The 55,125-nt window shown below is 68.2% G+C and carries 56 protein-coding genes (2 of these 56 only partly in view); 29 read left to right on the forward strand and 27 right to left on the reverse strand.

The features are described from left to right. The 3 genes in view from QYL93_RS13785 to QYL93_RS13795 are tightly spaced (each overlapping or abutting the next) and all read right to left on the reverse strand, a layout consistent with a single transcriptional unit that may run on beyond the window. Positions 1-833, reverse strand: partial view of a carboxylesterase/lipase family protein gene (locus QYL93_RS13785; protein ID WP_305744159.1) — the 5' portion only. 676 nt of this gene lie to the left of the window's left edge; 833 of the gene's 1,509 nt are visible here — the first part of the coding sequence; the start codon lies at positions 831-833; its stop codon lies beyond the left edge, outside the window. Further along, complete coding sequence (locus QYL93_RS13790) at positions 830-1,831, reverse strand: tripartite tricarboxylate transporter substrate binding protein (protein ID WP_305744160.1); 1,002 nt, start codon at positions 1,829-1,831, stop codon at positions 830-832. The genes QYL93_RS13785 and QYL93_RS13790 overlap by 4 nt, the downstream gene beginning before the upstream one ends. Continuing rightward, complete coding sequence (locus tag QYL93_RS13795; protein ID WP_305744161.1) at positions 1,828-2,553, reverse strand: TetR/AcrR family transcriptional regulator; 726 nt, start codon at positions 2,551-2,553, stop codon at positions 1,828-1,830. The genes QYL93_RS13790 and QYL93_RS13795 overlap by 4 nt, the downstream gene beginning before the upstream one ends. A gap of 176 nt (positions 2,554-2,729) precedes the next feature. On the opposite strand from QYL93_RS13795, the gene QYL93_RS13800 reads away from it, so the two are divergent. The 3 genes from QYL93_RS13800 (at position 2,730) to QYL93_RS13810 (ending at position 5,811) form a co-directional block, all read left to right on the forward strand. After that, on the forward strand, positions 2,730-4,154 hold the full coding sequence (locus tag QYL93_RS13800; RefSeq protein ID WP_305744162.1) for an FAD-binding oxidoreductase: 1,425 nt from the start codon (positions 2,730-2,732) through the stop codon (positions 4,152-4,154). Positions 4,155-4,288: 134 nt separating this feature from the next. After that, positions 4,289-5,038: a hypothetical protein gene (locus QYL93_RS13805; protein ID WP_305744163.1), complete on the forward strand. Its 750-nt coding sequence runs from the start codon at positions 4,289-4,291 to the stop codon at positions 5,036-5,038. A 32-nt stretch (positions 5,039-5,070) separates the two neighbouring features. Further along, positions 5,071-5,811 carry a metallophosphoesterase gene (locus QYL93_RS13810; RefSeq protein ID WP_305744164.1) on the forward strand — a complete coding sequence of 247 codons (741 nt, stop codon included), beginning with the start codon at positions 5,071-5,073 and terminating at the stop codon, positions 5,809-5,811. 13 nt (positions 5,812-5,824) lie between these two features. Here QYL93_RS13810 and QYL93_RS13815 read toward each other — a convergent pair whose 3' ends face one another. Continuing rightward, a complete protein-coding gene (locus QYL93_RS13815; protein ID WP_305744165.1) occupies positions 5,825-6,169 on the reverse strand; it encodes an antibiotic biosynthesis monooxygenase in 345 nt (114 codons plus the stop codon). Then, complete coding sequence (locus QYL93_RS13820) at positions 6,166-6,510, reverse strand: NIPSNAP family protein (RefSeq protein WP_305744166.1); 345 nt, start codon at positions 6,508-6,510, stop codon at positions 6,166-6,168. Before QYL93_RS13820 ends, QYL93_RS13815 begins: the two co-directional genes overlap by 4 nt. Positions 6,511-6,637: 127 nt before the next feature. Between QYL93_RS13820 and QYL93_RS13825 the strand changes: the two genes are divergently transcribed. Then, positions 6,638-6,961, forward strand: coding sequence for a YnfA family protein (locus QYL93_RS13825; protein WP_179682654.1), 324 nt, complete (start codon positions 6,638-6,640; stop codon positions 6,959-6,961). Between the two features lie 4 nt (positions 6,962-6,965). Here QYL93_RS13825 and QYL93_RS13830 read toward each other — a convergent pair whose 3' ends face one another. Further along, positions 6,966-7,811: a FadR/GntR family transcriptional regulator gene (locus tag QYL93_RS13830; protein WP_305744167.1), complete on the reverse strand. Its 846-nt coding sequence runs from the start codon at positions 7,809-7,811 to the stop codon at positions 6,966-6,968. 260 nt (positions 7,812-8,071) lie between these two features. On the opposite strand from QYL93_RS13830, the gene QYL93_RS13835 reads away from it, so the two are divergent. From QYL93_RS13835 to QYL93_RS13865, 7 genes are all read left to right on the forward strand, one after another. After that, positions 8,072-9,277: an ABC transporter substrate-binding protein gene (locus QYL93_RS13835; RefSeq protein WP_305744168.1), complete on the forward strand. Its 1,206-nt coding sequence runs from the start codon at positions 8,072-8,074 to the stop codon at positions 9,275-9,277. 100 nt (positions 9,278-9,377) lie between these two features. Next, positions 9,378-10,238 carry a branched-chain amino acid ABC transporter permease gene (locus tag QYL93_RS13840; RefSeq protein WP_057266805.1) on the forward strand — a complete coding sequence of 287 codons (861 nt, stop codon included), beginning with the start codon at positions 9,378-9,380 and terminating at the stop codon, positions 10,236-10,238. An 8-nt stretch (positions 10,239-10,246) separates the two neighbouring features. Beyond that, on the forward strand, positions 10,247-11,245 hold the full coding sequence (locus QYL93_RS13845; protein ID WP_305744169.1) for a branched-chain amino acid ABC transporter permease: 999 nt from the start codon (positions 10,247-10,249) through the stop codon (positions 11,243-11,245). Further along, the gene (locus QYL93_RS13850; RefSeq protein ID WP_305744170.1) at positions 11,242-12,027 is read left to right on the forward strand and encodes an ABC transporter ATP-binding protein; all 786 of its coding nucleotides are present in this window, start codon (positions 11,242-11,244) and stop codon (positions 12,025-12,027) included. Before QYL93_RS13845 ends, QYL93_RS13850 begins: the two co-directional genes overlap by 4 nt. Further along, positions 12,024-12,728, forward strand: a complete 705-nt coding sequence (locus QYL93_RS13855) for an ABC transporter ATP-binding protein (RefSeq protein WP_305744171.1) — start codon at positions 12,024-12,026, stop codon at positions 12,726-12,728. Before QYL93_RS13850 ends, QYL93_RS13855 begins: the two co-directional genes overlap by 4 nt. Before the next feature lie 38 nt (positions 12,729-12,766). After that, a complete protein-coding gene (locus tag QYL93_RS13860; protein WP_305744316.1) occupies positions 12,767-14,023 on the forward strand; it encodes a Zn-dependent hydrolase in 1,257 nt (418 codons plus the stop codon). Then, the gene (locus tag QYL93_RS13865) at positions 14,020-15,489 is read left to right on the forward strand and encodes a M81 family metallopeptidase (RefSeq protein WP_305744172.1); all 1,470 of its coding nucleotides are present in this window, start codon (positions 14,020-14,022) and stop codon (positions 15,487-15,489) included. The genes QYL93_RS13860 and QYL93_RS13865 overlap by 4 nt, the downstream gene beginning before the upstream one ends. 20 nt (positions 15,490-15,509) lie before the next feature. Here QYL93_RS13865 and QYL93_RS13870 read toward each other — a convergent pair whose 3' ends face one another. After that, positions 15,510-17,096, reverse strand: a complete 1,587-nt coding sequence (locus tag QYL93_RS13870) for an ABC transporter substrate-binding protein (RefSeq protein ID WP_305744173.1) — start codon at positions 17,094-17,096, stop codon at positions 15,510-15,512. Positions 17,097-17,248: 152 nt separating this feature from the next. After that, the gene (locus QYL93_RS13875; RefSeq protein ID WP_305744317.1) at positions 17,249-17,719 is read right to left on the reverse strand and encodes a BON domain-containing protein; all 471 of its coding nucleotides are present in this window, start codon (positions 17,717-17,719) and stop codon (positions 17,249-17,251) included. Positions 17,720-17,834: 115 nt separating this feature from the next. Here QYL93_RS13875 and QYL93_RS13880 point away from each other — a divergent pair, with 115 nt between their 5' ends. From QYL93_RS13880 to pdeM, 5 genes are all read left to right on the forward strand, one after another. Then, positions 17,835-18,338 carry a DUF2199 domain-containing protein gene (locus QYL93_RS13880; protein ID WP_305744174.1) on the forward strand — a complete coding sequence of 168 codons (504 nt, stop codon included), beginning with the start codon at positions 17,835-17,837 and terminating at the stop codon, positions 18,336-18,338. A 101-nt stretch (positions 18,339-18,439) separates the two neighbouring features. Further along, a complete protein-coding gene (locus QYL93_RS13885) occupies positions 18,440-19,501 on the forward strand; it encodes a ligase-associated DNA damage response exonuclease (protein ID WP_305744175.1) in 1,062 nt (353 codons plus the stop codon). Next, positions 19,498-21,210: an ATP-dependent DNA ligase gene (locus tag QYL93_RS13890; protein ID WP_305744176.1), complete on the forward strand. Its 1,713-nt coding sequence runs from the start codon at positions 19,498-19,500 to the stop codon at positions 21,208-21,210. The genes QYL93_RS13885 and QYL93_RS13890 overlap by 4 nt, the downstream gene beginning before the upstream one ends. Continuing rightward, positions 21,207-23,921: a ligase-associated DNA damage response DEXH box helicase gene (locus QYL93_RS13895; RefSeq protein ID WP_305744177.1), complete on the forward strand. Its 2,715-nt coding sequence runs from the start codon at positions 21,207-21,209 to the stop codon at positions 23,919-23,921. The genes QYL93_RS13890 and QYL93_RS13895 overlap by 4 nt, the downstream gene beginning before the upstream one ends. 18 nt (positions 23,922-23,939) lie before the next feature. Then, complete coding sequence (pdeM, locus tag QYL93_RS13900) at positions 23,940-24,653, forward strand: ligase-associated DNA damage response endonuclease PdeM (protein WP_305744178.1); 714 nt, start codon at positions 23,940-23,942, stop codon at positions 24,651-24,653. A gap of 19 nt (positions 24,654-24,672) precedes the next feature. Here pdeM and QYL93_RS13905 read toward each other — a convergent pair whose 3' ends face one another. Then, the gene (locus tag QYL93_RS13905; RefSeq protein WP_305744179.1) at positions 24,673-25,059 is read right to left on the reverse strand and encodes a nuclear transport factor 2 family protein; all 387 of its coding nucleotides are present in this window, start codon (positions 25,057-25,059) and stop codon (positions 24,673-24,675) included. A 331-nt stretch (positions 25,060-25,390) separates the two neighbouring features. Between QYL93_RS13905 and QYL93_RS13910 the strand changes: the two genes are divergently transcribed. After that, positions 25,391-27,625, forward strand: coding sequence for an NADP-dependent isocitrate dehydrogenase (locus QYL93_RS13910; RefSeq protein WP_305744180.1), 2,235 nt, complete (start codon positions 25,391-25,393; stop codon positions 27,623-27,625). Positions 27,626-27,727: 102 nt separating this feature from the next. Here the strand turns inward: QYL93_RS13910 and QYL93_RS13915 are convergent, their stop codons facing one another. Next, on the reverse strand, positions 27,728-29,119 hold the full coding sequence (locus tag QYL93_RS13915; RefSeq protein ID WP_370876974.1) for a hypothetical protein: 1,392 nt from the start codon (positions 29,117-29,119) through the stop codon (positions 27,728-27,730). A 283-nt stretch (positions 29,120-29,402) separates the two neighbouring features. On the opposite strand from QYL93_RS13915, the gene QYL93_RS13920 reads away from it, so the two are divergent. From QYL93_RS13920 to QYL93_RS13945, 6 genes are all read left to right on the forward strand, one after another. Then, complete coding sequence (locus tag QYL93_RS13920) at positions 29,403-30,053, forward strand: TetR/AcrR family transcriptional regulator (RefSeq protein ID WP_305744181.1); 651 nt, start codon at positions 29,403-29,405, stop codon at positions 30,051-30,053. 94 nt (positions 30,054-30,147) lie between these two features. Further along, entirely contained in the window at positions 30,148-30,402 is a 255-nt protein-coding gene (locus QYL93_RS13925) for a hypothetical protein (RefSeq protein WP_305744182.1), read from the forward strand. A 194-nt stretch (positions 30,403-30,596) separates the two neighbouring features. After that, entirely contained in the window at positions 30,597-31,589 is a 993-nt protein-coding gene (locus QYL93_RS13930; RefSeq protein ID WP_305744183.1) for a tripartite tricarboxylate transporter substrate binding protein, read from the forward strand. A 106-nt stretch (positions 31,590-31,695) separates the two neighbouring features. Next, positions 31,696-32,859 (forward strand): Gfo/Idh/MocA family protein, encoded by a 1,164-nt coding sequence (locus QYL93_RS13935; RefSeq protein WP_305744184.1) that lies wholly within the window; start codon positions 31,696-31,698, stop codon positions 32,857-32,859. A 37-nt stretch (positions 32,860-32,896) separates the two neighbouring features. Then, entirely contained in the window at positions 32,897-34,108 is a 1,212-nt protein-coding gene (locus tag QYL93_RS13940) for a dihydrodipicolinate synthase family protein (protein ID WP_305744185.1), read from the forward strand. Between the two features lie 5 nt (positions 34,109-34,113). Continuing rightward, positions 34,114-34,992: a sugar phosphate isomerase/epimerase gene (locus QYL93_RS13945; RefSeq protein ID WP_305744186.1), complete on the forward strand. Its 879-nt coding sequence runs from the start codon at positions 34,114-34,116 to the stop codon at positions 34,990-34,992. Positions 34,993-35,023: 31 nt separating this feature from the next. Here the strand turns inward: QYL93_RS13945 and QYL93_RS13950 are convergent, their stop codons facing one another. Then, positions 35,024-36,271, reverse strand: coding sequence for an MFS transporter (locus QYL93_RS13950; RefSeq protein ID WP_305744187.1), 1,248 nt, complete (start codon positions 36,269-36,271; stop codon positions 35,024-35,026). A 104-nt stretch (positions 36,272-36,375) separates the two neighbouring features. Here QYL93_RS13950 and QYL93_RS13955 point away from each other — a divergent pair, with 104 nt between their 5' ends. Together QYL93_RS13955 and QYL93_RS13960 are read left to right on the forward strand one after the other, a co-directional pair. Continuing rightward, positions 36,376-37,212: a helix-turn-helix domain-containing protein gene (locus QYL93_RS13955; RefSeq protein WP_305744188.1), complete on the forward strand. Its 837-nt coding sequence runs from the start codon at positions 36,376-36,378 to the stop codon at positions 37,210-37,212. 138 nt (positions 37,213-37,350) lie between these two features. Next, positions 37,351-37,944 (forward strand): hypothetical protein, encoded by a 594-nt coding sequence (locus tag QYL93_RS13960; RefSeq protein WP_305744189.1) that lies wholly within the window; start codon positions 37,351-37,353, stop codon positions 37,942-37,944. Between the two features lie 31 nt (positions 37,945-37,975). Here QYL93_RS13960 and QYL93_RS13965 read toward each other — a convergent pair whose 3' ends face one another. Next, entirely contained in the window at positions 37,976-38,413 is a 438-nt protein-coding gene (locus QYL93_RS13965; RefSeq protein ID WP_305744190.1) for a hypothetical protein, read from the reverse strand. A gap of 21 nt (positions 38,414-38,434) precedes the next feature. Beyond that, positions 38,435-38,842, reverse strand: a complete 408-nt coding sequence (locus QYL93_RS13970) for a tautomerase family protein (protein ID WP_305744191.1) — start codon at positions 38,840-38,842, stop codon at positions 38,435-38,437. Positions 38,843-38,980: 138 nt separating this feature from the next. Between QYL93_RS13970 and QYL93_RS13975 the strand changes: the two genes are divergently transcribed. Further along, the gene (locus QYL93_RS13975) at positions 38,981-39,898 is read left to right on the forward strand and encodes a LysR substrate-binding domain-containing protein (protein ID WP_305744192.1); all 918 of its coding nucleotides are present in this window, start codon (positions 38,981-38,983) and stop codon (positions 39,896-39,898) included. A 127-nt stretch (positions 39,899-40,025) separates the two neighbouring features. Here the strand turns inward: QYL93_RS13975 and QYL93_RS13980 are convergent, their stop codons facing one another. The 4 genes from QYL93_RS13980 to QYL93_RS13995 all read right to left on the reverse strand — a co-directional run bounded on the left by QYL93_RS13980 (position 40,026) and on the right by QYL93_RS13995 (position 43,586). Then, on the reverse strand, positions 40,026-40,667 hold the full coding sequence (locus QYL93_RS13980) for a nucleoside/nucleotide kinase family protein (protein ID WP_305744193.1): 642 nt from the start codon (positions 40,665-40,667) through the stop codon (positions 40,026-40,028). 15 nt (positions 40,668-40,682) lie between these two features. After that, complete coding sequence (locus tag QYL93_RS13985) at positions 40,683-41,474, reverse strand: ATP-binding cassette domain-containing protein (protein ID WP_305744194.1); 792 nt, start codon at positions 41,472-41,474, stop codon at positions 40,683-40,685. After that, positions 41,474-42,433 (reverse strand): ABC transporter permease, encoded by a 960-nt coding sequence (locus QYL93_RS13990; protein WP_305744319.1) that lies wholly within the window; start codon positions 42,431-42,433, stop codon positions 41,474-41,476. The genes QYL93_RS13985 and QYL93_RS13990 overlap by 1 nt, the downstream gene beginning before the upstream one ends. A 145-nt stretch (positions 42,434-42,578) precedes the next feature. Beyond that, positions 42,579-43,586: a sugar ABC transporter substrate-binding protein gene (locus QYL93_RS13995; protein ID WP_305744195.1), complete on the reverse strand. Its 1,008-nt coding sequence runs from the start codon at positions 43,584-43,586 to the stop codon at positions 42,579-42,581. A 315-nt stretch (positions 43,587-43,901) separates the two neighbouring features. On the opposite strand from QYL93_RS13995, the gene QYL93_RS14000 reads away from it, so the two are divergent. The 3 genes from QYL93_RS14000 (at position 43,902) to QYL93_RS14010 (ending at position 47,406) form a co-directional block, all read left to right on the forward strand. Beyond that, complete coding sequence (locus tag QYL93_RS14000; protein WP_305744196.1) at positions 43,902-44,909, forward strand: LacI family DNA-binding transcriptional regulator; 1,008 nt, start codon at positions 43,902-43,904, stop codon at positions 44,907-44,909. A 343-nt stretch (positions 44,910-45,252) separates the two neighbouring features. Then, a complete protein-coding gene (locus QYL93_RS14005; protein ID WP_305744197.1) occupies positions 45,253-45,885 on the forward strand; it encodes a flavin reductase family protein in 633 nt (210 codons plus the stop codon). 96 nt (positions 45,886-45,981) lie between these two features. Then, positions 45,982-47,406 carry a hypothetical protein gene (locus QYL93_RS14010; protein WP_305744198.1) on the forward strand — a complete coding sequence of 475 codons (1,425 nt, stop codon included), beginning with the start codon at positions 45,982-45,984 and terminating at the stop codon, positions 47,404-47,406. 7 nt (positions 47,407-47,413) lie between these two features. Here QYL93_RS14010 and QYL93_RS14015 read toward each other — a convergent pair whose 3' ends face one another. The 10 genes from QYL93_RS14015 to QYL93_RS14060 form a co-directional block, all read right to left on the reverse strand. Beyond that, positions 47,414-48,361, reverse strand: a complete 948-nt coding sequence (locus QYL93_RS14015; protein WP_305744199.1) for an alpha/beta hydrolase — start codon at positions 48,359-48,361, stop codon at positions 47,414-47,416. A gap of 34 nt (positions 48,362-48,395) precedes the next feature. Beyond that, positions 48,396-49,322: a hypothetical protein gene (locus QYL93_RS14020; protein ID WP_305744200.1), complete on the reverse strand. Its 927-nt coding sequence runs from the start codon at positions 49,320-49,322 to the stop codon at positions 48,396-48,398. A gap of 28 nt (positions 49,323-49,350) precedes the next feature. Further along, a complete protein-coding gene (gene lpoB / locus QYL93_RS14025) occupies positions 49,351-49,968 on the reverse strand; it encodes a penicillin-binding protein activator LpoB (protein WP_305744201.1) in 618 nt (205 codons plus the stop codon). A gap of 29 nt (positions 49,969-49,997) precedes the next feature. Next, positions 49,998-50,396, reverse strand: coding sequence for a YcfL family protein (locus QYL93_RS14030; protein WP_057200387.1), 399 nt, complete (start codon positions 50,394-50,396; stop codon positions 49,998-50,000). A 31-nt stretch (positions 50,397-50,427) separates the two neighbouring features. After that, positions 50,428-51,978 carry a COG3014 family protein gene (locus QYL93_RS14035; RefSeq protein WP_305744202.1) on the reverse strand — a complete coding sequence of 517 codons (1,551 nt, stop codon included), beginning with the start codon at positions 51,976-51,978 and terminating at the stop codon, positions 50,428-50,430. Between the two features lie 321 nt (positions 51,979-52,299). Further along, a complete protein-coding gene (locus tag QYL93_RS14040; RefSeq protein ID WP_305744203.1) occupies positions 52,300-53,052 on the reverse strand; it encodes a class I SAM-dependent methyltransferase in 753 nt (250 codons plus the stop codon). Between the two features lie 388 nt (positions 53,053-53,440). Next, positions 53,441-54,358, reverse strand: a complete 918-nt coding sequence (locus tag QYL93_RS14045; RefSeq protein WP_305744204.1) for a ParB/RepB/Spo0J family partition protein — start codon at positions 54,356-54,358, stop codon at positions 53,441-53,443. 14 nt (positions 54,359-54,372) lie between these two features. Continuing rightward, positions 54,373-54,645, reverse strand: coding sequence for a hypothetical protein (locus QYL93_RS14050; protein WP_305744205.1), 273 nt, complete (start codon positions 54,643-54,645; stop codon positions 54,373-54,375). Further along, the gene (locus QYL93_RS14055) at positions 54,645-54,941 is read right to left on the reverse strand and encodes a cupin domain-containing protein (RefSeq protein ID WP_305744206.1); all 297 of its coding nucleotides are present in this window, start codon (positions 54,939-54,941) and stop codon (positions 54,645-54,647) included. Before QYL93_RS14055 ends, QYL93_RS14050 begins: the two co-directional genes overlap by 1 nt. A 6-nt stretch (positions 54,942-54,947) precedes the next feature. Continuing rightward, positions 54,948-55,125 carry the 3' portion of an alpha/beta hydrolase gene (locus QYL93_RS14060; protein ID WP_305744207.1) on the reverse strand. The gene runs 389 nt beyond the window's last position, so the window shows 178 of its 567 coding nt (coding positions 390-567); the start codon falls outside the window, past its right edge; it ends in the stop codon at positions 54,948-54,950.

The following is a 55,125-nucleotide window of genomic DNA, read 5'->3' on the forward strand; positions in this document are numbered from 1 at the left end:
CCGTCGATGCCATGGTGCAGCCGCAGGGCCGGCTCCGCAGCCAGGCGGTGCACGGCGTGCAGCACCGCAGGCAGCGGCGCAGCCGCCAACGCATCGCGGGTGGGCGCCACCCCCACCAGCGCTGCGATGGCCATGCGTACCGCAGCCGCGTCGGCCAGATCCTGGCAGGCGATGCTCGGGCTTTGCAGGATGGCGCGCTGGAACAGCCCCTGCGCCACCGACATGCCCAGCAGGCAGGCCAGGGCACCGGCACCTGCGGACTGGCCGAACACCGTCACCCGTGCCGGGTCACCGCCAACGGCATGGATGTGGTCCTGCACCCATTTCAGGGCAGCCACCTGGTCGAGCAGGCCGCGGTTGGCTGTCGCGTCCTGCACATGCAGAAAACCATCCACCCCCAGGCGGTATTGCAGCGACACGAACACGATGCCCTGGCGCGCAAATGCTGCACCGTCGTACAAAGGATCGCTGGCGCTGCCGCGAAAGAACCCGCCGCCATGCACCCACACCATCACCGGCAGGTGCTCGCCGGCCCCTGTCTCAGGCGCCCAGATATTCAGTGCCAGGCAGTCTTCCCCGCCCTGCACTGGCGCACCGGCCAAGGCGGCCCGGGCCAACTGCGGCGCCATGGGCGCAAAGGCCACGGCATCGCGCACGCCGCTCCAGGCCGGCACGGCCACAGGCGGCAGAAAGCGGCGCGCTCCGTACGGCGCCAGTGCATAGCGCACCCCCCGGAACACGCGCAGACCGGATTCCCAGACCCCGCGCAAGCGGCCACCGTGCGCCAACACGGCCTCGGGCGCCGCGGGCCGGATCGGTGCGTGCAGCGTCATTCCGTGGCCAGGCCCAGCTTGTCGATCAGAGGGCGCCACACGGCAGCATCGCGGGCAGCCCAGGCGCGCGCATCGCCGGGGGTGGATCCCGTGAGTGTCACGTTCATGGTCTCCAGGCGGGACTTGTACTGGGCATCGCTGCGGCATTTGTCCGTCACCGCATTGAGCTTGTTGAGCAAGTCCGGCGGTGTCCCTGCCCGGGCCACCACCGCAATCCACGAGGGCCGCGCCAGGTCGCCGGCGGCGGGCAGGGCTTCGGCGATGGTGGGCACGTCAGGTAGCTGCGGTGAGCGCTGGGCGGCAAACAGGGCCAGCGGCACCAGCTTGCCGGCCTTGACCTGCGCGGTGGCCGTGCCGATCACCAGGGTCATCGCATGGATCTGCTGGCCCATCAGCGCCGTGAGGCCAGCACCCTCGCCGACAAAGGGGACATGGGTGGCTGGCACACCCATGCGGTCCATGAGGGCGGTGGTGAGCAGGTGCGCAGGGCTGCCCTTGCCCGGTGAGCCGAAGTTGAGCCCGCCCGGAGTGGCACGCGCCAGCTTCTCCAGGTCGGCCAGGCGGGTGATACCCTGCCCCGCCGGCACGGCGAGCACGAGCGGCGAGGTGCCCAGGACGGAAACGCCATCAAAGTCGCGCAAAGGGTCGTAGGGCTGCTGCCTGTACACATACGGCGTGATGGACATCTGCGACATGCCAATACTCATCAGGCTATAGCCATCGGCTGGCTGGGCCTTGAGGTAGTTGACCGCCAGGATGCCATTGGCCCCAGGCTTGTTCTGCACCACCACGGCCTGGCCCAGCTCGCGGGCGGCGCAGTCAGCCCATACGCGGGTCATGGCGTCCGAGCCACTGCCGGGAGGCTGTTGGGCAATGATCTGGATGGGTTTGGAGGGGTAGGCACCCGGTTGCGCACCGGCAGCCGTGGCCACGGCAAGGCACGCAGCGGCCATCAGCACGCGCGGTGAAGCTGGTGAATGCAGATACTGCACAGTCATGGTTTGTCTCCTGTCGTTGGTGTCTTGGTACGCGCTGTGCGCTGGCGACTGCGGGCCTTGGCACCGCCACCTTTCTCCTGACAGCGGGCGGCAATGAGGCCCGCCAGGCATTCGAGCTGTGCGATGTGGGCAGCCTTGTGTGCAGGGCCATCCACCACAGGGGTAAACAACTGCAGCAGGCCCAGGCCGCGCAGCGTGGAGAACACAAGGCCCAGGAAAGCCTCGCGGTCTGCATGGCCAGTGAGTTCGGGGAACGTGTCGAAGAAGCCTGCGCGCATCTGCGCATTGAGCGTGGCGCGCAGCGCGGCGATGTGGGTCAGCACTTCGGGCTGGTTGCGGCAACCGAGATAGATGTTCCAGGCCACGATGAAGCGCGGCTGGGCATAGACCAGGGTCCATGCGGCATGCACGAATTGCGCAGCGCGCTGCGGCGGCGCTAGCGCGGCGGCTGGCCACAGCTGGCCGTCCTGGCGGCCCGAGTCGATCAGCTCGCTGAGCACCCGCATCATCAGCACGGCCTTGGACTCGAAGTGGTGCTGCACGGCCCCTGAGGTCATGCCGGCCGAGCGGGCCAGCTCGTGGATGGACATCTCCTCGAAGCTCTTGCTCTGGATCACATCGATGGCGGTGGCTATCAGGTGCTGGCGCGTGGCGGCACTGCGCTCGGCATGCGTACGCCGGGGGGTGGCGGCTTGCGGCTCGATGGGCGGGGACTTGCTCATTGCTTGATCACAATATACATTTCGAACGTAATGTAAATGGCCAGGTGCGCAGCGGCATCGGTGCATACCCGGTGCACCCACGCCGCACCCAGGGATCTGCGGCGCGCAGGCACACGCCCCGGACCACGCCGCCCTAAAATGACCAAAGCACCACCGCCCACGCACGGAGACAACCCATGAACGCCCCCACCGCCGCCTCGCACCTGCTGCCCGAGATCCACCTGCGCGAGGTGCCCCAGGCGCTAATCGACGCACTGCAGGCCCGCTTCGGCGCCCGGTGCTCGCTGGCCCAGGCCGTGCGCGAGCAGCACGGGCGCGACGAGGGCTCGCTGCAGGCGCCACCGCCCTCGGCCGTGGTGTTTGCCGAAAGCACGCAGGACGTGGCCGATGCCGTGAAGCTGGCCAGCCAGTACGAGGTGCCGGTGATCCCCTACGGCGCGGGCTCCTCGCTCGAAGGCCACCTGCTGGCCGTGCAGGGCGGCATCAGCATCGACGTGAGCCGCATGAACCAGGTGCTGAGCATCGATGCCGAGGACCTCACGGTGACGGTGCAGCCTGGCATCACGCGCAAGGCGCTGAACGACGCGATCAAGGACACGGGCCTGTTCTTCCCCATCGACCCCGGAGCGGATGCCAGCATCGGCGGTATGAGCGCCACGCGCGCCAGCGGCACCAACGCCGTGCGCTACGGCACCATGCGCGAGAACGTGCTGGCGCTGGAGGTGGTGACCGCCAGCGGCGAGGTCATCCACACCGGCACGCGCGCCAAGAAGAGCAGCGCCGGCTACGACCTCACGCGCCTGATGGTGGGCAGCGAGGGCACGCTGGGCATCATGACCCAGATCACCGTGCGCCTGTACCCCCTGCCCGAAGCCGTGTCGGCCGCGATCTGCTCGTTCCCGAGCATCGAGGCGGCCGTGCGCACCACCATCCAGACCATCCAGCTCGGTGTGCCGATCGCGCGCGTGGAGCTGATCGACCACCACACCGTGCGCATGGTCAACGCGCACAGCAAGCTCGGCCTGCGCGAGGAACCCATGCTGCTCATGGAGTTCCACGGCTCGCCGTCGAGCGTGAAGGAGCAGGCCGAGACCGTGCAGGAGATCGCCAGCGAGTTCGGTGGCAATGCCTTCGAGTGGGCCAGCACGCCCGAGGAACGCACGCGCCTGTGGACCGCCCGGCACAACGCCTACTTCGCTGCCGTGCAGAGCCGCCCGGGCTGCCGCGCCATCAGCACCGATACCTGCGTGCCCATCAGCCGTTTGGCGGACTGCCTGCTCGACTCGGTGGCCGAGGCCGACGCCAGCGGCATCCCCTACTTCCTCGTGGGCCATGTGGGCGACGGCAATTTCCACTTCGGCTACCTGCTGGACCCGAACATCCCCGAGGAGCGCGTGACCGCCGAGGACCTGAACCACAAGCTCGTGGCACGTGCCCTGGCCCTGGGCGGCACCTGCACCGGCGAGCACGGCATAGGCCTGCACAAGATGGGCTTTCTGCTCGACGAGACCGGAGCCGGCGCGGTGGACATGATGCGCGCCATCAAGCGCGCGCTGGACCCGAAGAACATCCTGAACCCGGGCAAGATCTTCGCGCTGTGATGGCGGCCGTGAGGTCGTTGTCCCGAACGCGGCCTGGTTTGCGGGCATAAGTCACACAATCGTGCAGGGCGTGGCTTGCGTTGCGCCCGGGCTACCGTATCGTGGCCGGTCCCCGGCCTCTTGCTTCGCCTGCCATGCACACCACCATCCGCCCCCTGGTCCTTGCCATCGCCCTCGTGGGCAGCCTGGTCTTTGGCGCCCTGTTCGCGGTGTCCCTGGCCCGGCCGACCTGGGTGGAGCACCAGGCCCGGGAGCTGATCCGCCAGCAGATCGAGCGCAAGACCGGCGAGAAGATCGCGGCGCTGGACGCACGCTTTCTCGATGGCAAGGCACGCGCCCTGCTGCAGGACCGTGAGCGCGAAATCGCCGCCGTGCGCGGGGCACTCACCGACGGCCTGCCCGCACGCATCGCAGCCATCGCCGCCGAGATGGGCATACCCGAATGCGAGTGCCGCAAGCGCTACAAGGAGCACATGGCGCTCAAGCTCGGCACCCTGCAGCAGATGCAAGCGCAGCTCTCGGACCTGATCCGCACGCAGTACCTGGAGACCGTTGGCCAGCTGCTGCGCGAGCTGCGCATCTTCAGCGGCGCCAATGCGCTGGCCTTTGCCCTGTTGGGCGTGGCCGCACTGCGCCGCCCCGCCGCCCGTCTGCAGCTGTTGCCCGCTGCGGCTACCTTGCTGCTGGCCACCGCTGCCGCCAGCGCGGTCTACCTGTTCGGGCAGAACTGGCTGCACACCATCGTCTTTGGCGACTATGTGGGCTGGGCGCTGCTGGGCTATATTGCACTGGTCTATGCATGGCTGTGCGACCTGCTGTTCAACCGGGCGCAGGTGAGCGCCCACCTGCTCAGCGGCGTGGGTGGCAGCGTATCGCCGTGCTGACAGCCCAACCTCCCTGCCTGACCTTCCCTTCCATGCGCATCGCCTTCGTCTCCGATATCCACGGCAACCTCGCGGCTCTCGAAGCCGTGGCGGCCGACATTGCCCGCCGCGGTGCCGACCGCGTGGTGAACCTGGGCGACAACCTCTCGGGCCCGCTGCTGCCGCGCGAGACGGCGCAGTGGCTCATGGCGTCGGACTGGCTGTCGCTGGCCGGCAACCACGAGCGCCAGGTGCTGCAACTGCGCCCCGGCCACGGCGGCGCATCGGACCAGTACGCGCATGCACAGCTCACCGAAGCGGAGTTCACCTGGATGCGCAGCCTCACCCACACCCTGCGCCTGGACGAGAATGTGCTGCTGTGCCATGGCTCACCGCGCAGCGACCACGAATACCTGCTCGAAACGCTGGACGGCTCCACGGTGCGCGCCGCCACCCCGACCGAGATCGACGAGCGCCTGGCAGGCCAGTACGCACCGCTGATCGCCAGCGGCCACACGCATGTGCCGCGCCAGGTGCGCCTGGGTGCCGGTGTGCTGCTGCTCAACCCCGGCAGCGTGGGCCTGCAGGCCTATGACGACGAGCACCCCGTGGCCCACAAGGTGGAGAACGGCACGCCTGACGCGCACTACGCCATCGCGGAGTTGACTGGGCAGGGCTGGGCGGTGGAGCACCACCTGGTGCCCTACGACCACGAATCCATGGCCGTGCTGGCCGATCGGAACGGCCGGCCCGGGTGGGCGCACGCCCTGCGCACCGGCCTCATGCCGGTGTGAAGCCAGCCGATTTTCAGCCGTGCACCGCGCGCGAATCGTCGGGCGCCTCTGCCCGGTCGTTCATGCCATAGTCGCGCACCACGGCCGCCACGCGCAGCCGGTAGTCGGCAAACACATGGTCACGCCCGGCCGCCTGGGTGCTGCGGTGCGCCTCCTGCTGGCGCCAGCGGGCCACGGCCTCCTCGTCGCGCCAGAAGGACAGCGAAAGCAGCTTGCCCGGCTCGGCCAGGCTCTCGAAGCGCTCGATGGAGACAAAGCCGTCGATCTGCGCGAGCAGGGGCTTGAGCGCTGCCGCCGCATCCAGGTAGGCGCCGCGCTGGCCGGGCGCGGGCGTCACCTCGAAGATCACGGCCATCATGGCGTGGACTCCTGCGTGTGGGCCGGCAGGCCCAGCGTGCCTTCCACACCCTGGGTGAACGTGCGCTCCTCGCGCAGGATGAAGCGCTTTTCCTGCGCGAAGGCAAAGTTGGCGCGGCCTTCGGCATCGGTGCGCAGGCGCGCCCGGTAGGCCTCGTAGGCGGCCAGCGAGTCGAAGCCGATCAGGCCCCACGCCTCGTAGGTGCTGCCCTCGTGCGGCAGGAAGTAGCCCAGCAGGTGGCCGCCGCAGCGGGGGATGATCTGGCCCCAGCGCTGCGCGTACTCGGCAAAGCTGTCGCGCTGGAAAGGGTCGATCTCGTAGCGGATGAAGCAGGTAATCATGGTGGTGTCGCCTTGGAGAGGGCTTTGTGTTGGGACAGGCTTCACGATAGGCGCTTGACCGCCCCGGATGCTTCGCCCACCATCGAAGCATCGTGACCAAGATCGCCCTGCCGCCCCCGCTCTCCGCATGAAGACCCTGCTGCTGTTCATCGCCACCGCGCTGGCCGAGATCGTGGGCTGCTACCTGCCTTACCTGTGGCTCAAGCAGGGCAAGCCCGTGTGGCTGCTGCTGCCCGCAGCCGCCAGCCTGGCGCTGTTCGCCTGGCTGCTGACCCTGCACGACACCGCGGCCGCCGGCCGGGTGTACGCCGCCTATGGCGGCGTCTACATCGGCGTGGCGCTGGCGTGGCTCTGGGCGGTGGACCAGATCCGACCCACGGCCTGGGACATTGCCGGTGTGGCCGTGGCGCTGTGCGGCATGGCGCTGATCATGTTCCAACCAGCGCGCTGAGCTCCTACTCGCCAGCTTTCGGCTTGGTCGTCTTGGCGGCGGCCTTGGGCCGTACATGGGCCGAGCGCGGGCTGCGCAGGGTGTCGGCGTCCAGGATCAGCCGGCCCTGGATGCGCCCCTTCATGCGCTTGACGCTGCTGGCCGCGTCCTGCATGTGGCGCGCCATCAGCGTGCGCACGGCCTCCACGTCGCGCGCCCGTGCGGCCTGCACGATCTCGCGGTGGAAGTTGGCGTTGACCTCGCCAAAGCGCCGGTGCTCGGCCTTGGGCGTGCGGTTGCCGTAGACGATGAGCTGGCGCAGCATCTCGTTGATCAGCTCGCAGTTGAAGCGCAGGAAGGGGTTCGGGTTGGCTGCGGCCAGGATGTCGTGGAAGTTCACGTCCTCGCGCCGCTGGCTGAGCATGTCCTCGCTGCTCGACGCCGGGTCGCAGCAGGCGATGGAGTGCTCCAGCGCCTCGAAGTCGGCCTCGGTCAGGTGCGGCACGGCGCCTGCGGCCAGCTCGGGCTCCAGGAACTGGCGCACGGCGTAGATGTTGTCGATGGTCACTTCCTGGAAGAACAGGTAGTTCTGCATGAACTGCAGGGTGCGGTCCAGCGGCACCTCGGCGATGGTGCCGCCGCCCGAGGGGCCGGTGGAGATGGTCACCAGCCCTTGCACCTCCAGCGACTTCAATGCCTCGCGGATGGTGCCCTTGCTCACCTCGAACTGCGCCTGCAGCTCGCTCTCGCGCGGCAGGCGGTCGCCCGGGCTCAGGTTCTTCTCGGTGATCAGGCGCTTGATCTCCTGCGCCACCAGGTCGGGGCGCTTGAGGGCTTTGAGCGGCTTCTGTGCGGACGGTTTGCTTGGCATGTATGGGATTGTCGTTGCTCGGACGGATGCACACGCCGGTGCGCGGCAGGGGTGAAGTACCGCCCATGGTGCAGTGTATGCACCGCATGGGGGCGGCGGAAGGGATGCAGGGTTTCCACGCACGGTGTTTATTCTATTTATCACTATAAATAGCAGAAATGAGCGCCAACGACGCTCTGCAGCGATGGCACGCCATGTGCTTTGCACAAGTCGTGCCCCGCTATCGGCCAGCCGGCCTCAACCCCTCCACAGGAGCCCCCATGCACCGTCGCCACCTCTTGCAACTCTCTGCCCTGGGCGCCCTGCCCGCATCGCTGGGCCTGGCCCAGAGCGCCTGGGCGCAGGCCAGCGGTGCCATCCAGTTCGGCTGCCCGGTGCCCATGTCGGGTGCGTTCGCGGCCAACGGCAAGTTCGCGGACCTGGGCATGAAGCTGGCCATCGAGCAGTACGGCACCGTCCTCAAGCGCCCCCTGGCCTACACGGTGCTGGACACCGAAGGCAAGCCCGCCACGGCTGTGCGCAAGGTGCAGGAGTCCTCGCAGCAGCAGGGCACGCGCTTCTTCGCGGGCGGCATCCTGTCGTCCGAATCGCTGGCCATGGGCAAGGAGGCCGAGAAGGCCGGCGGCATCTTCATCACCACCGCCGGTGCCGACGAGATCACGGGCAAGGACTGCAATGCCGCCACCTTCCGCTGGTCGGTGCCTACCTTCGGCGCCATCGAGCAGACGGTGCGCCCCCTGGCCGAGGCCCTGCCCAAGGCCAAGCGCTGGTACACCATCACGCCGCAGTACGTGTTCGGCGACGGACTGCTGTCGGCGGCCAAGAACATCTTCAAGGAAAAGGGCCTGGAGCATGTGGGCAACAGCTACCACTCGCTGACCGAAAAGGAGTTCAGCGGCTATCTGACCAATGCCATGGCCGCCAAGCCCGACGTGCTGGTGCTGCTCAACTTCGGCTCGCAGTCGTCCGACGCCCTGCGCCAGGCCGTGAGCTTCGGCATGCACAAGAACATGACCATCCTGGTGGCCTGGGCCTCGGGGCTGGAACAGTTCGAGTCGCTGGGTGCGGACCTGTGCGAGGGCGTGTACTTCGGCGCGCAGTACTGGCACACGGCCAATGCACCGCTGAACCTCGACCTGGTCAAGCGCAGCAACGACAAGTACAAGTCCAACCCCAACTACAGCCTGGCGGGCTCGTACATCTGCACCAAGCTCATGATCGACGGCATCATCAAGGCCGGCACGGTGGAGCCCAAGGCCGTGATCGCCGCCATGGAAGGCATGAAGTACCAGGGCCTGACGGGTGATGAAGAGATCCGCAAGGGCGACCACCAGGTGCTCAAGAACTACTACCTGCTCAAGGGCAAGGCCAAAGCGAAGATGGCCAACAAGGACGACTACGTGGACGTGGTCAGCTCGGGCAAGTCCTTCCTGCCCCTGGACCAGACCGGCTGCAAGCTCGCCTGACACGGCTTTGCCCGCGCAAACGCGCGCGGGCAAAGCCGCATCGCCTTCCTCCAAGGTCCGCAACTGCGCGCCTTGGGATTTCTCCTTCCATCTCTCGCCCATGAACATCTACCTGCTACAGGCCATCAACGGGATCGGCATCGGCATGCTGTACTTCCTGCTGGCGGTCGGCCTGTCCATCGTGTTCGGCCTGCTGCGCTTCGTGAACTTCGCGCACGGGGCCTTCTACCTGCTGGGCGCCTACTTCTGCTTTCAGATGACGCGCTGGGGCCTGAGCTTCTGGCTCGCCCTGGCCGTGGTGCCCGTGCTCGTGGGTGCGCTGGGCTGGCTCACCGAGAAGCTCGTGCTGCGCCATGTGTATGCAAAGCCGCACGAGTTCCACATCCTCGTCACCGTGGGCCTGGCCCTGGCCATCCAGGAGCTGGTGATCCTGCAGTGGGGCCCGCTGGGCGACAGCGTGCCGGTGCCCGACCTGCTGCAGGGCGTGGTCATGTGGGGCGGCATCGTCTACCCCAAGTACCGGCTGTTCGTGATCGGCTTCACCGCCGTGCTGGCTGTGGGCCTATGGTACGTGCTCGAAGGCACGCGCCTGGGCAGCGCGGTGCGCGCGGGCAGCGAGTCAACCGAGATGGTCTCGCTGCTCGGGATCAACGTGTTTCGCATCTTCAGCCTGGTGTTCGCGCTGGGCGCGGCCACCGCCGCGATTGCCGGCGTGCTGGCCGCCCCGATGCGCGGGGCCGAGCCCTTCATGGGCATCGAGGCGCTGGGCGTGGCCTTCATCGTGGTGGTGGTCGGGGGCATGGGCAGCTTTGCCGGCGCGCTGATCGGCGGCCTGCTGATCGGCATCGTGCAGAGCGTGATGAGCACCGTGTGGCCCGAAGGGGCGCGGCTGATGATCTACATCGCCATGGCTGCCGTGCTGCTGCTGCGCCCGCATGGCCTGCTGGGCCGCAAAGGATGAACCCCACCATGACGACACTTCTGCGCAAGAATTTCCACCTGCTGCTGGCCCTGGCCGTGGTGCTGGTGATGCCACTGACCATGCAATCGGGCTCGCTGGCCAGCGAGGTGCTGATCTATGGCCTGGCCGCCATGGGCTGCAACCTGCTGCTGGGCCACACGGGGCTGCTGTCCTTCGGGCAGGGCATCTTCTTCGGCCTGGGCAGCTACACCATCGCCCTCACGCTCACGCGCTGGCCCCTGCCCATGCCGCTGGCCCTGGCGCTCGCCGTGGTCATGGGCGCGCTGGGCGCGGCCATCGTCGGCTGGGTGGCCATCCGCCAGCGCGGCACCTACTTCGTGATGCTGACCCTGGCCTTCGCGCAGATGTTCTACTTTCTCGCCTACTCCATGCCCGGCATCACGGGCGGCGACAACGGGCTCATGGACATCCCGCGCCCCTCGTTGGCCATGGGCGACTTCACGCTGTGGCCGCTGAATTCGCCCTGGCAGTACTACGGCTTCGTGGCCACGGTGTTCCTGGTGGCCTTCTGGCTGCTGCAGAAGGTGTCGGCCTCGGTCTTCGGGCGCACGCTGCTGGCGGTGCGCGACAACGAGGAGCGCGCGGGCGCCATCGGCTACAACCTGCGCCTGCTCAAGCTGCAGGCCTTCGTGATCTCGGGCGCGGTGACGGGCCTGGCCGGCGCGCTGCACGCCATGATGACCGGCATCGCTCCGCTGGCCAATGCCGAATACCACACCAGCGAGATGATCCTGGTGATGACGGTGATCGGCGGCACGGGCAACCTGCTGGCCTCGCTGCTCGGCTCGGCCTTCTACCTGCTGCTGGGCGACTGGCTGTCCACCCTGTGGCCGCGCTGGCTGCTGATCCTGGGCGTGGTGCTGATGGTGGTGAGCCTGGGCATGCAGCGCGGCCTGTGGGGCCTGGGCGAGTCGGTCTGGAACCTGCTGCGCGGCAAGGGCCGTGGCGGCAAGACAGACGCCACCACGCAAGGAGGCCACGCATGAGCACGGCAGCCACCTCCCCCATCCTGCTCGAAGCCGTGGGCGTGGAAAAGCGCTACGACAAGTTCGCCGCCCTGGCGAGCGTAGACCTCAAGGTGCGCGCGAACACGGTCCATTCGGTCATCGGCCCCAACGGCGCCGGCAAGACCACGCTGTTCCACATGCTTACCGGAACCAAGGCCGTGAGCGGCGGGCGCATCGTGTTCGACGGGCACGACGTGACGCACGAGCCCGACCACCGCCGCGTGCAGCGCGGCATGGCGCGCTCGTTCCAGGTGACCAGCCTGTTCCTGACCCTGCCCGTGCGCGAGAACCTGCGCCTGGCCGCCCAGGGCACCGCACCGCGCCATGCGCTCAACTGCTGGCATGCGCCGCAGGGCGCGCGCTCGCAGGCCGAGGTGGTGGCCAGCGTTCTCGCGCGCCTGGGCCTTGAGCGCCATGCCGACACGCCCGTGGGCAACCTCTCGCACGGCCAGCAGCGCCGGCTGGAGGTGGGCATGGCGCTGGCCGCGCGGCCCAAGGCGATCTTCCTGGACGAGCCCACCTCGGGCATGGGCATCGACGACCTCGACGACATGAAGCGGCTGATCCAGGGCCTCAAGGACGAGCACACCGTGGTACTCATCGAGCACAACATGAACATCGTGATGGACATCTCCGACACCGTGACGGTGATGCAGCAGGGCCGCGTGCTGGCCGAAGGGCATCCGCACGCGATCCGCAGCGACGACCGGGTGCGCAGCGCCTACCTGGGCAACATGATCACGGGGGGCAAGGCGGCATGACGATCCTCGACATCCAGGGCTTGCACGCCCACTACGGCAAGAGCCATGTGCTGCAGGGCGTGGACCTGCGCGTGGGTGACGGTGAGCTGGTCACCCTGCTCGGGCGCAACGGTGCCGGCAAGACCACCACGCTCAAGAGCATCTGCGGCGTGGTGCCGCCCACCCAGGGCCGTGTGCGCTTTGCGGGCGAGGAGGTGCAGGGCATGGCCACGCACGCCATCGCCCAGCGCGGCGTGTGCCTGGTGCCCGAGCACCGCGGCGTTTTCAAGCTGCTCACGGTGGAGGAGAACCTGCTGCTGGGCCAGCGCAAGCGCTCGCCCTGGCAGCTGCCGGACGTCTACCGCATCTTTCCGCGCCTCAAGGAGCGGCGCAGCAATGGTGGCGGCCAGCTCTCGGGCGGCGAGCAGCAGATGCTGGCCATCGGCCGCGCGCTGATGAACGCGCCGCGCCTCTTGATGCTGGACGAACCCGTGGAGGGCCTGGCCCCGGTGATCGTGGAAGAGATCGTGGCGCAGCTCAAGACCATCAAGGCCGCGGGCGTGGCCATTTTGCTGGTAGAGCAGAACCTGGAGGTCTGCACCCAGCTGGCCGACCGGCACTACGTGATCGAACAGGGCGCCATCGTGCATGAGGCGGACAACGCCGCCTTCCTGGCCGACGACGCCATCAAGGACCGCTACCTCGGCGTCGGCCTGGCGTAGCACCCCGCCCCATTTCTCAGGAACCCCGTACCGTGAACATGATGACCAACCCCTCTGCCCTGCTGCCGCGCGTGAACGGCACGCGCCTGTGGCAATCGCTGATGGACCTGGCGCAGATCGGCGCCACGCCCAAGGGCGGCGTGTGCCGCCTGGCCCTGACCGCGCTGGACGGCGAAGGCCGCGACCTCTTCGTGCGCTGGGCGCGCGAGGCCGGCTGCAGCGTGCGCACCGACGCCATCGGCAACATCTTCGCGCGCCGCGCGGGGCGCGACGATGCACTGCCCCCGGTGATGACCGGCAGCCACATCGACACCCAGCCCACGGGCGGCAAATTCGACGGCAACTATGGCGTGCTGGCCGGCATCGAGGTGGTGCGCACCCTGAACGACCACGGTATCGTGACCGAAGCCCCCATCGAGGTGGCGGTATGGACCAATGAAGAGGGCTCGCGCTTCGTGCCGGTGATGATGGGTTCGGGCGTGTTCGCCGGGGCCTTCACGCTGGAGCATGCGCTGGCCCAACGCGACGCGCAGGGCACCAGCGTGGCCGAGGCACTGGCCGCCATCGGCTATGCCGGCGAGCACGGGCCCACGCCGCCCGTGGGCGCGTATTTCGAGGCGCACATCGAGCAGGGCCCGGTGCTGGAGGCCAATGGCTGTGTTATCGGCGTGGTGCAGGGTGCCCTGGGCCAGCGCTGGTACGACGTGAGCGTGCAGGGCATGGAGGCCCACGCCGGCCCCACGCCCATGGAGCTGCGCCGCGATGCGCTGCTGGCGGCCAGCACACTGGTGGCCGAGGTCAACCGCATCGCGCTCAGCCACGCACCGCATGCGCGCGGCACGGTGGGCGTGCTGGAGGTGTTCCCGAGCTCGCGCAACGTGATCCCCGGCAGCGTGCGCATGACGGTGGACCTGCGTGCCGCCGACGACGCCGAGCTGCTGCAGATGGACGCCGAGCTGCGCGCCGCCTGCGAGCGCATCGGCACGGCCAACCGCACGCCCATCGCGGTGGAGCAGGTGGTTTACTTCCCGCCGCAGCCGTTTGCGCCCGCGCTGGTGGAAGGCGTGCGCAGCGACGCCAAGGCCCTCGGCTACGCCGCCATGGACGTGGTCAGCGGTGCCGGGCACGATGCCGTGTACCTGGCGCGGCTGGCACCCACGGCCATGGTCTTCGTGCCCTGCGCCGACGGCATCAGCCACAACGAGATCGAGGACGCCGAGCCCGAGCACCTGGAGGCCGGCTGCAACGTCTTGCTGCAGGCCATGCTGCGCAGCGCCCAGGCGGTGGCCGCATGAAGATCCTCATCGCCCGCCTGAACCACGAGACCAACACCTTCTCGCCCGTGCCCACGCCGCTCGCGGCGTTCGCGCCCGCCTACGGCGAAGATGCGCTGCACGACAACCTGGGCATGCGCACCGCCATGGCGGCCTTCATCGACCTGGCGCAGGGCCTGGGCGCCACGCTGGTCACGCCGGTGTCGGCCATGTCCAACCCCAGCGGCCTGGTGCATGCCGCCGCCTACGATGAGCTCACCCGGCGCGTCGTCGATGCCGCGCCGGGCTGCGATGCCATCCTGCTCGACCTGCACGGCGCCATGGTGGCCGAGAACAGCCCCGATGGCGAGGGCGACCTGCTCGAGCGCGTGCGCGCCGCCGCGCCCGGCGTGCCGATTGGCGTGGCGCTGGACCTGCACGGCAATATCACGCCCAAGATGGTCGCCAACGCCGATGTGATGGTGGGCTTCAAGACCTACCCGCACATCGACATGTACGAGACCGGAGAGCACGCGGGCCGCCTGCTCCTGGCCATGCTGCAGGGCCAGCCGCGCTACAGCGTGGGCTGGCACCAGCTGCCCATGATGGGCCACACCCTGCGCAGCACCACGCTGCAGGGCGCCATGCTGCGGGCTGTGGACGCGGCACGAGCGGCCGAGGCCGATGGTGTGCCCGCCGTCTCGGTGTTTGCGGGCTTTTCGCTGGCCGACATCGAAGCGCCGTTCATGAGCGTGGTCGTCACCGGCCTGGCCGACGCGCCCGAAGCGGCACAGGCTGTGGCTGACCGCATTGCGGCCACCATCTGGCAGGAGCGCGCCGAGTTCGTCTACGACAGCGAGCCCCTGGCGCAGTCGCTGCAGCGCGCGCAGGCCCTAGCGCAGGGCGCCGAGCGCCCGGTGCTGCTGCTGGACCACAGCGACAACTGCATGTCCGGCGGCACCTGCGATTCGATGGATGTCTTGCAGGCCGCGCTGGCCGAAGGCCTGGCGGACATCGCCGTGGGCCCGCTGTGCGACCCCGAGGCGGTGGCCGAGCTCATGGCGGCCGGCGTGGGCGCGCAATGCACCGTGTACCTGGGCAACAAGGTGCCGCTCACCCAGCTCAACGTGGCCAAGAAGCCCGTGGCGCTGACCGGCACGGTGCGCGCCATCAGCGACGGCGAGTACACCGTGACCGGGCCCATCTACACCGGGCAGCGCTGCGCCATGGGGCGCACCGTACTGTTCGACACCGGCGCTGCGCAGATCGTGGTGACCGAAAAGACCCACGAGCCCTGGGACCTGGGTGTGTTCTCGTGCGTGGGGGTGGACCCCACGGCGCACCGCTTCGTGCTGCTCAAGTCACGCATGTACTGCCGCCCGGTGTTCGTGCCGCTGTCGCACGCGCTGGTCGAGTGCGACAGCCCCACGGGCGTGACCAGCTCCAACTACGCGCTGTTCCCGTTCAAGAACGTGCGCCGGCCGGTGTTCCCGCTCGACGCGGTTTGATGGAACACCGGGGGCAGCGGTCAGTTCACCTTGATTAAACGCCAGTCGATGCGGTTATCGGGGCGCTGCACCAGCTCGACGTTCTTCTTCATCGCCCAGGCAAGCATCTGGTTGTGCAGGGGGATGTTGGCCACCGTGTCGTTCTGCAACTGCAGGCCTTCGGTCAGCAGGCGGTTGCGCACGGGCTGGTCGATCTCGGTCTTCACGCGGTCCACGACGTAGTCCATACGCTCGTTGCTGTAGCGGCCCAGGTTGTAGTTGCCGTCACCGCCCGTGGTCTTGGTGCGCGTGAGCGACTGCAGGGTGTACAGCGCGTCGAAGGTCGGCACGCCCCAGCTGAGCAGTGCGATGCTGGCCTCGTGCCGCTGGGCCATGGGGTAGTAGGTCACGGACGGCAGGGTGCGCAGCTTGGCCTTGACGCCCACGCGCGCCCACATCGAGGTGATGGCCTGGCACAGGTTCTCGTCCTGGATGATGGCGTTGTTGCTGCAGGCGAAGTCGACCTCGAAGCCGTCCTTGTAGCCCGCATCGGCCAGCAGCGCCTTGGCGGCATTGGCGTCGTAGGGCAGGCGCTTGTCCACGGCCTCCGTCCAGCCGTTGACCAGGGGCGAAACCATGGCGCCCGTGGGCTTGGACATGCCGCGCATAGTCACGCGCTGCAGCGCGGCCACGTCGATGGCCTGGTACAGCGCCTTGCGCACGCGCAGGTCCTTGAGCGGGTTCTTGCCCTTCACACTGCTGCCCTGCAGCTCGTCGCGGAACTGGTCCAGGGCCAGGTAGACGGTGCGGTTCTCGACCATCTCCATGACCTTGATGTTGGGGTTGGCCCTGAGCCGCTCCAGGTCCTGCAGGCCGGTGTCGCGCACCATGTCCACCTCGCCCGAAAGCAGGGCCGCGATGCGCGTGGCCTCGGACTTGATGGGTGTGTAGACGATCTCGGTGACGTTGCCCTCGGTCTTGCCCGCGTTCCACCACAGCGGGTTGGCCGCAAATACCAGCTTCTGGTCGGGCGCCCATTCCTTGAGCACGAAGGGCCCGGTTCCCATGGCATTGCGGTGGGAGAAGGTCTCGTCCTTGGACTTGATGTCCTTGGGCTCGACAGCGTTGTTCTTCTCGGACCAGGCCTTGCTCATCACGCGCAGCTCGGTCAGTTGGTTGAGCAGCACCGGGTTGGGGTTCTTCAGAAAGATGTCGATGGTCTCGCCATCCACCTTGGCGATGCGGTCCATGCCCTGGGTGTAGATGGCGTAGGTGGAGCTCTTGCTCATGGCACGTTGCAGCGAAAACACCACGTCGTCCGCCGTCATGGTGGAGCCATCGCTGAACTTCACGCCCTGGCGCAGCTTCACGCGCAACTGCGTGGGGCTGACCTGCTGCCAGGACGTGGCCAGGAGCGGCTCGACCTTGAGCGTGCGGCTGTTGAACATCACCAGCGACTCGTACACTGCGGCGTGGATGCCATTGCCCAGTGCACTGTTCTGGGAGTGGATGTCCATGGTCTGGATGTCGGTGGACCCGGCCCACTTGAACGGTTTTGCCGATGCGTGGGGGGCGATGGCTGCGAGGGCCAGGGTAGCGGCCGCGAGCAGGGAGTGCTTGAAGTGCATGGGGGTTTCCTTTGCAAAACAGGAAGGTTTGTAAGAACCGGCAATATGCAGCAGGACGAGCGCACGCCCAAGCCCCCGTTAGGGCGGTGTGGTTCGGCAGCGCAATTGCGCGTCAGGGCCGATTGCACAAACACCGCAACTGGGGTATTTGTCTACTTGGCAAGGGGGTAGCGCGCCGCGCTACGCCCGGTGCCCACCTGCAGCAGGTTGACGACGCCCATCACGTCATCCACCAGCTCCACGGCCTTCTCCAGCGCCCACGCCTGCTCGGCGGACTGCACGCAACCCATCAGCGTGACCAGGCGCCGCTCGCCCAGCACCCATACGCTGGTGTCGTCGAAGCGCCCTTCCTCGCGGATGTAGCGCTGCACGCGCGGAATGATCTCGGCGTCGTACAGGTAGGAGTTGGGCAGCCGGCAACGCCCCACGCGGTGGCAGCTGCCGCCATGCTGTGAGCGCACATGGGCCAGTTCGCGCACCTCGGCCTCGGTGTAGAGCGGACCCTCTGGCACGGGGCAGGCCGCGATGGCCGAGGTGACCTGTACGAAAGGGTCGTTGAAGGCGTTGGTGCGGGCGATGGGCGCCTGCGGCACCGGGCTTTGCGCAAAAGCGCCCGATACCATGGCAACGGCCAGCGCCAGGATGCACCGCCGAACCCCATGGAATGTGAAAATGCCTTTCATCGGATGCCCTCCTTTCGGCACAGCCGCTGCTCCACCAACGAATGAACACCTTCCCATGACCGGATTCCTTTGCGCAACCTGCGGCCAGACCCACGACAGCATACCGATGTGCCTGGGCGCCCCTGCACCGGAGCTGTGGTTCTCGGTACCCGAAGCAGAGCGTGAAGCGCGGGTGGACCTGTCGTCAGACCAGTGCGTCATCGATGGGCAGCATTTTTTCATCCTCGGCCGGATCCTGCTACCCGTCGTCGACGCAGACGATTCTTTCGTCTGGCTCGCATGGGTGTCCCTGAGCGAGGCGAATTTCGTGCGCAGCGGCGAACTGTGGGAGGCCGAAGGACGCGAGGCCGAGCCCCCATACTTCGGCTGGCTGCAGAGTGCCCTGCCCGGCTACACGCCCGGCACGCTCAGCCTGAAAACGAATGTGCAGACCATGCCCCTGGGACAGCGCCCCCTCATCACGCTGGAACCTACGGACCACCCGCTGGCGGTGGAGCAACGGGAGGGCATCACCATGGCCCGGGTGCAGCAGATTGCGGAAGCGGCTTTCCATGGCTGATCGACGGCAGCGCCGGCTGTAGGACACGGCTGCGAGTTGCCGGACGAGCCGTCGCAGGACTGCGTTCCACGCTTAGGATGGCTTGCACAACCACCTGCCCCATGCCCAGCGACCTCATCGTCCACCGCCCCGAAGGCCTGTACTGCCCGGCCGGCAATTTCTACATCGACCCCTGGCGGCCGGTGGAGCGGGCCGTGATCACGCATGCACATTCGGACCACGCGCGCATGGGCTCGGCACACTACCTGGCGCACAAAGACAGCGAGGGCACGCTGCGCAATCGGCTGGGCTCGGACATCGACCTGCAGACGCTGGCCTATGGCGACACCATCGACCACCACGGCGTGCGCCTGTCGCTGCACCCGGCGGGCCATGTGCTGGGCTCGGCCCAGGTGCGGGTGGAGCATGGCGGCCAGGTGTGGGTGGCCTCGGGCGACTACAAGCTCGAAGACGATGGCACCTGCCCGCCGTTCGAGCCGGTGCGCTGCCACACCTTCATCACCGAATCGACCTTTGGCCTGCCGATCTATCGCTGGCCCTCGCAGCCCGCGCTGTTCGCCGACATCAATGCCTGGTGGGCGGCGAATGCGGCCGCCGGCAAGGCCAGCGTGCTTTATGCGTATGCCTTCGGCAAGGCGCAGCGGCTGCTGCACGGGGTGGACGACGGCATCGGGCCCATCGTCGTGCATGGCGCGGTGGACCCGCTCAACGCCGTGTACCGCGCGGCGGGCGTGGCGCTGCCGCCCACGCTGCGCGTGACAGACCCGGGCGTCACCAAGGCCGAGCTGCGCCGCGCGCTGGTGCTGGCACCGCCCTCGGCGGCGGGCACGCCCTGGCTCAAGCGCTTTGGCGAGCATTCCGATGCCTTTGCCAGCGGCTGGATGCTGGTGCGCGGCGCGCGCCGGCGCCGCGGCGTGGACCGGGGCTTCGTGATGAGCGACCATGCGGACTGGCCCAGCCTGCAGAAGGCCATTGGCGCCACGGGGGCCGAACGCATCATCGTCACCCACGGCAGCACCGAGGTGATGGTGCGCTGGCTGTGCGAGCAGGGGCTGGATGCCCAGGTGTTCGCGACCGAGTACGGCGCCGACGACAGCGAGGACGATGCGGGTGCTGCGCCGCCAGCACAGGCCGATGCGCCGGCACCCGAGGCCGCTGCATGAAGGCCTTTGCCCAGTTGTTCCAGGCGCTCGATGCCACCACCGGGCAGTCTGCCAAGCTGGCGGCGCTGGTGGCCTACCTGCGCGTGGCGCCGCCGGCCGATGCGGCCTGGGCCACCTACTTCCTGGCGGGGGGCAAGCCGCGCCAGATGGTGCCCACCAAGCGCCTGAAGGCCCTGGCGCAAGAGGCGGCCGAGCTGCCCGAGTGGCTGTTCGAAGAGAGCTACCAGGCCGTGGGCGACCTGGCTGAAACCCTGGCCCTGCTGCTGCCACCGCCGGTGCAGCCGGTGGACCTGCCGCTGGCCGAGTGGATGGCCCAGCTGCTGCCCCTGCGTGCCCTGCCGCCCGAGGAGGCCGATGCACGCCTGCGCACGCAGTGGGACATGCTGGCGCCGGAGCAGCGCTTCGTGTACTTCAAGCTCATCACAGGCAACTTCCGCGTGGGGGTGTCGCGCCTGCAGGTCACGCAGGCGCTTGCCACCGTGAGCGCGCTGGACCCCAAGCGCATCGCCCACCGGCTCATGGGCTACACGCAGATCGGCCGGCAGCCCCGGGCGGACGATTACAACGCGCTGGTCGCGCCCGTGGATGCAGCCGCGGATGGCGACGCCGGTGGTGCGGGGGATGCGGGCATGGCAGGCCAGCCCTACCCCTTCTTCCTGGCCCACCCGTTCAACCAGCCCGTGGCCGACATGCCCACGCTGCTGGGCGCGCCCGAAGACTGGCTGGTGGAATGGAAGTGGGACGGCATCCGCGCGCAGATCGTGCGCCGGGGCGGGGCGGTGTGGGTCTGGTCACGCGGCGAGGAACTGGTGACCGACCGCTTTCCCGAGCTGGCCGAGGCGGCGATGGCGGCCTTGCCCGACGGCACGGTCGTGGACGGCGAGATCCTGGTATGGCTGCCCGACGAGCCCCAGCCCCGCCCCTTTGCCGACCTGCAAAAACGCCTGGGCCGCAAGACCCTGGGCCCCAAGCTACTGCGCGAGCTGCCGGTGGTGCTGGTGACCTATGACCTGCTGGAGCATGCGGGCCAGGACCTGCGCCAGCAACCCCAGCAGGCACGCCGCGCGCTGCTGGAGGCCACACTGCAAGCTGACCCGGCCGCAGCCATCGCCCCCCCACCGCAGCACACCCTGCGGCTGAGCGCGCTGCTGCAGGGCAACGACTGGGAGGACCTGGCGCGCCAGCGCGAGGCCGCACGCGGCATGGGCACCGAAGGCTTCATGCTCAAGCACCGCCAGGCGCACTACGGCGTGGGCCGCACCAAGGACGTGGGCGTATGGTGGAAGTGGAAGATCGACCCCATGAGCGTGGACGCGGTGCTGATCTACGCCCAGCGCGGCCATGGCCGCCGCGCCAGCCTGTACAGCGACTACACCTTTGCCGTGTGGAACGGGCCGCCCGACGACCCCGAGCGCCAGCTGGTGCCTTTCGCCAAGGCCTACTCGGGCCTGACGGACGTGGAGATCGGCCAGGTGGACGCCATCATCCGCAAGACCACGCGCGAGAGCTTCGGGCCCGTGCGCAGCGTGGATGCGAGCATGGTCTTCGAGCTGGGCTTCGAGGGCATCGGCAAGAGCCCGCGGCACAAGAGCGGCATTGCGGTGCGCTTTCCGCGCATGCTGCGCTGGCGCCAGGACAAGACGGTGGCCGAGGCCGATACCTTGCAGACCTTGATGGCGCTTCTGCCGGGGCAGGACGCCGCCGCATGAGCACGACCCGCCGCCCGCGCAAGCCGCTGCCCACGGTGGCCGCCAGTGCGGCGGCAGGCTGGATGGCTGCGCGCGGCTGGCAGCCTTTCGGCTTCCAGCAGGAGGTGTGGCGAGCCATGGGCGAAGGCCGCTCGGGCCTTCTGCACGCCACCACCGGTGCGGGCAAGACCTATGCTGTGTGGCTGGGGGCGCTGCAGCACCTGGCGCTGGCAGGCGCGCCCAAGGCCCCCGTTGCAGAGGCGAGCGCGCGCACGGCCCTGCGCACACGCCGTGCGGCAGCGCCGCCTCTCACGGTGCTGTGGATCACCCCCATGCGCGCCCTGGCCGCCGACACGCTGCGCGCGCTGGTGGCGCCCCTGCCCGAGCTGGCGCCGGACTGGACCAGCGGCCTGCGCACCGGCGACACCGCCAGCGGCGAGCGCGCCGCGCAGGACCGCCGCCTGCCCACGCTGCTGGTGACCACGCCCGAAAGCGTGTCGCTGCTGCTGGCGCGGCCCGATGCCCATGAGCGCCTGCGCCATGTGCATCTGGTGGTGGTGGACGAGTGGCACGAGCTGGTGGGCAACAAGCGTGGCGTGCAGGCACAGCTGGCGCTGGCGCGCCTGTCGGGCTGGAACCCGGCCCTACAGGTCTGGGGCATGTCGGCCACGCTGGGCAACCTGCAGGAGGCGCTGGACACGCTGCTGCCCCGCCCGGTGCCGGGCGCACCCGCAGTGCCGCCCGCCGTGCTGGTGCAGGGCCGCATCGACAAGGCGCTGCAGGTGGACGTGATGCTGCCCGCCAAGGTGGACCGCTTTGCCTGGGCCGGCCACATGGGCCTGGCACTGCTGCCGCAGGTGGTGCAGTCCATCGAGGCCTGCACATCCTCCTTGGTCTTCACCAACACCCGTTCGCAGGCCGAGCGCTGGTACCAGGCGCTGCTGGAGGCCCGGCCCGACTGGGCGGGCACCATCGCGCTGCACCATGGGTCGCTGGGCCAGGAAGTGCGCGCCTGGGTGGAGAACGGGCTCAAGGCCGGCTTGCTCAAGGCGGTGGTCTGCACGTCGAGTCTGGACCTGGGCGTGGACTTTCTGCCCGTGGAGCAGGTGCTGCAGATCGGCTCGGCCAAGGGCGTGGGGCGGCTGGTGCAGCGCGCGGGCCGATCCGGCCACGCGCCGGGGCGCACGTCGAGCATCACGCTGGTGCCCACGCACAGCCTGGAGCTGGTGGAGGCCGCGGCTGCGCGCCACGCGCTGGCGCTGGGCCGCATCGAGGACCGGCACACGCCGCGCGCGCCGCTGGACGTGCTGGTGCAGCACCTGGTGACCGTGGCGCTGGGTGGCGGCTTCGTGCCCGAGGCGCTGCTGGCCGAGGTGCGCCGCGCCCCGGCCTACGCCGCGCTGGCCGACAACGACTGGCAGTGGGCGCTGCAGTTCGTGCGCCAGGGCGGGGCCTCGCTGGCCATCTACCCCGACTTTCAGCGCGCCGCGCCCGATGAAGAAGGCGTGTGGCGCGTGCCTGATGCGCGGCTGGCACGCCGCCACCGCAGCAACATCGGCACCATCGTCAGCGATGCCAGCATGCAGGTGCAGTTCGTGAGCGGCGGGCGCCTGGGCTCGGTGGAAGAGAGCTTCATCGCCCGGCTGCGCAAGGGCGATGTGTTCATGTTCGCCGGGCGCCTGCTGGAGCTGGTGCGCACCCAGCAGATGACGGCCTACGTGCGCATCGCCCCCAAGGGCAGCGCCGCGCTGCCGCGCTGGAACGGCGGGCGCATGCCGCTGTCGAACACGCTGGCCGACGCCATGCTGGAGATGCTGGAGCAGGCCGAGCGCGGCGTGTACGCTTCGCCCGAGATGCAGTGCGCCCGGCCCCTGTTGGCCGTGCAGGATGCCTGGTCGGCCCTGCCCACGCCCGGCCGCCTGGTGGCCGAGACCCTGCACACCCGCGAAGGCTGGCACCTGTACCTGTACCCGCTGGCGGGCCGCCTGGTACACCTGGGCCTGGCCGGCCTGCTGGCCTGGCGCGCATCGCAGCAGGTGGCCAACACCTTCTCGATCGCGGTCAACGATTACGGGCTGGAGCTGCTCTCGGCCAAGCCCATCGATTGGGCCGCGCTGCTGCCGCGCATCCTGGGCGAAGACACGCCAACCGCCCTGGGCGGCGGGCTCGAAGAGGAGGTGCTGGCCAGCCTCAACGCCACCGAGATGGCGCGCCGGCGCTTTCGCGAGATCGCGCGCATCGCCGGCCTCATCTTCCAGAGCCACCCGGGCGAGCAGCGCAGCAGCCGCCAGCTGCAGGCCTCGTCCTCCCTGTACTACGACGTGTTCGCCCAGTACGACCCCGACAACCTGCTGCTGGCCCAGGCCCGCGCCGAGCTGCTGGCCAACGAGCTGGACATGGAGCGCCTGGCGCGCACCCTGCGCGGCATGCAGGGGCAGACCCTTTCCATCCATGCGCTGGAGCGCCCCACCCCGTTCGCCCTGCCCTTGATGGTGGAGCGCTTTCGCGAGCGCCTGAGCACCGAGACCCTGGCCGACCGGCTGGCGCGCATGGTGCAGGCGCTGGAGAAGGCCGCCGACGACACCACCGGCACCCACGAAGCCGATAATCCGGTGGACCCGGCCAACATGGCCTGGGACGTGCCCGAGGGCGCCACCGCGCCACCCCGGCGCGCGCGCCGAGGCGGTGCCGGCGATACGCCCCGCCGACCGCGAAGGCGCCACGGATTCTGAGTACGACGACGAACGACCTTGCCCGTGAACGCAGACCCTTCTTTCGCCCCTTCACCCACCGCCCCGCCCGCAGGCGCCCAGGCCATCACCCTGCCCGGCGGCACCGCCCTGTGGCTGCTGCCCCAGCGCGCCGTGTGGTGGCCCGCCGCGCGCACCGCCTTCGTCGCCGACGTGCACTTCGGCAAGGCCGCCACCTTCCGCCGCGCGGGCCAACCCGTGCCCCACGGCACCACGGCCGACAACCTGGCCCGGCTCGACGCGGTGCTTGCCGTGACGGGCGCGGAGCACCTGGTCTTTCTGGGCGATTTTTTGCACGCACGCAGCGGCGCGGCCGATGCCCTGTGGAGCCAGTTGCTGCCCTGGCGCGAACGCCATGCTGCAGTGCGCATGACCCTGGTGCGTGGCAACCACGACCTGCATGCGGGCGACCCGCCGGCAGCCCTGGGCATCACTCTGGTCGATGAGCCCTGGCAACCGGTAGAGGGGGCCGAGGCGCTGGCCTGCCACCACCCGCAGTCGGTAGCGGGGGCCACGGTACTGGCGGGGCACCTGCACCCCACGGCGACCCTGTACGGACTGGCGCGTGACAGCGTGCGCCTGCCCTGCTTTGCATGGACGCCGGGGCTGCTGGTGCTGCCGGCGTTCGGGGCGTTCACGGGGTCCGCGGCCGACCACTTGCCACCGGGCACCCTGCGTTTCGTGGTGGCGGGCGCTCAGGTGAAGTGCCTGTGAGCGCGCTTCCGACCCCGCTTCAGAACATTCCGTTCCCGTGCGCCGACCGTTCGGGGACCACCTGCAGCACATCCCAGTGCTCCACGATCTTTCCGTCCGCGTCGAGCCGGAAGATGTCTATGCCCGCATAGTCCTTGTCGCCAGGCCAGGTCTGCAGGCAATGCAGCACCACGTGGTCTCCCTCTGCCAGGGCGCGCTTGAACTCCACGTGTTTGCCGGGGTACTCCCGCGCCATGCGCTCGAAGTAGTCGATGAAGGCCTGCTTGCCATCGGCCACGTGCGGGTTGTGCTGGATGTAGACGCTGCCTGCGTACCGTTCGATGGCCTGCGCGGGCTGGCACTGGTTGAACATCAGGTCATAGAAGGCCATGACGTTGCGCTTGTTCTGTTCCAGACGATCATCCATGCGGGCCTCCTGGCGGCTGCGGTCGGGTATCGGGCCGCCAGCCGGAGCCCTGAACCGCTGGCCATCTTGCCACGCGGCCTGCCGCTTGGCCCTTCTGGCAATGAGGATTTTGAGCTGATTTGGGGCCGCGCCATCCGGACTCCTCGCCCCTCGCACAAGGGCAATCGATAAAAAAATCCCCCGACCCAACGGTAAATTTTGCATAGTGGAATTCAATTGCAAAAATGGAGGTCCGGGAAAGCAGCAAAAGACGAGAATGCGAGAGCATTCGCGTTTGGCCCCGTCGTACCCCGGCGGAAGGCATTTACACACCCGTTTCGTGAGACAAGCCATGACGACCCAGCAACCGACCATCATCTACACCCTGACCGACGAGGCACCTCGCCTGGCCACGGCTTCCTTCCTGCCCATCATCCGCACGTTCGCCGCACCTGCCGGCATCAACGTGGCGGAGTCGGACATCTCCGTGGCCGCCCGCGTGCTGGGCGAGTTCCCCGAGTTCTTGAAGGAAGAGCAACGCGCGCCCAACACCCTGGCCGAGCTGGGCAAGAAGACGCTGCAGCCCGACGCCAACATCATCAAGCTGCCCAACATCAGCGCCTCGGTGTCGCAGCTCAAGGCGGCTATCGCCGAGCTGCAGGGCAAGGGCTACGCACTGCCCGACTACCCGGACCAGCCCAAGGACGACAAGGAAAAAGAGATCAAGGCGCGCTACGGCAAGTGCATCGGCTCTGCTGTGAACCCCGTGCTGCGCGAAGGCAACTCCGACCGCCGCGCGCCCGCCGCCGTGAAGAACTACGCGCGCAAGAACCCCCATTCGATGGGTGAATGGAGCCAGGCATCGCGCAGCCACGTCTCGCACATGCACCACGGCGACTTCTACCACGGCGAAAAGTCCATGACCCTGGACCGCGCCCGTGAAGTGAAGATGGAACTGATCACCAAGGGCGGCAAGGCCATTGTCCTCAAGCCCAAGGTCGCGCTGCTCGACCGCGAGGTGATCGACAGCATGTTCATGAGCAAGAAGGCGCTGCTGGAGTTCTACGAGAAGGAAATCGAAGACGCGCGCAAGACCGGCGTGATGTTCTCGCTGCACGTGAAGGCCACGATGATGAAGGTCTCGCACCCCATCGTGTTCGGCCACTGCGTGCGCATCTTCTACAAGGACGCGTTCGCCAAGCACGCCAAGACGTTCGACGAGCTGGGCGTGAACGTGAACAACGGCATGGTCGACCTGTACGCCAAGATCGAGACGCTGCCCCAAAGCCAGCGCGACGAGATCAAGCGCGACCTGCACGCCTGCCACGAGAACCGCCCCGAGCTGGCCATGGTCGACTCGGCCAAGGGCATTACCAACTTCCACTCGCCCAACGACATCATCGTGGACGCGTCCATGCCCGCGATGATCCGCAACAGCGGCAAGATGTGGGACGCCAACGGCCGCCTGAAGGACGTGAAGGCCGTGATGCCCGAGTCGACCTTCGCCCGCATCTACCAGGAGATCATCAACTTCTGCAAATGGCACGGCGCGTTCGACCCCAAGACCATGGGCACGGTGCCCAACGTGGGCCTGATGGCCCAGCAGGCCGAAGAGTACGGCTCGCACGACAAGACGTTCGAGATCGCCGAAGACGGAGTGGCCAACATCACCGACCTGGCGACCGGTGAAGTGCTGCTGTCCCAGAACGTGGAAGCCGGCGATATCTGGCGCATGTGCCAGGTCAAGGACGCCGCGATCCGCGACTGGGTCAAGCTGGCCGTCACGCGCGCCCGCAACTCCGGCATGCCCGTGGTGTTCTGGCTCGACTCGTACCGCCCGCACGAGGCGCAGCTGATCACCAAGGTCAAGATGTACCTGCACGAGCACAACACCACCGGCCTCGACATCCAGATCATGAGCCAGGTGCGTGCCATGCGCTACACGCTGGAACGCGTGATCCGCGGCCAGGACACCATCAGCGCCACCGGCAACATCCTGCGCGACTACCTGACTGACCTGTTCCCCATCATGGAACTGGGCACCTCGGCCAAGATGCTGTCCGTCGTGCCCCTGATGGCCGGTGGCGGCATGTACGAAACGGGTGCCGGCGGCTCGGCCCCCAAGCACGTGCAGCAGCTGGTAGAAGAAAACCACCTGCGCTGGGATTCGCTGGGCGAGTTCCTGGCGCTGGCCGTGTCGTTCGAAGACTTGGGGCTGAAGACCGGCAACGCCAAGGCCAAGATCCTGGCCAAGACGCTGGACGCCGCCACGGGCAAGCTCTTGGACAACAACAAGAACCCCTCGCCCAAGACCGGCCAGCTGGACAACCGCGGCAGCCAGTTCTACCTGGCCCTGTACTGGGCCCAGGAATTGGCCGCGCAGACGGACGACAAGGAACTGGCAGCGCACTTCGCGCCGCTGGCCCAGGAACTGACCGCCAAGGAAGACACCATCGTGGCCGAACTGGCCGCCGTGCAGGGCCAGCCCGCCGACATCGGTGGCTACTTCCTGCCCGACGTCGCCAAGCTGGACGCCGTGATGCGCCCCAGCGAGACGCTGAACAAGGCACTCAAGGCCTTTGCCTGATCCTTTGGCTGCGGAGCCCCACACTCCCATAGCCCAGGGCCCCGTTCGGGGCCCTTTTTCTTTGCCTGTTGCCCTGCCAGCAAGCAAGCTGGCGGGTGCGGGCTACGGTCGGTCGCGGTCCACCACGCGGCTGTTCAGGGGCTTGGGCACGTAGGCGGGCAGGAAGGCGCAGCCCTTGCCGAACTGCGCTTCATAGGCCGGGCACTGCTGGGCAATGCTGTCGGGCGTGGGCTTCGCGCCCTCGTCCACCCAGCGCAGCAGCGCGGTCATCAGCGTGGGGTAGGTCGGGTCGCTCAGGTAGCTGTGGGTGTTGTGCTGGGTGAAGGTCTGCACCAGGCGGGCGCTGCTGCCGGCGCGCTCCATGGTGCCCTTGAAGTGGGCATCGAGCTCGACGAAGGCGGTCGGGTCGTCCACGCCCTTGACGGTGAGCACCGGCACGGCAATGCGACCCGTGGGGTCGGTGTCCTGCGCGAAGCGTGCCAGGGCCTGCGGATCGGCCTGGTAGCGCAGCACGGCAGCGTTGAGCGCCGCATCGTCGGCCGAGCCCGTGTACCGGGCGCCCGTGTTGCCAAAGGGGCTGGCGTCGCCCGTGCGCAGGTGCACCACGTCGCGGTAGTGGAAGGTGCCCCAGTTCAGGTGGCTGTGGATGGAGCTGGCGGGGATGCGGAGCACGTCGACGATGGTCTTGACCTTGCGCTGCTGCTCGGGCGTGCGCTGGGCGGCCGGCTTGTCCAGGCCCAAGCACTCGTTGGCGCGGGCCGTGAGTTCGGCGGCGGTCATTTTGGCGCTGGCCGGCAGGCCGATGTTCAGCGGGTACTGCGCCTCGCTGGGCAGCGGGTGGTTGTTGCAAAGGTGCTGGTAGACCACCCGCAGGTCGGTGCGGAAGTCGTACGAGCGGCTGCCGCCGGCCAGCAGGCCGCTGGTGAGCAGCACGGCATCGTAGGGCTTGCCGGCCCCGTTGCCGAACATGTCGGCCCCCATGGCGGCCACGCCGGCGCCCCAGGACTGGCCGTGCAGAACGGTGCGGCGCGGCTGGGCCACCTGGGCCACGAAGATCTGGCGCAGCCGCTCGGTGTCCTCGGCCGCGGCGCGCACGGCCACGCCGCCCTGGCGGAAGGTGCTGCCGGCCCAGGCATAGCCGGCACGGACCATGATGGACCAGCGCTCCAGGTCCTCCACCGCGCGCTCGGCCTTGGGCGCACCCAGCGTGGGGCCCCCGTGCGAATGCATCACCAGCACCTGGTTCCACTGGTTCGGCATGGCGATCAGGTAGTAGGCGCCTGCCGAATCCTGGCCCGACAGGCAGCGTGCGATGGCCGCTATGTCCTTGGGGCAGGCGGTGGCCACGGGCGCGGCCTCCTTGCTGGCCGGCGGTGCGCCGGAGGCGCCGGGCGATGGCGCATTCATGGACGCACAGGCGGCCAGCAGCCCGGCGGCGAGGCCCAGCAGGGGCAGCCGCAGCGATGGCGCCAGGGAAGCGGAAAGGGTGGGCATAGGCGATTCGTCTCCGGGTGTGTTGTGTGGTTCTGGATGAGGCGGGCAACAGGTGCGCCGTGGCGCATCGTAGAAAGCGCACTGCACGGCGTCAAATAGCCTGCGCAGGGCAGCTCCATATCCTGCGCATATGGAAACGCATCAGCGAGGACCGGGCTCTACCCTGGCTATAGTTCCCGGAACCTGTGTGGAGCCTTCGCCGCGCCGTATTTCGCCACTGCAAAAACCCTGCCCGCTCCCATTTTTGTCTGGCTTTTGTTAACCATATAGTGAATTATCAGCCATGACCAGAGACTCAGAGACCCCGGCCAAGGAGCGCCAGCGGGACGCCGACCGCTCGCAGGGCGCGATCTTCAGCGCGGCACGCGACGAGTTTGCCGAGCACGGCCTGGGCGGTGCCCGCATGGACCGCATCGCCGAGCGCGCCGGCCTGAACAAGCGGCTGATCTACTACTACTTCGAGGACAAGGAAAAGCTCTTCCAGGCCGTGCTGGAGCAGGCCTACCGGCACATCCGCGAGGAGGAGCGCAAGCTCAACCTGGTGGAGCTGGAGCCCGCCACCGCGATCCGCCGGCTGGTGGAGTTCACCTGGGTCTATTACCTGGAGAACCCGCAGTTTCTGACCCTGCTCAACAGCGCCAACCTGCACAGGGCACGCCACCTGCAAGAGTCGCAGCGCGCGCGCGAGATGAATTCGCCGCTGATCGCCATGCTGGGCGAGGTGCTGGAGCGCGGCCGGCGCGAGGGGAGCTTTCGCGGCGGCGTGGACCCGCTGCAGCTGTACGTCTCGATCGCCGGGCTGTCGTACTTCTACCTGTCGAACAACCACACGCTCTCGGCCATCTTCGGGCGCGACCTGATGGCGCCCAAGGCCCGCAACGAGCGGCTGACGCACATGTGCGATGTGATCCTGGGCTATGTGCTGAAGGACTGAGGGGAAACACCACCCCATGTACATCGCAACGCTCCTGTTCTACTTCGCCGTCCCTGCAGCCATGGCGGCCTTTCTCCTCTGACGCGCCTACCAGATGGGCACCGGGAAGCGTGTCGAACTCACGCGCCAGTGGATCGTGCGCCCGCCCGAAGGGATCGAAGGCTGCGGGCGCCTGTTTGCCTGGCGCGACCTGCTCTTTGCCGCCAGCCTGTTGCTTGCCCTCGGCCTGCTGCTCTGCCTTCCGCACTATGCGGCCGCGTGGATTGCGCTCATGGCGCTCGGCGGCTTCGTGCACCAGGGCTTCACCGGGTACGCACTCGCCAGGCTGCGCAAGAAGCCGCCTCGCTGACTTGCAGCCGCAGCGCGCTCCCTGGTGCGGCGCACCGCTGCCCGCAGTCCTCTTCTCCCCCAGTCCACGGGTAAACCCCTAGCTCTGTTGAATGCGTCTGCGTTGACGCAGGCGCAGCAATGCCTAAAAATCTGCTCTATTCACCATTCAGTGAATTAGAGAGCAAGTCCAAGCCTGCCAACGGAGACAAATCCATGCCCTTCATCTGCACCACCCGTCGCGCTGCTGCCACTGCCCTGGCGGCAGCCACGCTCACGTCGCTGTCTTACAGCGCTTTCGCGCAGGGCGGCTACCCTACCAAGCCCATCCGCGTGATCGTGCCCTTCGCCGCAGGCAGCACCACCGACATCATTGCGCGCGCCATTGCCGACAAGATGGGCCAGAGCATGGGCCAGTCGCTGGTGGTGGACAACCGCGGCGGCGCCAGCGGCACCATCGGCCAGCAGGCCGTGGCCACGGCTGCGCCCGATGGCTACACGGTGATGATCCATTCCTCCTCGCACACCGTGAGCCCGTCGACCTTTGCCAAACTGCCGTTCGACACCGTGGGCGACTTCGCGGGCGTGACACCGATCTCCTCGCTGCCCAATGCGCTGGTGATCTCGCCCGCCAAGGGCATCAAGACGCTGCAGGACCTGGTGGCTTCGGCCAAGGCCAAGCCCGGCACGGTGAACTTCGCCTCCGCCGGCCAGGGCAGCGCCACGCACCTGAACGCCGAGAAGTTCAAGCTGGCCGCGAAGATCGACGCCACCAACATCCCCTTCAAGGGCTCTGCCGAGGCCGTGACCGAGGTGCTGTCGGGCCGCGTGGACTACTACTTCTCGCCGATTGCGCCCGTCATCGGCCAGATCAAGGACGGCCAGTTGCTGGCGCTGGCCGTGGGTTCGCCCAAGCGCGCGGCCGCCCTGCCCGACGTGCCCACCACGGCCGAGGCCGGCGTGCCCGGCTCGGAATTCAACTTCTGGATCGGGATGATGGTTCCGGCCAAGACGCCACGCGACATCGTGAACCGCCTGCACGACGAGGTCGTGAAGGCGCTGGCGACGCCCGAGGTGAAGGAGCGCTTCCTCAAGCTCGGTGCCGATGCCTGGACGCTCAAGCCCGAGCAGTTCGACGCCTACATCAAGGACGAGATCAAGAGCAACGCCGCGCTGGTCAAGGCGGCCGGTCTCCAGCCCACCCAGTAAACCCGGCCGCGCAGCACCGCACGCCCGCCCCTGACATGGGGTGGACAGGCCGCGCCTTTGCCCATTCATTTTTTGCAACTTTGAACAGAACGAACGGACCGACACCATGGCCACCCAACGACTCGGACTCATCATGCACGGCGTTACCGGCCGCATGGGCATGAACCAGCATTTGATCCGCTCCATCTGCGCCATCCGCGCGCAGGGTGGCGTCGTGCTTTCCAACGGCAACCGCGTGATGCCCGACCCCATACTGATCGGCCGCAACGCCGAAAAGATGGAGGCGCTGGCCAAGGCCCATGGCATCGCCCGTTGGGGCACCGACCTCGATGCCGCGCTGGCCAACCCCGAGGACACGGTGTTCTTCGACGCCGGCACCACGCAGATGCGCCCCACCCTGTTAGCCAAGGCCATCCGTGCGGGCAAGCACGTGTACTGCGAAAAGCCCATCGCCACCAACCTGAACGAGGCGGTGGAGATCGCGCGCCTGGCCTCGGGCTCAGGCCTCAAGCACGGCGCGGTGCAGGACAAGCTGTTCCTGCCCGGCCTTCGCAAGCTCGACATGCTGCGCCGCGCGGGCTTCTTCGGCCGCATGCTCAGCGTGCGCCTGGAGTTCGGTTACTGGGTGTTCGAGGGCGACCTGCAGCCCATACAGCGCCCGAGCTGGAACTACCGCACCGAGGACGGCGGCGGCATGATCCTGGACATGATGTGCCACTGGCGCTACGTGCTGGACAACCTTTTCGGTGAGGTGAAGTCGGTCTCGTGCATCGGCGCAACCCACATCCCGCAGCGCTGGGACGAGGCCGGCCAGCCGTACAAGGCCACCGCCGACGACGCGGCCTACGCTACCTGCGAGCTCACGGGCCACAACGGCGAGCCGGTGATCGCGCAGCTCAACATGAGCTGGGCCACGCGCGTGCGCCGCGACGACCTGGTCACCTTCCACGTGGACGGTACCGACGGCTCGGCCGTCGCCGGCCTGTCGAGCTGCCGCGCGCAAAGCCGCGTGGCCACGCCGCGCCCGGTGTGGAACCCCGACGAGAAGCAGACCATGAACTTCTTCGACCAGTGGCAGGAGATTCCCGATTCGCAGGTCTACGACAACGGCTTCAAGATCCAGTGGGAGCACTTCATCCGCCACGTGGTGGAGGATGCGCCTTACACGTGGACCTTGCCCGAGGGCGCCAAGGGCGTGCAGCTGGTGGAGGCGGCCTTGGAAAGCTGGAAGGAACGCCGCTGGGTGGACGTGACGCCCCTCAAAGCCTGACAGCCAGCTCCTTTTCACTCCACATCCCGAGTTCACCATGGCCCTTCGCCTTTCCCTGCCCACGGCCGATGGCCGCATCAGCCCCTACACCCTGCAGGGCCGCACGCCGGTCGTGCCGCAGCAGGGTGCGGTGTTCAACCGCATCGCCTACTCGGCCGCCCACGTGGTGGCGAATCCGCTGGCCGCCATCGACCCGTGGCTGCAGTGCGCCGTGGACTGGGACGCCACCATCGCCTACCGCCAGCGCTTGTGGTCGCTGGGCCTGGGCGTGGCCGAGGCCATGGACACCGCGCAGCGCGGCATGGGGCTGGACTGGTCCACCTCGCTGGAGCTGATCCGCCGCTCGCTCGACGCGGCGCGCGGCTTCGGGCCCGGTGCGCTCGTGGCCTCGGGCTGCGGCACGGACCACCTGGTGCTGGAGGATGTGAAGTCGGTGGACGATGTGATCCGCGGCTACGAGGAGCAGATGGAAGCCATCGAAAAGCTCGGCGGCAAGCTCATCGTGATGGCCAGCCGCGCGCTGGCCCGCGTGGCGCAAAGCCCCGCCGACTACGAGCAGGTGTACGACCGCATCCTGTCGCAGGCACGCCAGCCCGTGGTGCTGCACTGGCTGGGCGACATGTTCGACCCGGCTCTCGCGGGCTACTGGGGTTCGCGCGATGTGGATGCGGCCATGGACACAGCGCTGTCCGTGATCGCCGCGCACCCGGACAAGGTGGACGGCATCAAGATCTCGCTGCTCGACAAGGACAAGGAAATCGCCATGCGCCGCCGCCTGCCCGCCACGGGCGGCACCGACGGCCAGGGCGTGCGCATGTACACCGGCGACGACTTCAACTACGCCGAGCTGATTGCGGGCGATGGCGCAGGCGGCACGCCGCGCCAGGGCCAGAGCGATGCGCTGCTGGGCATCTTCGACGCCATCGCGCCGGCGGCGAGTGCCGCACTGGCCGCCCTGGCCGCGGGCGACACGGCGCGCTTTCACGCCATCCTGGGGCCCACGGTGCCGCTGTCGCGCCACATCTTCGCGGCACCCACACGCTTTTACAAGACGGGCGTGGTCTTCATGGCCTGGCTCAACGGGCACCAGGGCCACTTCACCATGGTGGGCGGGCAGCAGAGCACGCGCTCGCTGGTGCACTTTGCTGAGCTGCTGCGCCTGGCCGACCAGGCCGACCTGCTGGAGCAGCCTGAACTGGCCGTGCAGCGCATGGGCCATCTGCTGGCATTGCACGGCGTGAGCGCCTGACCACCATGCGCGACTTTTCCCAAGACCACCGCTGGCTGTCGATCAACACCGCCACCGTGCGCAAACAGCAGGGGGCCGAGGTGCCGCTGGCGCGCATCATCGACCAGTGCGCACAGCGTGGCATCCGCGCCATCAGCCCCTGGCGCGACCAGGTGGCCACGGCCGGCCTGGACGCCACCGCGCGCCAGCTGCGCGCCCACGGCATGGCGCTGTCGGGCTATTGCCGCGGCGGCTTCTACCCGGCGGCCGATGCCGCTGGCCTGCGCGCTGCGCTCGACGACAACCGCCGCGCCATCGATGAAGCCAAAACGCTCGATGCCGCCTGCCTGGTGCTGGTGGTGGGCGCCCTGCCCGGCGCGCTGGACGGCACGCCGCACTACACCGACCTCGCCCGCGCACGCGGCGAGGTGTTCGACGGCATCGCCGCATCGCTCGACTACGCGCGCCAGGTGGGCATGCCCCTGGCCATCGAGCCGCTGCACCCCATGCAGGCGGCCGACCGCGCCTGCATCAACACGCTGGAGCAGGCACTGGACATCTGCGATGTGCTCGATGCGCAGAAGACGGGGGCACTGGGCGTGGCCCTGGATGTGTACCACGTGTGGTGGGACCCCAAGCTGGCCCAGCAGATCGCCCGCGCTGGCAGGGAGCGCCTGCTGGCCTACCACGTCTGCGACTGGCGCCTGCCCACGCGCGACCTGCTCAGCGACCGGGGCATGATGGGCGACGGCGTGATTGAACTGAAGAAGATCCGCCAGTGGGTCGAGGCCGCAGGCTTTGCGGGCTATGCCGAGGTGGAGATCTTCTCGGCGCTGGACTGGTGGCAGCGCACGGGCGAGGAGACGCTGGACACCTGCATCGCGCGCCACCGCACGGTGGTCTGACGCGCAACAGCCGCCACCGATCACCCCGGCGTCAGGCGGCCACGGGTGCCAGGGTGCGCCGCACGCGGCGCACATTGAAGGCACTGGCGATCAGCACACCCTGCACCACGGCCAGGCCCAGCAGCACGGCGGTAAAGCGCCCCTGGTCCAGCAGCACGCCGAACAGCAGCGGCGACAGCGCCTGGCCGATGTCCAGGCCCGAGTACACGATGCCGTAGACACGGCCCGTGGAGCCCTCGGGCGTGGAGCGCTTGACCAGCAGGTCGCGCGAGGGGCCGGCGATGCCGGCACAGAAACCCATCACACCGAACATCACGGGCACCAGGGCGCCGGGCGGGTGCGCCAGGGCCAGGGCCACCGCCACGCAGGCGGCCAGGCCGAAGCCCACGCCCACGATGCGCTCGCAGCGGCTCGGGTCGGCCGCGAGGAAGCCGCCGAGCACCATGCCACCCGCACTGGCCACCATGTAGACCGTGAGGCACATGGCCGCCAGCGCCACGGGCACGGCGTGCAGCTGGCGCGCGGCCTCGGGCGCGAAGGCCTGCACCACGTTGAGCGAGACGGCGTAGAAGAAGAAGAACGCAAAGCACATCCACACGGCGGGGATGCGCAGAAAGGCGAAGATGCCTTGCGCTGGCACGCCGGTCGCGCCGACCTTGGCAGCTGGTGGCAGGGCCGGCAGTTCGAGGTGGCGGCGGTTGAACAGCAGCACCAGCAGCACGGCAAACGCCAGCACACCGGCACAGACCAGCGCCACGCGCCACGAGAAAGCGATCGCCAGCGGCACCAGCATGGCCGGCGCCAGCGCCCAGCCCAGGCTGCCGGTGATGCCGTGCACGCTGTAGGCATGGCCCAGGCGCGGTGCGCTCACGCGCCGGTTCAGCAGCGTGTAGTCCACCGGGTGGAACACGCCGTTGCCGATGCCCGCGAGCACCGAGAACGCAGCCAGCATGCCGTAGCTGGTGCTGGCCGCGAAGCCGAACGCGGCCAGGCCCAGCAAGGTCAGCCCTCCGAACAGGATGGGCCTCGGGCCGAAGCGGTCCACCACGAAGCCCGAGCCCGCCTGCACGGCGCACGAGACCACGAAGAAGATGGTCATGAGGAAGCCGAGCTCGGTGTAGCCGACCTGGAAGGCATCCTTGAGCCACGGGAACAGGGGCGCCAGCAGGAGCTGGCTGTAGTGGCTGATGAGGTGGGCGATGCCCACGAGGCCGATGACCCCGGCGTCGGCACGCAGGGGGACGGCAGCAGCGGGGCTGGTGGGGTTTGCGGAGGTCATGGCGGCATCGTAGTATTGCGCCTGGATTTCTGGAATGCGACGGAAAGACAGCTTTCGGCGAATTTGCGCCAACAGCGTATACAAAACAAAGCACGGAGCCCCCGATGGCACGCACCAGCCAGGTTGCCCCGCTCGGTGACATGGACCCTTTCGCGCCCAACCCCGCACACCCGGTGCGGGTGCGTGCGCGCAACATGCCGGCCGACACGCATTTCGAGCCGCACCGCCACGCCTGGGGGCAGTTGGCCTACTGCGCCAGCGGCGTGATCCAGGTGAGCGTGGTGGCCCCGGTCGCACCGACTGCCTACATCGTGCCGCCCTCGCGCGCGGTGTGGATCGCCCCTGGCGCGCTGCACGCCATCGCCGTGCTGGAGGCGGCGGCCTTCCGCACCCTGTACATCGACCCCAGCGTGGTGCCTGCCGATGGTGCGGTCTGCCGCGTGATGGCCGTGACTCCGCTGCTGCGCGAGCTGGTGTCGGCGCTGGACCCCGTGGGCGGCACGCCGCCCGGCCCCGCGCGCGAGGCAGCCCTGACCGCGCTGGTGCTGGGGGAAATCGGCGACGCCGAAAGCCTGGCCCTGGGCGTGCCCCTGCCCGGGCCCGACAGCGACAAGCGCCTGCGCGCCCTGTGCAACGCCGTGCTGGAGGCGCCCGGCCGCCACGCCACGCTGCACGATTGGGCCACCGACAGCGGCGCCAGCGAACGCACCCTGACCCGGCTGTTCCACGCGCAGTTCGGCATGGGTTTTGCGCAATGGCGCAAGCAGGCGGTGCTGGCCCATGCCCTGCCCCGCCTGGCGCGCGGTGAATCGGTGGGCCAGGTGGCCGCCTCGAGTGGCTACGCGAGCGAAAGCGCATTCTCTGCCATGTTCAAGGCAGCCATGGGGCAGCCGCCGAGCTGGTTCATCGGCAGGAACGATGCCCATGCCCCTTCCGCGTAAGTTGCCAGCCGTGCGTCATGCGTTCGCGGCAACCGCCAGGTTACTTTCTGCAACCGCTCAAGCAGCAGGAGCGATTGAGCAAGCCCGGTGCGGCGATACTGGCAACCTGCAACACAAGGTTTCGGGGGAGAGGGAAGCATGGTTCGACAGCTGTTCATTGCCACCGCCTGTCTGGCGCTGGCGGCCCCGGTCTGGGCCATCAACAAGTGCACAGGGCCGGATGGCAAGGTGTCCTTCCAGGACGCGCCTTGCGCGGGCAGCGGCAAGGGCGAGAAGGTCGAGGTGCGGCTGTCGAGCAGCGGCATAGGCACCGCCGCGCCCGCTGCCGGCGCCGCAGCCCCTGCGGCCAGCCCGGCCTCGGGTGCATCGGCAGCGGCGCCCGCTGCAGGTGCCGCATCCGCCCCTGCCGCACCGGCTGCCGCCACGCCACCGGCCCCACGCAAGGAAGGCGCCTTCGGCGAGACCTGGCGCCGCAAGACCGACCTGGAGCAGCGCCTGATCCGCGAAGCGCGCGGCGCACTCCAGGCCCACCAGCAGCGCTGCGCGGCCGAGCAGCGCGACCGGGCTGCCCGCCGTACCCAGGCACGCACCAACGCCGTCGTGGCGACGTCCGAGCAGGCCATCGCGTCCGAAATGCAGGCCGCGGCGGCCGCCTGCGAGCTGCGCTCGCGCGAGTTGCAGGCCAACGTGGATGCGCTGGAGAAGGAACTCCGGGAGCTGAGCAAGAAGTAGGTTCGGCGCACTGGCCAGCGCCACTGCCTGCCTATCGCTTGGCAGCCAGCCCCTCGGGCCAGAAAGCCGCCCGGATGTCCGGCGCACAGTACGGCACGGCGATCACAGCGCCCCACAGGGCACTTCCCAACGCAAAGGATCCGTTGGCCAAGCCCGACTGCACCGTGGGCCCACCGAACACCAGCAGGACACACATCGCCAGGCCCGACCACAGCGCGAAGCCAGGCGCCCAGGGGCGAAACCGCAGCAGGCCGTAGATGCTGGCCAGCGTGGCGACCACGGCCGCCAGCATCCCCGACACCAGCGCCGGCGTGATGGCCGGCTCCTGGTCTTCCTCCTGGTAGCTTTGGAAAGCATCCCTCAAGCCCAGGGGCACCAGTTCAGGCAGCAGGAGCCGCTCGGTGACCTCGGCCAATATGGGAAGCACCACGGACGCGATGACCAGCCAGCGGTAGTTTGTCGTGTCCAAAAAAACCCTTTGTCTGTGTGTTCAACCCGGCGCTCCCACCTGCTGCACCAGCGCCATGGCAAAGCGCCCGTGTGCCACGGACCAGTCGGAATAGTCGTTCTCGTGCATGAAGATGAACACGTCGGCCGGGGCCACGTGCGCCATCTCCTGCAGGTTGCTGGCAATCGCAGCATACAGTGCCCGCTTCATCGCATCGCTGCGCCCGCGCCGCAGGGTGATCTCGACGACGACCACCGCGTCCGACCGGGCCACGCCGTTGAAGCTGCGGCTGAAGGCGAACTGCCCCGGCGCATAGCCGGTGACCATGTTGAACAGCTCGTCCTCGGGCATGCCGATGCCCTCGACCAACGCCTGGTGGATGGCCTGGACGATGGCCTCGCGTTCCGCAGCGGGGGTGGCTTCGGGCAGATGGGTGTGGATGAAGGGCATGCTGTATGTTCCTGGCAGTCAAAATGGGCCCGCAGCACGGTGGGATCGTGCGCCGGAAGAACCCAAATTCTTGCGGTTGACGCCCTGGTAGAAAAGCGATTTATGCTCCGGCCCTATGTGCATCTGCATCACATAGCCATGAAACACCGCCTGCCCCCGCTCGCTGCCCTGCGCGCCTTCGAAGCCGCTGCCCGCCTGGGCCGCATGACGGCCGCGGCCGATGAGCTGTCGGTATCGCCCGGCGCTATCAGCCGCCAGGTGCGCCAGCTCGAAGACCACCTGGGCCTGGCGCTGTTCGACGGGACCAAGGCCCGCCCCACGCTGACGGCCGCGGCGCGCACGCTGCAGCCGGTGCTGACCCACGCCTTCCAGCAGATCGAGGACACGGTGCGCGCCCTGGGCGACGCCCACCACGGCCCGCTGGACGTGGCCTGCTTCAGCACCTTCACCGTCAAGTGGCTGATCCCGCGGCTGTTCGACTTCCACGCGCAGCACCCCGGCATCGAGGTGCGGCTGCGCACCACCGACACGGGCACCGATGCGGCGCGCGAGGGCTGCGACCTGCTCATCACCGCCGAGGACGCGGGCACGCCACGCGATGGCGCCACCACCCTGCCCCTGTTCGCCGAGCGCCTGGGGCCGGTGCTGGCCCCGGCGCTGGCCGCGCGCACCGGCATGCCGCGCACGCCTGCCGACCTGGCCGGCCAGCCCCTGCTGCACACGCGCACGCGGCGCAACGCCTGGGCAATGTGGGCAGCATCGTCGGGCACGGCGCTGCCCGCCGCGGCCACCGCCCAGGGCCCGGTGTACGAGCACTACTACTTCACGCTGGAGGCGGCAGTGCGAGGCCTGGGCATCGCCGTCGCGCCCTGGCACCTGGTGATGGACGACGTGCAGGCCGGCCGGCTGGTGGCGCCGCTGGGATTCGCCGTGTCGGGCTACGACTACCTGGCGCTGCGGCGCAGCGGGGCCGCGCACCCGCGGCTCGATGTGTTCTGCGCTTGGCTGGTGGCGCAGGCGCGCGCGATGGCACCGCCCTTCACCATGCAGGCTTGAGGGCGACGCCGGTCCCAGGCGTCATACGGATTTGCATTCGACCGTGTAACTAGGCGGGAAGGCGCAGACAGTGCTGTAGCACGGCAAGCCGAACCAACGACGTTAGACGGTTGAAGGCGAATCCGTATCAGTCATCCCAGCGGAACAGCATGTGGGCGCGGGGCCTGGTGGTCTCGATCAGGCGCGCGTTGGGCTCATCGGTGCGGCTGACCCATGCCAGCGCATCCTCGCGGCTACGGCCGTACTCCTCGTGGCGCTGGGTCAGGCGGCGGGTGCGCAGGCCGTCGTCGACATCGACGTACCAGACTTCGTCCAGCAGCCCGGCAACGCCTGCCCAATGGCCGCTGTCTAGCATCAGGTAGTTGCCTTCGGTAATGACGAGCCGGGTCTGCGGCTCCACGGCGATGGCGCCTGCGATGGGCTCTTCGATCTCGCGCCGGAACTCCGGTGCATAGACGACTTCGCCGGGCTGCTGCGCCCGCAGGCGCCGCAGCATGGCGGCATAGCCTGCGCTGTCGAAGGTGTCGGGAGCCCCTTTGCGATCCGCACGGCCCAGCCGTTGAAGTTCCACATTGGCCAGGTGGTAGCCATCCATGGGAACCACCTGCGACACATCGGCGAAAGCCTGCTGCAAGGCCATGGCCAGCAGGGATTTTCCGGCGCCTGGTGGCCCGACCAGCCCGAGCAGCTTGCGTTGGCCGTCCTGCAGGAGTTCACGCACGCGCGCCAGGTGGCAGGGCGGAACAGAGGGAAGTGTGCGGGTCGTCATGCGTTCATGGACTCTTCAGGCCCGCCATTCGGCCGGGATTTTTTCCGCAGGCAATGCACCGGTCATGACCGAGACCGTGTCGCTCATGGTCACCGCCTTGGGGTCGAGCACGGCACCGCGCTTGCCCAGGCGCGCGACGTGGATGCGGTCGGCGATCTCGAAAACATGGGGCATGTTGTGCGAGATCAGCACCACCGCCAGGCCCCTGTCGCGCACGCGGCGGATCAGCTCCAGCACCATGTTGCCCTCCTTGACGCCCAGCGCTGCCGTCGGCTCGTCGAGGATCACCACATGCTCGGCAAATGCCGCTGCGCGCGCCACAGCCACGCATTGCCGCTGCCCGCCGGACAATGTTTCGACGGCCTGCGTCATCGAGCGGATGCCGACCTTCAGGTCATTCATGCGCGCAATGCTTTCTTCGAGCATCCGCTTCTTGTCGAGCATGCGCAGCACATTGCCCAGGAAACCCTTGCGGCGCAGTTCGCGGCCCAGGAAGAGGTTCTCGGCAATCGTCATCGCGGGAGCAACGGCCAGGTCCTGGTACACGGTTTCGATGCCTTCGCGACGCGCATCGACTGGGCCCTTGAACTGCACCGGCTTGCCGTCGAGCTCGATCACGCCGGCATCGGGGATGGTCGCGCCCGACAGGCATTTGATCAGGGAGGACTTGCCAGCACCGTTGTCGCCGATCAGGGCGAGGATTTCGCCGGCACGCAGCTCGAAGTCGGCGCCGTCCAGGGCCGTGACCTGGCCGTAGCGCTTGACCAGGCCCGTGGCCCGCATGACGATGGGGGGTTGCGCGGCCATCAGCGGCCTCCTTTGCGCGACAGTTGATCGACCGTGACCGCCAGGATCACGAGGATGCCGGTGATCAGCATCTGGTACACCGACGACACCCCCATCAGCGTCAGGCCATTGCGCAGCACCCCCACCACCACGGCCCCGATCAGCGAACCGAGCACCACACCACGGCCGCCGAACAGGCTGGTGCCGCCCAGCACGACGGCGGTGATGGCATCCAGCGCCTCGGTCTGCCCGGCGTTCGGATCGCCCACGCCGGTGCGGGCCACGGCCAGCAGCGAGGCGATGCCATAGAACACCCCGGACAGGGCATACACGCCCAGGATGATGCGCTCGGGCGGGATGCCGACCAGCCGCGTCGCCTCCGGGTTGTTGCCCACCGCGTAGACATGCCGGCCCGACGCGGTTTCGCGCAGCCAGAACCATACGCCCAGGTACAGCAGCACCATCAACACCGTGCCATGCGCAATGTTGGTGCCACCGATGGCGAAGGTACTGCCCAGCCAGGTCATGGCCCCCGGCACCTCGGTGACCGTCTGCGCCCCCGAATACAGCTGCGTGATCGCAAAGGCGATGTTGAAGACGCCCAGCGTGACGATGAACGGCGGCAGCTTCAGGCGCGTGACGAGCAGGCCGTTTAGCAGGGCGAACAAGGTCGTCACGGCAATGCCGGCGAGCACCGCGAGAAACGGCGGCAGCCCGAAATCGGCGGCCACCTTGGTCATCACGATGCTGCCCAGCGCCATGATCATGCCGCACGACAGGTCGATGCCGGCGGTCAGGATGATCAGAGTCTGGCCAATGGCGATGACACCGACGACCATGACCTGCTGCAGGATCAGCGAAAAGTTGTCCGCACTGAGAAAGCGGTCGGTGGTGGCGCCGAAGATGGTGCAGGCAATCAACAACGCGATGAAGGGCCCGAGCTGGCCGAGGGGGGGCAGTTTGTCTTTCAACGTGATGATCCTCTGGATGGGGGGCTGAAGGCAGGCACACGGCGCCTCTCATCAACCCGAACGCTGCAGCAGCGCCGACAGGCGCGGTGTTGCCCAAGCATGCCAGGCGCCGCGGCGGGACCCGGCCCCGCGCAGCCGCCTGGTGCGCAAATGGCTACTTCTTGCCCCAGCAGAGTTCGGCGCCGGTCTTCACGTCCTTGCTGTCGACGCCCGCAACGGCTTTGCCGGCGATCAAGGTTACGCCGGTGTCGGTGTAGCCGCTGACTTTCTTGCCGCTCTTGGCGTACTCGATGCCGGCCTCCACCCCCATGGCCGCCATTTTCAAGGGGTACTGCTGCGAGGTGGCGGCGATCTTGCCTGCCGCCACATCCCTGATGCCGTCGCATCCGCCGTCCACAGAGACGATCATCACGCCCTTTTCCTTGCCGGCCTTCTGCAGCGCATTGAATGCGCCAGCGGCTGCCGGCTCGTTGATGGTGTAGACCAGGTTGATGTCGGGGTTCTTCTGCAGGCAGTTCTCCATCGCTGTCTGGGCCTTGCTGCGGTCACCGAAGCTGTCTGCCATGCACACCACCTCTGCGGGCTTGGCCAGCTCGTTGTTCTTCGCGTCGTAGCTGGCCAGGCCGAAGCCCTGCAGGAACCCGTTGTGCCGCTGCGCACCGACCGGATGGCCAGGCAGAAGATCGAGCGTTGCGATCTTCACCGGCTTGCCCTGCGCACTGGCGGCGAGGGCGGCTTTGGCGTACTGGCCAATCAGCACGCCAGCCTTGTAGTTGTCGGTGGCGAAGAGCGCGTCGGTGCCGTCGGCAGGGTCGGTCGGGCTGTCCAGCGCGATGACCATCACCCCTTTGTCGCGCGCCTTCTTGATCGCGGGCAGGATGGCCTTGGAGTCGTTGGGCGTGATGAGTATGGTCTTGGCACCTGCGCCAATCATGTTCTCCATCGCGGTGATCTGGCCGGCGTTGTCGCCATCGGCCTTGCCGGCGCCGCTCAGCAGTTTGGCTCCCTTGGCCTTGGCGACCTCGGCGGCACCTTCCTTCATCTTCACGAAGAAGGGGTTGGTCTCGGTCTTGGTGATCAGCCCGATGACCGGCGTATCGGCCATCGCCGTGCCGGAGGAGGCCAGCAGGGTTGCGATCAGGGTGGCGTGCTTCAAGTTCATCGGATGTCTCCAGGATGTGGTCGGGTGCCAATTCAGCGATGCGCAGGCCCTTGCCTGTACACCTGCTGTGTGCGATTATCGTAATGCGCAAGCGCTTGCGCAAGCGCTTGCTACCTAGGGAAATCCATAGCATCCGCAGGCTTCCGGTATCTGTTTGTCACGGCCTTCTGCTGCCCCTGTGCATGGAGTAGGACAGCGGCAATTCAGTGCAGAAATACCGGAATGGGTGCGATACGATGAAGAAGCCTCTGGCCTGTCCACCACAGCACAGCGTGGCAGCACGGGCGATGGAAGTTGGAGCTCAACGGAGAAATGATGATCACGATGGAAACCGTCGCGGCGGCCGCAGGGGTATCGACTTCAACGGTCTCGCACGTCATCAACAAGACGCGCAAGGTGCACCCCGATACCGAGCGGGCCGTGCTGGACGCGATCGACCGGGTCGGCTACTCGCCGAACCACCTGGCGCGTGCCCTGGCAGGTGCGCCGACCAGGACGGTCGGGGTCGCCATTTCGGTGTTGTCGAACCACTACTTTGCCGCCGTGGTGCGCGCCATCGAGGCAGAGTGCGCAAAAAGGGGCCTGATGATGCTGCTGGCCGACACCCACGAGAATGCGGACTACGAGTTGAAGGTGGTGCAGGCCTTGCATGAGAGGCGTGTCGACGGCATCGTGATTGCGCCCTGCGCCGAGCCGCAGCACCGTGCACTCGACTACCTGCGCGACAAGGGTGTGCCCACCGTCCTGGTCGACCGGTTTGTGGGGACCACCTTCGATCAGATCGGCGTGGAGAGCCGCGATGCGGCCCAGACCCTGGTGGCGCACCTCATCGGGCTGGGCCACAGGCGCATTGCATTGGTGTCGGGTGCACCAGGGCTGTCCACGACGACGGAGCGGCTTGAAGGCTATTGCCGTGCGCTGGCGGCGGCAGGCATCGACTTTGACCCGGCCCTGGTCCGCAGCGGCGAGTCGCGGTCCGGGCCGGCCTGCGCTGCAGTCCATCACCTGCTGTCGCTGGACCAGCGCCCCACCGCCTTGATGACCGGCAACAACCTGATGACGATTGGCTCCATGCAGGCCTTGCGCTCTGCGGGGCTGAGCGTTCCCGACGACATTTCGCTGGTTGGCTTTGACGACTTTGACTGGGCTGACGTCTTTTCTCCACGCCTGACGGTCATGGCGCAGCCGGTGGAGGAACTCGGCACGCGGGCTGTCCGCCTGTTGGCCCGGCGCATTGCCGACCCCGGCGCGCGTCGCCAGACCGTGCGGCTCGCGCCCACGCTGCGGCTGCGCGATTCTGCGGGAGTGCCCGGCTCCAGGTGACGCTGTTGGTGCCCCTGGGAACGTTGCATTTCTTGGCCCAGTACAGCAGTGCCCCGGGGCTGGGCAATGGCACGGCCCGAGCGCTCCAGCGTGGGCACGCGCGCGGTGCGGGCGAAGTAGTTCAGCAGCTCCCGGTAATAGCCGTCCAGCACGGCGCGAAGGGACGACAGTCGATCAAGAGGCGGGCCGGCCGCCGTTGAAAATGCGAATTACTCTCAATTTTTCTGGGGAGCCCCCGCCGCAGGGCCGGCTTTGCGCCCTGCCCGCCATCAACCCCGGCCGTGCACACCCGGCGCGCTTCACGTATGGTGGCGGTTCCGCCCCTCCCACTCTGCCCTGCCCCATGGCCACACCCGCCCCCTCTTCCATCCACAGCTACGAGCCGCGCAACGGCCATGGCCTGCCGCACGACCCGTTCAACGCCATCGTCGGGCCGCGCCCCATCGGCTGGATATCGACGCAAAGCGGCGCAGGCGCGCTGAACCTGGCGCCCTACAGCTTCTTCAACGCCTTCAACTACGTGCCGCCCATCGTGGGCTTTGCCAGTATCGGCTACAAGGACACGGTGCGCAATGTCGAGGAGACGGGTGAGTTCGTCTGGAACCTGGCCACCCGCAGTCTGGCCGAGGCCATGAACCAGAGCTGCGCGGCGGTGCCGCCCGAGGTCAGTGAATTCGAGCTGGCCAAACTGACGCCGCAGGCCAGCACCCTGGTGGCGCCGCCGCGCGTGGCCGAAAGCCCGGTGGCCTTCGAATGCCGGCGCACGCAAATCCTGCAGCTGCAGGGTCTCGATGGCGCCCAGGTGCCCACCTGGCTGGTGCTGGGCGAGGTGGTGGCCATCCACATCGACAAGGCGCTGCTCAAGGACGGTATCTACGACACGGCCGCCGCGGGCCACATCCTGCGCGCGGGGGGGCCGGCCGACTATTTCACGGTGGGCCCGGAGCAACTGTTCAAGATGTACCGCCCCCGCTGAGCCCGTTCCGCCCGGTTGCCAGCGGTTACAACTGAGGGCGAGCGGCAGGAAACCAGGCGTGGCAGCATCCATGCGAGATCCCAGGAGACACGCACCATGCCCCGCCCCACCCTCGCCCTGCTGGCCTCGCTGGCACTGCTCGCCAGCGCCGCCGTGGCCGCGCCCACCGTGGGGCCCTGCCCCGTGCTGCCGGCCGACCATGTGTTCAACACGCGCATCGACCAGTTGCCGGTGCACCCGCAGTCGGCGGCCTTTTTGCAGACCATCAGCGCCGGCAGCCGGCGCCTGCACCTGGACCTGGGCCGGAGCGAGGACATGGCCAGCAGCGAGTACTGGGGCATTCCGTACAACGTGGTGCGCGGCAGCCAGATCACCTGGCCCGCGGTCTACTTCGATGCCGACGGAGCCCCCGATGAGAGCGACTGCGCGCGCGCCGATGGCAGCCTGGCGCGGCCCTGCACGGGCCTGACCAGCCCCGCGCGCCTGCCCTTCCCGCTGCAGCCCAAGGTGGAAGGCGGCATCAGCAGCAACAAGGCGGTCTACAACGACCACCACATCCTCAGCGTGGACACCGACACCTGCACGCTGTGGGAGAGCTACCTGAGCTATGCCCGGCCCGATGGCGGCTGGGACATCTACAGCAGCGCGGCCTTCGACCTGCGCTCGAACGCGCTGCGGCCTGCGGGCTGGACCTCGTCGGACGCGGCGGGCTTTCCGATCTTCCCGCTGCTGCTGCGCGCCGAGGAGGCCAGCACCGGCGAGATCCAGCACGCGCTGCGCTTCACCATCCAGAGCAGCAAGATCCGCACAAGCTACACCTGGCCGGCGCGCCACCTCACGCGCAATGGCGATGCCTCGGCCGCCAAGCCGCCCATGGGCCAGCTGTTCCGCCTGCGCGCCGACTACCCGGTGCCCGAGAACTACACGGCGCAGGCCAAGGCCATCCTCAACGCGCTCAAGCGCTATGGCATGTACATCGCCGACGGCGGCTCGGACATGTACATCACGGGCGACCCGAGCCGGCTGTGGCAGGACGCGACCATCTCCCAGGTGCAGACCGTGCCGCACACGGCCTTCGAGGCGGTGGACCTGTCGCCCATCGCCGCGCGCGCGGGCTTCAGCGCCGACAGCGGGCGCGTACCGCCCGCAGCGGGCACCGGGCCCACCACACCAGCCAGCTTTTCAGGCACGACCGAAGGCACGGTGCAGTCGCTTCGGCTGACCGGGCGCGTGCAGCCCGCATCGGGCGACGTGGGCCAGGGCGGCGTGGTCTATGTGGTGGCCGCCGTGCCGGGCGTGGGCCTGGCGGTGCTGTCGCCGCAGGGCTGGACGCTCTTCAACGGTGCCTCGACGCCGGCACCCGCATGGCAGGGCACGCTGGCCGCTGCCCAGACCGTGCCCATCCTGGAGCTGGTCAACGTGAGCGGCCTGCGCGGCACGCAGTTCTTCCTGGGCTACGGCACCAACCTCGCCGACATGCTGAGCAACGGCAAGTTCCAGCTGATCTACACAGTTCCCTGAGATTCCGTCAGCGCGACAGGGGGGCGCACAGGCCCTGTTGCGGGTCGCGCGCCCACTGCTCGAGCCAGGCCCACAGCTGCTGCACGCCGTCGCGGCCCGGGCTCTGCAGCCCATGGTCGGCACCCGGAATTTCCCGCACACACCAGGGCGCCGTACGGCCCACAGCCAGCCGAGCACCTTGCTCGAAAGCGGCCGGCGGCACCAGCGCATCGGCACCGCCCCATACCTGCAGCACGGGCCAGGGGCCCTCGTGCAGGGGCCGGGCCAGCGGCCAGTGCCACAGGTCGCGCCAGTAACCCAGGCTGCGGCCCTGCGCAATCGTGCTGCCGGGCAGGCCGCCGGCCTGCAGGCGGCCCAAGGCCTCCCAGTCAGCCGAGACACCCAGACGCTGCGCCTGCAGGGCGCCCGCGTCGCGCGGGTCGAGCCCGCTCGCGGACAGCAGAACCAGGCCCGCCAACCCGGGCACCTCGGGTGCGAGCGCGGGCAGCAGCTCGGCGCCTTCGGAGATGCCGACCAACACCTGGGGCAGCACGGGCAGGCCCTGCGCCTGGCGCTGCCGCGCATCGGCGCGCAGCGCGGCGCTGGCATGGTCGCGCCAGGCCGAGAGGCGGTCGGCCTGCACGAAATCAGCAGCGCAGGCCCCCGCCGCCGTGCGCGCACCGGGCGCCACGCCGGGCTTGTGCAGCACCAGTACCTCGGCATGCAGCAGGCCGGCAAAGTAGCGGTCGGCCAGCGGCCCCATGCCGGCGCAGCCCGAGCCCGGCACCACGATCACACGGTAGCGCAGCGGCGCGGTGCGCGCGGGCCGATGCAGGGCCTGCACGCGGGCTTCTCCCGCCCCGGGCAACGGGTAGGGGGCGAAAGCAGTGGAATCCGCTGCCTGCGGCCCCGGCTGCGCGGCGCAGCCGGCCACGAAAAAGGCCAGCGCGAGGCTGGCCTTCAGGGTAGGACGCATGCCGCCCGTCATGGCTGCAAGGGACCTGCCGAGCTCACTTGAGGATCAGCACCTGGTCGGGCTGCTGGGGCACGGGCATGGGCTGGCCGCCGCCCTGGTAGACCACGGGCGGTGGTGGTGGGCGCACGCCGCGCGCCAGGTGGGCATCGGTGTAGCCCAGCTGGCCGGCCAGCTGTTCGTACACGCTCTGCGCCAGGCTGCGCGAGGTCTCGCTGATCACCTTGGCCCGGTTGGGCGGGGCGATGTCGCCGCGGTTGGACAGGATCTTGGTGTCGTTGCCCTCGCCCTGTGCGGAGAAGGCGGCCTTGATCTCGTAGGTGCGGGTGTTGATCAGCGAGAAGTCGGCCAGGAGCTGCAGGCCATACTGGCGCGTGGCGCTGCTCGTGCCCTGCAGGGGCGAGAGCGCGTCGGTGAAGTTGATGCTGGAGACCACGCCAAAGAGCACGTAGTCGGCACCGGCGAACTCGCCCTTCTTGATGCGGGCGACCACGTTGGCCACCTGGTTCTGCGCCTGGGGCGCGGCCATCTTGCCGGTCTGCACCTGGTTGAGCACCTGCTCGGCCTTGCTGTTCTGCGGCTTGCCGGCATCAAAGCCCTTGCCCTGCACCAGGCGGAAGTAGGTGCCCTGCAGCAGCGCGCCCTTGATGTCGTTGGTGTAGCCGCCGAGCTCGCGCTGCTCGATGTAGCTGTAGCGGCCGGCCACGAAGGTGCCGCTGGCCTGCTCGGAGGCCTGCATGGAGTGGCTGCCCGAGCCGCCGTACATGCCGTGGCTGGCGCTGCCGCCGGCGCTCATCTGGGCGCTGCGCTGGTAGGCGCCGGCCACGAAGTATTCCGAGACCTGCTGGGCATAGGCCAGGTCGGTCACGGCGATCTTGGGCGCCGCGTTCTGGGCATGGGCGCTGGCGCCAAAGGTCAGGGCGAGCACGGACAGTGCGGCCGCGAGGGTGGTTCTGCGTTGCATGGTGAAGTCCTTTCAGTGCCGTGGTCGATCAGCGCTTGCTGGTCTTGCGGATCTCTTTTTCGTCCTGCCATTCCACGGTGCCTTCCTGCACGTCGAACAGCTTGAGCGTGAACTTGTAGTACACGTCCTTGGTGGAGTTGCTCTGCTTGACGATACTGGTCAGCTCGCCTTCCATGCTGTACTTGGCGGCCGTCATCTGGCCGACCTTGGCGGTGGTGCCCTGCTTGTACAGGCCGCTCTGGTTCTGGCGCTGCAGCTCGTCCACGCCCTGCTGCATCTCGTTGATGGAGCGCACGAAGCGCACCTTGCCGGACTTGACCAGCGCGGTCTGGATCGAGTTCATGACGTTGGTGGTGTCGATGTACTCGCTGGTCTTGTTCTTCACGGTGGAGATGGTCACCGTGGGGCGGCCCTGGAAGATGCCCGTTTCGAGCAAGCCGCCGGTCATCTTCTCGGCGATCATCTGCAGGTCGGTGGAGCCAAACTCGTTGGTCACCAGTTCCACGGCCTTGGCGTCGCCGTAGTTGACCTGGCGGTCAAAGCGCACGGTGGGCGAGGACAGGTTCTGGCAGGCCGAGAGGGCCAGGGTGCTGGCCGCGAAGGCCAGGACGAGCGCGGTGCGCTGGATGCTGCTGTTGCGTTGCATGGTGTTTTCTCCGGTCGGCGCTGCGGGGTTCAGCGCGGTTCTACGTTCATTTCCAGGCGCAGGTCAACTGCGGCGCTGGTGGGGGCTACGCTCTTGACGGTCTGCTGGCCCAGGCCGAGCACACTCATCTGCTTCCACGACTCTCCGTCACCCACCTGGTTGCCCACCTGGTCCAGCCACTTGAAGCGGTAGAACACGGTGCGGTCGGTGCGGCCCATGTTGGCCATGTCGGCCTGCACCACCAGGATCTCGTTGGTGCGCACGATGCGCATCTCGCGCACGGCGATGCTGTTGGCTTCGCCGCGCAACGCCACCTTGGAGGCCACGGCGATGGGGGTCGCAGGGTCGTGCAGCTGGGCGTGGGCCGCAGCGCCGGTCAGTGCCATCACGGCGACGCCGATGGCGGTCAGGTGGGTGCGGATAGTCATGGGTAAGGCTCCTTGGAAAACGGTCTTCGGTTCAGTTCTTGGCCGGGGTCACGGGCGCTGCCGCGGGCTTGGCCGCAGGCCGCGTGCGGTTGGTGGTGGTGGTTGTCCGGGTGGTCGTCGTCGTGGAGATCGTCTTGGTGGACGATGCCGGCACTTCGACGGCCGCTGGTGCCACGGCGGCAGTGGAGGCCGTTGCGGCCAGCTGGCCGACCGAGGCCACGTCGCCCATGAGCACGCTGTTCTCGTACAGGCGCAGGGGCACCAGGGCGTACTGGCCGTCGACCTTCACGGGCTGCGGCAGTGCGCGGCCGTTGATGGTGATGGTGTGCTCACCGGGTGGCAGGTAGCCGCGGGCCACGTAGACACGGCCGGGCAGCATGCGCCACATGCGGTCGTCGGCCTGTTCGGTGGCCGAGGCAGCCACGGCACCCACGATGCCGCCCAGCAGGCCGCCCTTCTTTTGCAGCTGGTCCTGCAGCACGCCCTTGGCGACGGCGCGCGTGAAGCCGCGCAGCACCATGCCGGGCATTTCGTCCTTCAGGGCGCGGCGTGCCATCACGTTCACGTCAACCACTTTTTCGAGCTTGAAGTCCGTGCCGGCGGCCGACAGGTTGGTCAGCGGCGCGTCGCGCGAAGGCTCGATCACGGGGTAGGAAACGCTCACCGTGGTCCAGCGGCTGCCCACGGGCACCGGCAGGGTGAAGGCGCGGGGCTTGCGCGCGGGGGCGTCGCCGGCCTCGACCACGAACAGCACGTCGGTCATGCGCTGGCGGCGCTTCCAGGTGAAGCTGGTGCGGCTGTCCAGGCCGCGCAGGCCTTCTTCGAGCACGCCGGTCTCGGGCTTGAGCTCGATGGCCTTGCGGTAGCCTGGCGCGGCCAGGCCCGGCTCATTGAGCATCTCGTAGAGGAAGCCGGCCAGGTAATGGCTCAGGGCGTTCTGGTAGCCGTTCTTCAGGGCCAGCACTTCGGGGTCGTTGAAGGTCTCGACGGGGTAGCCGTTGAGCTCCTTGCCGCCCGAGGTGGCGCCCTTGGACTTGGCTTCCTGCTCGGCCGCAAGGGTTTCCTTGGAGCGGAACTCGGCAATGATGGCTTCGCGCTCATGGGTGCGCTTGATGTCCACGCGGGCGTTCTCCACGTCGCCCACGGCCACGCGGTTGAGCGCCAGGCGCGTGGTCAGCCAGACCTTCTCGTAGTCCTGGCCCTCGTAGGCCTTCAGGCGCTCGCTGATCAGCGCTGCGCCCACGGTGCCCATGAGCTTTTGCGGGTTGCTCTTGGCCGTGTCTTCCCACTCCTTGACCTTCACGTCGGCCAGCAGGAAGGCGTTCGTGCTGTCCGCGTAGCGGCGGTCCATGCGCAGCAGCTCGCCACGCTCCATGTTGAAGAGCAGCGCGGTTTTCTCGTCCTCGGTCTTGGCCGTGGATTCGAGCTGCGCGATGGCGGCGGGAATGCCACCGCTGCGGCCGGCGCCCTGCACGTCGCTGGCGAGCTTGTCATGGCTCTGCATCGTCGCGCAGCCCGTGAGGGCGGCGCTCAGCGCCAGCACCCACAGAAGGCGGGGACGCAATTGGGGTCGAATGGTCATGAATACTCCTTGCAAATGATTCGGGTGTTCACCAGAAAACCCCGGCGACGCGCCCCCGCCACAGCAACGCGGCGGCAGACACCCATGGGGGTGCCGAACGCGGCATGCTGAATGCGATGGAGGTGGTCGACCGGACAAGGAAAGCTGTGCAGAACCTCGCGCCCCCTCCTGGCGCTGGTCCTCGCGGTTGCGGCTGCAAGCCCCTTGTGGCTGTGAATTTCTTGGTTCTTGTGTGCTCTGAAGCCAGGGAGCAATGTAGCAAAAGGATGTATCTTTTCTGTAACCGGCAAGGTCTGAGGAAAACAGTTGTAGCGGTGCATTTCAGCCCCCCTTGTCTGCCAGCAAGGGCAGGCGGTAGATCCACACCACCCGCCCGCCCGGTGCACGCAGCTGGGCACGGGGCAGCAGGCCGGGCACGGCGAACTCCAGGCTCACCAGCCAGGAGCCGGGCGCCAACTCGGCCTGGGCCTTGGCTGCGGCGCGCGCCATGCTCTCGGGGCGCTGGAACAGGTAGACCATCTGGTAGCCGCTCCAGTCGGCCTGCCACATGTCGCCACGGCGCACCTTGGCCCAGGGGCAGCGCAGCGCGCAGGCCAGGCGCAGTGGCCAGCTCCATTCCAGGCCATCCATGCGTGCATCGGGATAGGCGTGACGCAGCGCGATGAGGCCATCGCCCAGGCCGCAGCCGGCATCGAGCACCCGGGCGCCCGGCGCCAGCGAAACCTGTACCGCCAGCGCCTGCAGCGCATGGCGCGGCGTGGGGAAGATGGGCGCATCGCGCCAGGCATTGAGGGGATAGACCGCCAGCAGCAGGGCCAGCGGCACCAGCCAGGCCCAGGCCGGCAGGCTGGCCAGGCCGGTGATCGCCAGCGACAGCGGAAAGCCCAGCGCAATCAGCGCGCGGCGCCACCAGTTGGCACCCAGCAGGCTCGCAGCGGTGCCCAGCAGGCAGGCGGCCACCAGCGCCGCCACGGGCGGCACGGTGCGCTGCAGGCTGAGGTACAGCAGCCATGCTCCCGCCCACGCCAGCATCGCGGGAAGGGGCCAGGGCAGCAGGCGCAGTGGCATATGCATTACAGGCCGAAAAGGCCTTGCAGGGAACGAGCGGTGCCGGAGACGACCAGGCGCACAGTCTGCGCGCAAATTGCGCAAATGGCCACGCCCGGCAGGCACCCTCCTGCAGCCAGGGCGGCGGGGAACGACGGGCGGTGTGCGCGGGACATGGGGCTCTCCAGAATTCCCCCGGTGCACATGCGCCGGGATGGAATGGAGCGCAGTGTAGGCCGGCATGGCGCACCGCAACACGCCTGTGCACGCCCTCGCGGCGCAATTGTGTGCACTTTGTCACGTGGCCCCGTGTCGGGGGGCTCCGTGCGCCCTGAACAGGCACCGCCCAAAGCGGATAACAAAACTCAGCGAAGCGGTTCTGGCCAGACGCAGCAACGACGCCAGAAGAGTTTTGTTAGCCGCGCAGGCGCTCGATCAGGCCGTTGAGTTCTTCGATGGAGCCGAACTGGATCGCCAGCTCACCCATGTCTTCCACGCGCCCAGCGCGCTTCACGCGCTTTTTCACGCGCACCTCGACCTCGGCCATGAGCAGGTCGGACAGCTCTTCTTCCACACGCCGCAGGTCGCGCGATTTTTCCTTCTTGGGCTTTTGCGGCATGAGGCTGAACTCGGCGCCGATCTTCTTGACCAGGGCCTCGGCCTCGCGCACCGAGAGCTTCTTGGCTGCGATCTGGTTGCCGGCCGTGATCTGCGCCGCACGGTCCAGCGACAGCAGCGCGCGCGCATGGCCCATGTCGATGTCGCCGGCCATGAGCATGGTCTGCACCGGCTCGGCCAGGTTCAACAGGCGCAGCAGGTTGCTTGCAGCGCTGCGCGAGCGGCCCACGGCCTGGGCGGCCAGCTCGTGCGTGAGGCCGAACTCCTTGACCAGGCGCTGCAGACCATGGGCCTCTTCGAGCGGGTTCAGGTCTTCGCGCTGGATGTTCTCGATCAGCGCCATCGCAGCCGCAGCCTCGTTGGGCACGTCGCGCACCAGCACCGGCACACGGTCCAGGCCGGCCAGCCGCGCGGCACGGAAGCGCCGCTCGCCGGCAATGATTTCGTACTTGCCGGCGTTCTCGCCATCGGCCAGGCGCCGCACCAGGATGGGCTGCATGATGCCCTGCACCTTGATGCTTTCGGCCAGCTCGTACAGCGCACCCTCGTCCATGCGCGTGCGCGGCTGGTACATGCCGGGCACCATCTCGGCCAGCATCAGCGTGCTGGGCAGGCCGGCATCGGCCGCCTGGGCCTGCTCGGAGGCTTCGCTGACCTTGGGGCCCAGCAGGGCTTCGAGGCCGCGTCCGAGGCCCTTGGGTTTTTTGGTGACCATGGTGAATTGATAGTTTATTTTTTGGGGGAGTCGAGAGGGGCCGAAGCACGCATGTGGCCGGGCAGCCTGCGGCGCCGGGCAAACCGCAGGCCTATACCCAGCACCAGCGCCGCCAATACGGCCGCCAGGAACAGTTTGCCCAGAATCACGGCCAGGGGAATTCCGACCAGGCTTGCTGCACCGGCCAGCAGTTCCAGCATATCGCCCAGCTCGGAACGCACCCGCGTGCCCAGCCGCTGGGTCCAGGACTGGCCGGGTGCTGACGAAGTGTTGGAGAACCAGGACATCACTGGTCAATGATCACCAGCGTGCCATGGCTGCCCGGCGCCACGGCATGAGGCACGCCAGCGGGCACGATGAAGACCTCGCCGGCCTGCACCTCGGTGACCTGGCCTTGCAGATCCAGGCGCATGCAGCCGTCGAGCACCAGCAGGGCCTCGTCGAAGTCATGCGACTCGTCGGGGTAGGCGCCCGAGTCCATGCGCAACACCTTGACGTTGGCGTTGGCGGCCCGACCGATGACGCGGGACGACCAGGCCTTGGGAAACGACCCGGCCGTCTCCAGGAGATTGGTTTTGGACATGGTGGATCAGGACGTGGAGAGCGGCATGGCGGACGACCGCAGCCCGGCCAGCAGGGCCTGGCCCTCGGGCCAGTCCGCAAGACCCGACTCGGCATTGATGTGGCCACACTCGCCGTAGTCGATGAAACGCGCACCCCAGGTCTGGGCCATGCCCTGGGCACGCTCGAAACTGCAATACGGGTCG

This window comes from Acidovorax sp. A1169, from assembly GCF_030704685.1.
Lineage (GTDB): Bacteria > Pseudomonadota > Gammaproteobacteria > Burkholderiales > Burkholderiaceae_C > Acidovorax.

Coding starts and splice junctions, on each gene's coding strand:
- QYL93_RS14000 (WP_305744196.1), top strand. CDS start 43,902: ATGATCACGATGGAAACCGTCGCGGCGGCCGCAGGGGTATCGACTTCA.
- QYL93_RS14050 (WP_305744205.1), bottom strand. CDS start 54,645: ATGTCCTGGTTCTCCAACACTTCGTCAGCACCCGGCCAGTCCTGGACC.
- QYL93_RS13855 (WP_305744171.1), top strand. CDS start 12,024: ATGACGATCCTCGACATCCAGGGCTTGCACGCCCACTACGGCAAGAGC.
- QYL93_RS13840 (WP_057266805.1), top strand. CDS start 9,378: ATGAACATCTACCTGCTACAGGCCATCAACGGGATCGGCATCGGCATG.
- QYL93_RS14010 (WP_305744198.1), top strand. CDS start 45,982: ATGCCCCGCCCCACCCTCGCCCTGCTGGCCTCGCTGGCACTGCTCGCC.
- QYL93_RS13940 (WP_305744185.1), top strand. CDS start 32,897: ATGGCCCTTCGCCTTTCCCTGCCCACGGCCGATGGCCGCATCAGCCCC.
- QYL93_RS13985 (WP_305744194.1), bottom strand. CDS start 41,474: ATGGCCGCGCAACCCCCCATCGTCATGCGGGCCACGGGCCTGGTCAAG.
- QYL93_RS13790 (WP_305744160.1), bottom strand. CDS start 1,831: ATGACTGTGCAGTATCTGCATTCACCAGCTTCACCGCGCGTGCTGATG.
- QYL93_RS13885 (WP_305744175.1), top strand. CDS start 18,440: ATGCCCAGCGACCTCATCGTCCACCGCCCCGAAGGCCTGTACTGCCCG.
- QYL93_RS13795 (WP_305744161.1), bottom strand. CDS start 2,553: ATGAGCAAGTCCCCGCCCATCGAGCCGCAAGCCGCCACCCCCCGGCGT.
- QYL93_RS13945 (WP_305744186.1), top strand. CDS start 34,114: ATGCGCGACTTTTCCCAAGACCACCGCTGGCTGTCGATCAACACCGCC.
- QYL93_RS13800 (WP_305744162.1), top strand. CDS start 2,730: ATGAACGCCCCCACCGCCGCCTCGCACCTGCTGCCCGAGATCCACCTG.
- QYL93_RS13895 (WP_305744177.1), top strand. CDS start 21,207: ATGAGCACGACCCGCCGCCCGCGCAAGCCGCTGCCCACGGTGGCCGCC.
- QYL93_RS13830 (WP_305744167.1), bottom strand. CDS start 7,811: ATGCCAAGCAAACCGTCCGCACAGAAGCCGCTCAAAGCCCTCAAGCGC.
- lpoB (WP_305744201.1), bottom strand. CDS start 49,968: ATGCAACGCAACAGCAGCATCCAGCGCACCGCGCTCGTCCTGGCCTTC.
- QYL93_RS13835 (WP_305744168.1), top strand. CDS start 8,072: ATGCACCGTCGCCACCTCTTGCAACTCTCTGCCCTGGGCGCCCTGCCC.
- QYL93_RS13915 (WP_370876974.1), bottom strand. CDS start 29,119: ATGCCCACCCTTTCCGCTTCCCTGGCGCCATCGCTGCGGCTGCCCCTG.
- QYL93_RS13935 (WP_305744184.1), top strand. CDS start 31,696: ATGGCCACCCAACGACTCGGACTCATCATGCACGGCGTTACCGGCCGC.
- QYL93_RS13810 (WP_305744164.1), top strand. CDS start 5,071: ATGCGCATCGCCTTCGTCTCCGATATCCACGGCAACCTCGCGGCTCTC.
- QYL93_RS14020 (WP_305744200.1), bottom strand. CDS start 49,322: ATGCAACGCAGAACCACCCTCGCGGCCGCACTGTCCGTGCTCGCCCTG.
- QYL93_RS14015 (WP_305744199.1), bottom strand. CDS start 48,361: ATGCGTCCTACCCTGAAGGCCAGCCTCGCGCTGGCCTTTTTCGTGGCC.
- QYL93_RS13870 (WP_305744173.1), bottom strand. CDS start 17,096: ATGCACTTCAAGCACTCCCTGCTCGCGGCCGCTACCCTGGCCCTCGCA.
- QYL93_RS13975 (WP_305744192.1), top strand. CDS start 38,981: ATGAAACACCGCCTGCCCCCGCTCGCTGCCCTGCGCGCCTTCGAAGCC.
- QYL93_RS13880 (WP_305744174.1), top strand. CDS start 17,835: ATGACCGGATTCCTTTGCGCAACCTGCGGCCAGACCCACGACAGCATA.
- QYL93_RS13820 (WP_305744166.1), bottom strand. CDS start 6,510: ATGATTACCTGCTTCATCCGCTACGAGATCGACCCTTTCCAGCGCGAC.
- QYL93_RS13905 (WP_305744179.1), bottom strand. CDS start 25,059: ATGGATGATCGTCTGGAACAGAACAAGCGCAACGTCATGGCCTTCTAT.
- QYL93_RS13970 (WP_305744191.1), bottom strand. CDS start 38,842: ATGCCCTTCATCCACACCCATCTGCCCGAAGCCACCCCCGCTGCGGAA.
- QYL93_RS13890 (WP_305744176.1), top strand. CDS start 19,498: ATGAAGGCCTTTGCCCAGTTGTTCCAGGCGCTCGATGCCACCACCGGG.
- QYL93_RS13995 (WP_305744195.1), bottom strand. CDS start 43,586: ATGAACTTGAAGCACGCCACCCTGATCGCAACCCTGCTGGCCTCCTCC.
- QYL93_RS13920 (WP_305744181.1), top strand. CDS start 29,403: ATGACCAGAGACTCAGAGACCCCGGCCAAGGAGCGCCAGCGGGACGCC.
- QYL93_RS14045 (WP_305744204.1), bottom strand. CDS start 54,358: ATGGTCACCAAAAAACCCAAGGGCCTCGGACGCGGCCTCGAAGCCCTG.
- QYL93_RS13815 (WP_305744165.1), bottom strand. CDS start 6,169: ATGATGGCCGTGATCTTCGAGGTGACGCCCGCGCCCGGCCAGCGCGGC.
- QYL93_RS14030 (WP_057200387.1), bottom strand. CDS start 50,396: ATGACTATCCGCACCCACCTGACCGCCATCGGCGTCGCCGTGATGGCA.
- QYL93_RS14005 (WP_305744197.1), top strand. CDS start 45,253: ATGGCCACACCCGCCCCCTCTTCCATCCACAGCTACGAGCCGCGCAAC.
- QYL93_RS13860 (WP_305744316.1), top strand. CDS start 12,767: ATGATGACCAACCCCTCTGCCCTGCTGCCGCGCGTGAACGGCACGCGC.
- QYL93_RS13925 (WP_305744182.1), top strand. CDS start 30,148: ATGGGCACCGGGAAGCGTGTCGAACTCACGCGCCAGTGGATCGTGCGC.
- QYL93_RS13845 (WP_305744169.1), top strand. CDS start 10,247: ATGACGACACTTCTGCGCAAGAATTTCCACCTGCTGCTGGCCCTGGCC.
- QYL93_RS13875 (WP_305744317.1), bottom strand. CDS start 17,719: ATGGTATCGGGCGCTTTTGCGCAAAGCCCGGTGCCGCAGGCGCCCATC.
- QYL93_RS13910 (WP_305744180.1), top strand. CDS start 25,391: ATGACGACCCAGCAACCGACCATCATCTACACCCTGACCGACGAGGCA.
- QYL93_RS14040 (WP_305744203.1), bottom strand. CDS start 53,052: ATGCATATGCCACTGCGCCTGCTGCCCTGGCCCCTTCCCGCGATGCTG.
- QYL93_RS14055 (WP_305744206.1), bottom strand. CDS start 54,941: ATGTCCAAAACCAATCTCCTGGAGACGGCCGGGTCGTTTCCCAAGGCC.
- QYL93_RS13930 (WP_305744183.1), top strand. CDS start 30,597: ATGCCCTTCATCTGCACCACCCGTCGCGCTGCTGCCACTGCCCTGGCG.
- QYL93_RS13950 (WP_305744187.1), bottom strand. CDS start 36,271: ATGACCTCCGCAAACCCCACCAGCCCCGCTGCTGCCGTCCCCCTGCGT.
- QYL93_RS13865 (WP_305744172.1), top strand. CDS start 14,020: ATGAAGATCCTCATCGCCCGCCTGAACCACGAGACCAACACCTTCTCG.
- QYL93_RS13955 (WP_305744188.1), top strand. CDS start 36,376: ATGGCACGCACCAGCCAGGTTGCCCCGCTCGGTGACATGGACCCTTTC.
- QYL93_RS13960 (WP_305744189.1), top strand. CDS start 37,351: ATGGTTCGACAGCTGTTCATTGCCACCGCCTGTCTGGCGCTGGCGGCC.
- QYL93_RS14035 (WP_305744202.1), bottom strand. CDS start 51,978: ATGACCATTCGACCCCAATTGCGTCCCCGCCTTCTGTGGGTGCTGGCG.
- QYL93_RS13805 (WP_305744163.1), top strand. CDS start 4,289: ATGCACACCACCATCCGCCCCCTGGTCCTTGCCATCGCCCTCGTGGGC.
- QYL93_RS13825 (WP_179682654.1), top strand. CDS start 6,638: ATGAAGACCCTGCTGCTGTTCATCGCCACCGCGCTGGCCGAGATCGTG.
- QYL93_RS13980 (WP_305744193.1), bottom strand. CDS start 40,667: ATGACGACCCGCACACTTCCCTCTGTTCCGCCCTGCCACCTGGCGCGC.
- QYL93_RS13850 (WP_305744170.1), top strand. CDS start 11,242: ATGAGCACGGCAGCCACCTCCCCCATCCTGCTCGAAGCCGTGGGCGTG.